At 68.6% G+C, this 54,228-nt stretch carries 58 protein-coding genes (1 of these 58 cut by a window edge); 27 read left to right on the top strand and 31 right to left on the bottom strand.

All coding sequences use genetic code 11. From position 1 onward, the window contains the following. Both ABZX37_RS02310 and ABZX37_RS02315 read right to left on the bottom strand, forming a co-directional pair. Positions 1-1,087, bottom strand: partial view of an acyl-CoA carboxylase subunit beta gene (locus ABZX37_RS02310; protein WP_354735164.1) — the 5' portion only. 482 nt of this gene lie to the left of the window's left edge; 1,087 of the gene's 1,569 nt are visible here — the first part of the coding sequence; it begins with the start codon at positions 1,085-1,087; its stop codon lies beyond the left edge, outside the window. Further along, positions 1,080-1,850, bottom strand: a complete 771-nt coding sequence (locus tag ABZX37_RS02315; RefSeq protein WP_354735165.1) for an alpha/beta fold hydrolase — start codon at positions 1,848-1,850, stop codon at positions 1,080-1,082. The genes ABZX37_RS02310 and ABZX37_RS02315 overlap by 8 nt, the downstream gene beginning before the upstream one ends. A 165-nt stretch (positions 1,851-2,015) precedes the next feature. On the opposite strand from ABZX37_RS02315, the gene ABZX37_RS02320 reads away from it, so the two are divergent. Next, the gene (locus ABZX37_RS02320) at positions 2,016-2,744 is read left to right on the top strand and encodes an alpha/beta fold hydrolase (protein ID WP_354735166.1); all 729 of its coding nucleotides are present in this window, start codon (positions 2,016-2,018) and stop codon (positions 2,742-2,744) included. On the opposite strand, the gene ABZX37_RS02325 is transcribed toward ABZX37_RS02320, so the two are convergent. Next, entirely contained in the window at positions 2,723-3,409 is a 687-nt protein-coding gene (locus ABZX37_RS02325) for a GNAT family N-acetyltransferase (RefSeq protein WP_354735167.1), read from the bottom strand. The two genes, ABZX37_RS02320 and ABZX37_RS02325, sit on opposite strands and share 22 nt — an antisense overlap. Before the next feature lie 151 nt (positions 3,410-3,560). Between ABZX37_RS02325 and ABZX37_RS02330 the strand changes: the two genes are divergently transcribed. Continuing rightward, positions 3,561-4,283 (top strand): VOC family protein, encoded by a 723-nt coding sequence (locus ABZX37_RS02330; protein WP_354735168.1) that lies wholly within the window; start codon positions 3,561-3,563, stop codon positions 4,281-4,283. Between the two features lie 41 nt (positions 4,284-4,324). Then, entirely contained in the window at positions 4,325-4,813 is a 489-nt protein-coding gene (locus ABZX37_RS02335) for a GNAT family N-acetyltransferase (RefSeq protein ID WP_354735169.1), read from the top strand. A gap of 7 nt (positions 4,814-4,820) precedes the next feature. On the opposite strand, the gene ABZX37_RS02340 is transcribed toward ABZX37_RS02335, so the two are convergent. Next, on the bottom strand, positions 4,821-5,252 hold the full coding sequence (locus tag ABZX37_RS02340; RefSeq protein WP_037363909.1) for an Lrp/AsnC family transcriptional regulator: 432 nt from the start codon (positions 5,250-5,252) through the stop codon (positions 4,821-4,823). A 161-nt stretch (positions 5,253-5,413) separates the two neighbouring features. On the opposite strand from ABZX37_RS02340, the gene pdhA reads away from it, so the two are divergent. Genes pdhA through ABZX37_RS02355 form a run of 3 tightly spaced genes read left to right on the top strand, consistent with a single transcriptional unit; the run spans position 5,414 to position 8,768 of the window. After that, complete coding sequence (gene pdhA, locus ABZX37_RS02345) at positions 5,414-6,514, top strand: pyruvate dehydrogenase (acetyl-transferring) E1 component subunit alpha (RefSeq protein WP_354735170.1); 1,101 nt, start codon at positions 5,414-5,416, stop codon at positions 6,512-6,514. Next, positions 6,511-7,527: an alpha-ketoacid dehydrogenase subunit beta gene (locus ABZX37_RS02350; protein WP_354735171.1), complete on the top strand. Its 1,017-nt coding sequence runs from the start codon at positions 6,511-6,513 to the stop codon at positions 7,525-7,527. Before pdhA ends, ABZX37_RS02350 begins: the two co-directional genes overlap by 4 nt. Further along, positions 7,527-8,768 carry a dihydrolipoamide acetyltransferase family protein gene (locus ABZX37_RS02355; RefSeq protein ID WP_354735172.1) on the top strand — a complete coding sequence of 414 codons (1,242 nt, stop codon included), beginning with the start codon at positions 7,527-7,529 and terminating at the stop codon, positions 8,766-8,768. Before ABZX37_RS02350 ends, ABZX37_RS02355 begins: the two co-directional genes overlap by 1 nt. A gap of 6 nt (positions 8,769-8,774) precedes the next feature. Here ABZX37_RS02355 and ABZX37_RS02360 read toward each other — a convergent pair whose 3' ends face one another. The 5 genes from ABZX37_RS02360 to ABZX37_RS02380 form a co-directional block, all read right to left on the bottom strand. Beyond that, positions 8,775-10,043 (bottom strand): glycosyltransferase, encoded by a 1,269-nt coding sequence (locus ABZX37_RS02360; protein ID WP_354735173.1) that lies wholly within the window; start codon positions 10,041-10,043, stop codon positions 8,775-8,777. Next, a complete protein-coding gene (locus ABZX37_RS02365; protein WP_354735174.1) occupies positions 10,040-10,213 on the bottom strand; it encodes a hypothetical protein in 174 nt (57 codons plus the stop codon). Before ABZX37_RS02365 ends, ABZX37_RS02360 begins: the two co-directional genes overlap by 4 nt. 22 nt (positions 10,214-10,235) lie before the next feature. After that, complete coding sequence (locus ABZX37_RS02370) at positions 10,236-11,918, bottom strand: DUF2334 domain-containing protein (protein ID WP_354735175.1); 1,683 nt, start codon at positions 11,916-11,918, stop codon at positions 10,236-10,238. After that, positions 11,915-13,108, bottom strand: coding sequence for a UDP-N-acetylglucosamine 2-epimerase (non-hydrolyzing) (wecB, locus tag ABZX37_RS02375; RefSeq protein ID WP_354735176.1), 1,194 nt, complete (start codon positions 13,106-13,108; stop codon positions 11,915-11,917). Before wecB ends, ABZX37_RS02370 begins: the two co-directional genes overlap by 4 nt. 369 nt (positions 13,109-13,477) lie before the next feature. Then, the gene (locus ABZX37_RS02380) at positions 13,478-13,963 is read right to left on the bottom strand and encodes a carboxymuconolactone decarboxylase family protein (RefSeq protein ID WP_354735177.1); all 486 of its coding nucleotides are present in this window, start codon (positions 13,961-13,963) and stop codon (positions 13,478-13,480) included. A gap of 46 nt (positions 13,964-14,009) precedes the next feature. On the opposite strand from ABZX37_RS02380, the gene ABZX37_RS02385 reads away from it, so the two are divergent. Continuing rightward, on the top strand, positions 14,010-15,407 hold the full coding sequence (locus ABZX37_RS02385; RefSeq protein ID WP_354735178.1) for a PLP-dependent aminotransferase family protein: 1,398 nt from the start codon (positions 14,010-14,012) through the stop codon (positions 15,405-15,407). Positions 15,408-15,412: 5 nt separating this feature from the next. On the opposite strand, the gene ABZX37_RS02390 is transcribed toward ABZX37_RS02385, so the two are convergent. Then, positions 15,413-15,622: a TOBE domain-containing protein gene (locus ABZX37_RS02390; RefSeq protein ID WP_354735179.1), complete on the bottom strand. Its 210-nt coding sequence runs from the start codon at positions 15,620-15,622 to the stop codon at positions 15,413-15,415. 229 nt (positions 15,623-15,851) lie between these two features. Here ABZX37_RS02390 and ABZX37_RS02395 point away from each other — a divergent pair, with 229 nt between their 5' ends. The 3 genes from ABZX37_RS02395 to ABZX37_RS02405 all read left to right on the top strand — a co-directional run bounded on the left by ABZX37_RS02395 (position 15,852) and on the right by ABZX37_RS02405 (position 18,308). Beyond that, positions 15,852-16,028: a CsbD family protein gene (locus ABZX37_RS02395; RefSeq protein WP_354735180.1), complete on the top strand. Its 177-nt coding sequence runs from the start codon at positions 15,852-15,854 to the stop codon at positions 16,026-16,028. 117 nt (positions 16,029-16,145) lie between these two features. Continuing rightward, positions 16,146-16,754: a TetR family transcriptional regulator gene (locus ABZX37_RS02400; RefSeq protein ID WP_354735181.1), complete on the top strand. Its 609-nt coding sequence runs from the start codon at positions 16,146-16,148 to the stop codon at positions 16,752-16,754. A gap of 18 nt (positions 16,755-16,772) precedes the next feature. Next, positions 16,773-18,308 carry an FAD-dependent monooxygenase gene (locus tag ABZX37_RS02405; RefSeq protein ID WP_354735182.1) on the top strand — a complete coding sequence of 512 codons (1,536 nt, stop codon included), beginning with the start codon at positions 16,773-16,775 and terminating at the stop codon, positions 18,306-18,308. On the opposite strand, the gene ABZX37_RS02410 is transcribed toward ABZX37_RS02405, so the two are convergent. Both ABZX37_RS02410 and ABZX37_RS02415 read right to left on the bottom strand, forming a co-directional pair. After that, on the bottom strand, positions 18,280-19,089 hold the full coding sequence (locus ABZX37_RS02410) for a class I SAM-dependent methyltransferase (protein WP_354735183.1): 810 nt from the start codon (positions 19,087-19,089) through the stop codon (positions 18,280-18,282). The genes ABZX37_RS02405 and ABZX37_RS02410 overlap by 29 nt on opposite strands. 23 nt (positions 19,090-19,112) lie before the next feature. Continuing rightward, entirely contained in the window at positions 19,113-19,934 is an 822-nt protein-coding gene (locus ABZX37_RS02415) for a class I SAM-dependent methyltransferase (RefSeq protein WP_354735184.1), read from the bottom strand. 36 nt (positions 19,935-19,970) lie between these two features. On the opposite strand from ABZX37_RS02415, the gene ABZX37_RS02420 reads away from it, so the two are divergent. Together ABZX37_RS02420 and ABZX37_RS02425 are read left to right on the top strand one after the other, a co-directional pair. Continuing rightward, on the top strand, positions 19,971-21,401 hold the full coding sequence (locus ABZX37_RS02420) for an FGGY-family carbohydrate kinase (RefSeq protein ID WP_354735185.1): 1,431 nt from the start codon (positions 19,971-19,973) through the stop codon (positions 21,399-21,401). A gap of 4 nt (positions 21,402-21,405) precedes the next feature. Then, positions 21,406-22,089, top strand: a complete 684-nt coding sequence (locus tag ABZX37_RS02425; protein WP_354735186.1) for a prolyl oligopeptidase family serine peptidase — start codon at positions 21,406-21,408, stop codon at positions 22,087-22,089. On the opposite strand, the gene ABZX37_RS02430 is transcribed toward ABZX37_RS02425, so the two are convergent. From ABZX37_RS02430 to ABZX37_RS02440, 3 genes are all read right to left on the bottom strand, one after another. Further along, the gene (locus ABZX37_RS02430) at positions 22,082-22,789 is read right to left on the bottom strand and encodes a zf-HC2 domain-containing protein (protein WP_354735187.1); all 708 of its coding nucleotides are present in this window, start codon (positions 22,787-22,789) and stop codon (positions 22,082-22,084) included. The two genes, ABZX37_RS02425 and ABZX37_RS02430, sit on opposite strands and share 8 nt — an antisense overlap. Further along, on the bottom strand, positions 22,786-23,325 hold the full coding sequence (locus tag ABZX37_RS02435) for a sigma-70 family RNA polymerase sigma factor (RefSeq protein WP_354735188.1): 540 nt from the start codon (positions 23,323-23,325) through the stop codon (positions 22,786-22,788). Before ABZX37_RS02435 ends, ABZX37_RS02430 begins: the two co-directional genes overlap by 4 nt. A gap of 1,009 nt (positions 23,326-24,334) precedes the next feature. Further along, positions 24,335-24,577, bottom strand: a complete 243-nt coding sequence (locus tag ABZX37_RS02440; RefSeq protein ID WP_354735189.1) for a hypothetical protein — start codon at positions 24,575-24,577, stop codon at positions 24,335-24,337. A 127-nt stretch (positions 24,578-24,704) separates the two neighbouring features. Between ABZX37_RS02440 and ABZX37_RS02445 the strand changes: the two genes are divergently transcribed. After that, positions 24,705-25,589 carry a DUF3800 domain-containing protein gene (locus tag ABZX37_RS02445; RefSeq protein ID WP_354735190.1) on the top strand — a complete coding sequence of 295 codons (885 nt, stop codon included), beginning with the start codon at positions 24,705-24,707 and terminating at the stop codon, positions 25,587-25,589. A gap of 72 nt (positions 25,590-25,661) precedes the next feature. On the opposite strand, the gene ABZX37_RS02450 is transcribed toward ABZX37_RS02445, so the two are convergent. Beyond that, positions 25,662-26,081: a DUF5709 domain-containing protein gene (locus ABZX37_RS02450; protein WP_354735191.1), complete on the bottom strand. Its 420-nt coding sequence runs from the start codon at positions 26,079-26,081 to the stop codon at positions 25,662-25,664. A 70-nt stretch (positions 26,082-26,151) separates the two neighbouring features. On the opposite strand from ABZX37_RS02450, the gene ABZX37_RS02455 reads away from it, so the two are divergent. From ABZX37_RS02455 to ABZX37_RS02465, 3 genes are read left to right on the top strand one after another with little or no spacing between them, the layout of a single operon-like run. After that, positions 26,152-27,225 carry a VanZ family protein gene (locus ABZX37_RS02455; protein WP_354735192.1) on the top strand — a complete coding sequence of 358 codons (1,074 nt, stop codon included), beginning with the start codon at positions 26,152-26,154 and terminating at the stop codon, positions 27,223-27,225. Between the two features lie 50 nt (positions 27,226-27,275). Then, the gene (locus ABZX37_RS02460; protein ID WP_354735193.1) at positions 27,276-28,754 is read left to right on the top strand and encodes an AlkA N-terminal domain-containing protein; all 1,479 of its coding nucleotides are present in this window, start codon (positions 27,276-27,278) and stop codon (positions 28,752-28,754) included. Next, positions 28,751-29,254, top strand: a complete 504-nt coding sequence (locus ABZX37_RS02465) for a methylated-DNA--[protein]-cysteine S-methyltransferase (protein ID WP_354735194.1) — start codon at positions 28,751-28,753, stop codon at positions 29,252-29,254. Before ABZX37_RS02460 ends, ABZX37_RS02465 begins: the two co-directional genes overlap by 4 nt. A 233-nt stretch (positions 29,255-29,487) precedes the next feature. Here the strand turns inward: ABZX37_RS02465 and ABZX37_RS02470 are convergent, their stop codons facing one another. After that, the gene (locus ABZX37_RS02470) at positions 29,488-30,312 is read right to left on the bottom strand and encodes an isocitrate lyase/phosphoenolpyruvate mutase family protein (protein ID WP_354735195.1); all 825 of its coding nucleotides are present in this window, start codon (positions 30,310-30,312) and stop codon (positions 29,488-29,490) included. A gap of 86 nt (positions 30,313-30,398) precedes the next feature. After that, on the bottom strand, positions 30,399-31,049 hold the full coding sequence (locus ABZX37_RS02475; protein ID WP_354735196.1) for a peptide deformylase: 651 nt from the start codon (positions 31,047-31,049) through the stop codon (positions 30,399-30,401). A 75-nt stretch (positions 31,050-31,124) separates the two neighbouring features. Between ABZX37_RS02475 and ABZX37_RS02480 the strand changes: the two genes are divergently transcribed. Both ABZX37_RS02480 and ABZX37_RS02485 read left to right on the top strand, forming a co-directional pair. Continuing rightward, positions 31,125-32,321 carry a cysteine desulfurase-like protein gene (locus tag ABZX37_RS02480; protein WP_354735621.1) on the top strand — a complete coding sequence of 399 codons (1,197 nt, stop codon included), beginning with the start codon at positions 31,125-31,127 and terminating at the stop codon, positions 32,319-32,321. Continuing rightward, complete coding sequence (locus tag ABZX37_RS02485; RefSeq protein ID WP_354735197.1) at positions 32,322-33,056, top strand: enoyl-CoA hydratase-related protein; 735 nt, start codon at positions 32,322-32,324, stop codon at positions 33,054-33,056. It begins immediately after the preceding gene. On the opposite strand, the gene ABZX37_RS02490 is transcribed toward ABZX37_RS02485, so the two are convergent. Both ABZX37_RS02490 and ABZX37_RS02495 read right to left on the bottom strand, forming a co-directional pair. Beyond that, positions 33,053-33,568, bottom strand: coding sequence for a TetR/AcrR family transcriptional regulator (locus tag ABZX37_RS02490; RefSeq protein ID WP_354735199.1), 516 nt, complete (start codon positions 33,566-33,568; stop codon positions 33,053-33,055). The genes ABZX37_RS02485 and ABZX37_RS02490 overlap by 4 nt on opposite strands. After that, positions 33,501-34,094: a GNAT family N-acetyltransferase gene (locus ABZX37_RS02495; protein WP_354735200.1), complete on the bottom strand. Its 594-nt coding sequence runs from the start codon at positions 34,092-34,094 to the stop codon at positions 33,501-33,503. The genes ABZX37_RS02490 and ABZX37_RS02495 overlap by 68 nt, the downstream gene beginning before the upstream one ends. Positions 34,095-34,412: 318 nt before the next feature. On the opposite strand from ABZX37_RS02495, the gene ABZX37_RS02500 reads away from it, so the two are divergent. The 4 genes from ABZX37_RS02500 (at position 34,413) to ABZX37_RS02515 (ending at position 37,865) form a co-directional block, all read left to right on the top strand. Beyond that, a complete protein-coding gene (locus ABZX37_RS02500) occupies positions 34,413-34,835 on the top strand; it encodes a hypothetical protein (protein ID WP_344271917.1) in 423 nt (140 codons plus the stop codon). Between the two features lie 572 nt (positions 34,836-35,407). Then, entirely contained in the window at positions 35,408-35,962 is a 555-nt protein-coding gene (locus tag ABZX37_RS02505; protein WP_354735202.1) for a hypothetical protein, read from the top strand. A gap of 914 nt (positions 35,963-36,876) precedes the next feature. Continuing rightward, positions 36,877-37,326, top strand: coding sequence for a helix-turn-helix domain-containing protein (locus ABZX37_RS02510; RefSeq protein ID WP_354735204.1), 450 nt, complete (start codon positions 36,877-36,879; stop codon positions 37,324-37,326). Further along, complete coding sequence (locus ABZX37_RS02515) at positions 37,323-37,865, top strand: toxin (protein WP_354735206.1); 543 nt, start codon at positions 37,323-37,325, stop codon at positions 37,863-37,865. The genes ABZX37_RS02510 and ABZX37_RS02515 overlap by 4 nt, the downstream gene beginning before the upstream one ends. A 71-nt stretch (positions 37,866-37,936) precedes the next feature. On the opposite strand, the gene ABZX37_RS02520 is transcribed toward ABZX37_RS02515, so the two are convergent. Together ABZX37_RS02520 and ABZX37_RS02525 are read right to left on the bottom strand one after the other, a co-directional pair. Next, positions 37,937-41,344, bottom strand: coding sequence for an aminotransferase class I/II-fold pyridoxal phosphate-dependent enzyme (locus ABZX37_RS02520; protein ID WP_354735208.1), 3,408 nt, complete (start codon positions 41,342-41,344; stop codon positions 37,937-37,939). A 107-nt stretch (positions 41,345-41,451) separates the two neighbouring features. Next, complete coding sequence (locus tag ABZX37_RS02525) at positions 41,452-42,393, bottom strand: NAD-dependent epimerase/dehydratase family protein (protein ID WP_354735210.1); 942 nt, start codon at positions 42,391-42,393, stop codon at positions 41,452-41,454. Between the two features lie 265 nt (positions 42,394-42,658). Here ABZX37_RS02525 and ABZX37_RS02530 point away from each other — a divergent pair, with 265 nt between their 5' ends. Next, positions 42,659-43,789, top strand: coding sequence for an MAB_1171c family putative transporter (locus tag ABZX37_RS02530; protein ID WP_354735212.1), 1,131 nt, complete (start codon positions 42,659-42,661; stop codon positions 43,787-43,789). Here the strand turns inward: ABZX37_RS02530 and ABZX37_RS02535 are convergent. The 5 genes from ABZX37_RS02535 to ABZX37_RS02555 form a co-directional block, all read right to left on the bottom strand. After that, positions 43,771-44,421 (bottom strand): DUF998 domain-containing protein, encoded by a 651-nt coding sequence (locus tag ABZX37_RS02535; RefSeq protein ID WP_354735214.1) that lies wholly within the window; start codon positions 44,419-44,421, stop codon positions 43,771-43,773. The genes ABZX37_RS02530 and ABZX37_RS02535 overlap by 19 nt on opposite strands. A 79-nt stretch (positions 44,422-44,500) precedes the next feature. Next, positions 44,501-44,809: a thioredoxin gene (gene trxA, locus ABZX37_RS02540; protein WP_354735216.1), complete on the bottom strand. Its 309-nt coding sequence runs from the start codon at positions 44,807-44,809 to the stop codon at positions 44,501-44,503. Further along, the gene (locus ABZX37_RS02545; RefSeq protein WP_354735218.1) at positions 44,809-45,198 is read right to left on the bottom strand and encodes a MerR family transcriptional regulator; all 390 of its coding nucleotides are present in this window, start codon (positions 45,196-45,198) and stop codon (positions 44,809-44,811) included. The genes trxA and ABZX37_RS02545 overlap by 1 nt, the downstream gene beginning before the upstream one ends. Before the next feature lie 29 nt (positions 45,199-45,227). Next, positions 45,228-46,427, bottom strand: coding sequence for an FAD-dependent monooxygenase (locus ABZX37_RS02550; RefSeq protein ID WP_354735220.1), 1,200 nt, complete (start codon positions 46,425-46,427; stop codon positions 45,228-45,230). A gap of 84 nt (positions 46,428-46,511) precedes the next feature. Then, entirely contained in the window at positions 46,512-46,967 is a 456-nt protein-coding gene (locus ABZX37_RS02555; protein ID WP_354735222.1) for a MarR family winged helix-turn-helix transcriptional regulator, read from the bottom strand. A 55-nt stretch (positions 46,968-47,022) separates the two neighbouring features. Between ABZX37_RS02555 and ABZX37_RS02560 the strand changes: the two genes are divergently transcribed. The 3 genes from ABZX37_RS02560 (at position 47,023) to ABZX37_RS02570 (ending at position 49,191) form a co-directional block, all read left to right on the top strand. After that, on the top strand, positions 47,023-47,244 hold the full coding sequence (locus ABZX37_RS02560; RefSeq protein WP_354735224.1) for a class I SAM-dependent methyltransferase: 222 nt from the start codon (positions 47,023-47,025) through the stop codon (positions 47,242-47,244). Between the two features lie 61 nt (positions 47,245-47,305). Beyond that, the gene (locus ABZX37_RS02565; RefSeq protein ID WP_354735226.1) at positions 47,306-47,626 is read left to right on the top strand and encodes a hypothetical protein; all 321 of its coding nucleotides are present in this window, start codon (positions 47,306-47,308) and stop codon (positions 47,624-47,626) included. A gap of 80 nt (positions 47,627-47,706) precedes the next feature. Beyond that, positions 47,707-49,191: an alpha/beta hydrolase gene (locus ABZX37_RS02570; RefSeq protein WP_354735228.1), complete on the top strand. Its 1,485-nt coding sequence runs from the start codon at positions 47,707-47,709 to the stop codon at positions 49,189-49,191. A gap of 60 nt (positions 49,192-49,251) precedes the next feature. Here the strand turns inward: ABZX37_RS02570 and ABZX37_RS02575 are convergent, their stop codons facing one another. The 3 genes from ABZX37_RS02575 to ABZX37_RS02585 all read right to left on the bottom strand — a co-directional run bounded on the left by ABZX37_RS02575 (position 49,252) and on the right by ABZX37_RS02585 (position 51,768). Further along, positions 49,252-49,659: a hypothetical protein gene (locus ABZX37_RS02575; protein ID WP_354735230.1), complete on the bottom strand. Its 408-nt coding sequence runs from the start codon at positions 49,657-49,659 to the stop codon at positions 49,252-49,254. A gap of 66 nt (positions 49,660-49,725) precedes the next feature. Beyond that, positions 49,726-51,114 (bottom strand): aspartate aminotransferase family protein, encoded by a 1,389-nt coding sequence (locus tag ABZX37_RS02580; RefSeq protein WP_354735231.1) that lies wholly within the window; start codon positions 51,112-51,114, stop codon positions 49,726-49,728. A gap of 168 nt (positions 51,115-51,282) precedes the next feature. Then, the gene (locus ABZX37_RS02585) at positions 51,283-51,768 is read right to left on the bottom strand and encodes an Lrp/AsnC family transcriptional regulator (protein ID WP_354735233.1); all 486 of its coding nucleotides are present in this window, start codon (positions 51,766-51,768) and stop codon (positions 51,283-51,285) included. A gap of 188 nt (positions 51,769-51,956) precedes the next feature. On the opposite strand from ABZX37_RS02585, the gene ABZX37_RS02590 reads away from it, so the two are divergent. After that, complete coding sequence (locus ABZX37_RS02590) at positions 51,957-53,327, top strand: APC family permease (protein ID WP_354735235.1); 1,371 nt, start codon at positions 51,957-51,959, stop codon at positions 53,325-53,327. Here the strand turns inward: ABZX37_RS02590 and ABZX37_RS02595 are convergent. Then, positions 53,239-54,165: a class I SAM-dependent methyltransferase gene (locus ABZX37_RS02595; RefSeq protein WP_354735237.1), complete on the bottom strand. Its 927-nt coding sequence runs from the start codon at positions 54,163-54,165 to the stop codon at positions 53,239-53,241. The two genes, ABZX37_RS02590 and ABZX37_RS02595, sit on opposite strands and share 89 nt — an antisense overlap. Positions 54,166-54,228 lie beyond the last annotated feature (63 nt).

Below are 54,228 nucleotides of genomic sequence, written 5' to 3' on the forward strand. Positions count from 1 at the left end.
GCGGGATATTAAACGCGTCGCACGTCTGCACGAACCGCGCGGCCTTCTCGCTCGCCTCGATGTCAAGGACCCCGGCGAGCGTCGCCGGCTGGTTCGCCACGATCCCGACCACCTGTCCGTCCAGCCGTGCCAAGGCGCACACGACGTTCGTCGCCCAACCGGCATGCACCTGGAGGAACTCGCCGTCATCGACGATCTCCTCGATCACGACACACATGTCATACGCGCGCGCCGAGTCCGTCGGCACCACCTCGAGCAGCTTGTCCGTACGACGATCCGCCGGATCGGCCGTCGGCTCCACCGGCGGCACCTCGTTGTTGTTGGAGGGCAGCAACGAAATCAGGTACCGCACGTCCTCAAGACAGCTGGGTTCGTCGTCGTAGACAAACGCGGCGACACCCGACGTCGAAGCGTGCACATCCGCGCCGCCAAGGCCGTTCTGGGTGATCTCCTCGCCGGTCACCGCGTGCACCACATCCGGGCCGGTGATGAACATCTGCGAGGTTTCGCGCACCATGAACACGAAATCCGTCAACGCGGGCGAGTACGCGGCACCGCCAGCACACGGCCCGAGCATCACCGAGATCTGCGGGATGACTCCCGAAGACCGGGTGTTGCGCTGGAAGATCCCGCCGTACCCGGCGAGCGCCGTCACGCCCTCCTGAATCCGCGCACCGGCACCGTCATTGAGCGACACCAGCGGCGCACCGGCCGCCGCGGCGAGGTCCATCACCTTGTGGATCTTCTGCGCGTGTGCCTCGCCAAGCGCGCCGCCGAAAATGCGGAAGTCGTGGGCGTACACGAAAACCGTGCGCCCGTAGACTGTTCCCCAGCCGCACACCACACCGTCCGAATACGGCTTCCGGTGTTCAAGGCCGAACGCTGTCGCGCGGTGCCGGCGCAAGGACTCGATCTCGGTGAACGAGCCCGGGTCGAGGAGAAGCTCGATGCGCTCGTGCGCGGTCAGCTTGCCGCGGTCATGCTGCCGGGCGGTCGCGGCGTCGTCGGGACCGCGTCGCGCGGCCTCCTTGATCTCCCGCAGTTCCTCGAGCCTGCTGTCGAATCCGACCGCCAGTGCCTCAGACATGTGCACGCCCCTTGTCGACAAGCCGATCGGTCAGGTACCGGAGAATCACGTCCTGGTGGCGGGTCAGGAAGAAATGCCCGCCGGCGAGCGGGACCAGCTCGAAGCCCGCCGCGGTGTGGTCCCCCCACGACCGGACCTCGTCGACCGAGGCGACCGGGTCGTCGGTGCCGGTGAACGCGACCACCGGGGCCGTCAGCGGCGCACCCGGCTGGTACCGGTAGGTCTCCACGGCGCGATAGTCGTTGCGCACCACCGGAAGGATCATCCGCACGACGTCGTCATCGCCGAGCAGGTCCATTTCGGTGCCGCTCAACCGGCGCAGTTCGTCGATCACGCCGTCGTCGGTGCGGGTGTGCACGTTCTCGTCGCGGTGCCGCGACGGCGCCCGGCGGCCGGACACGAAGAGCGTGTCCACCGCGGTGCCCGCGGCCTTCAGCCGGCGCGTCACCTCGAAGGCGATCATCGCGCCCATGCTGTGGCCGAACAGCGCGAGCGGGAGGTCGTCGCGCCCGCGCAGCAGCTCGGCGATCCGGTCGGCCAGCGCGTCGATCGTGGTCAGGAACGGCTCGTGCCGCCGGTCCTGGCGGCCCGGGTACTGCACCGCCAGCACCTCGATGTCCGGCGTCAGCGCCCGCGAAACCGGGAAGTAGAACGGAGCCGAACCTCCGGCGTGCGGCAGGCACACCAGCCTTGCCTTCGCCTCGGGCGACGTGTGGAAGCGGCGAAACCAGCTGTCCTCGTCGGAATTCGCGCTACCCGTCATGTCGTCCCACCGCCTTTCCGACGTCTGCGCCGGGACGACCCGGCCACGGATCCTTCTTCGCCGACCCACGGTAACCGCGCCCACCGCGCGCAACGACCCCTAACTCCCCCTAGATCCACAATGGACGGTCGAGCCCGGCCCCCTAGACCGAAGGATTCTTTTCGCATGCAGCCAACGTTCGTCCTCGTCCCCGGCTCCCACGCCGCCGGACGCTGCTTCACCGCGCTCCAACGCGAACTGGCCCTGCGCGGCCACCGCAGCCTCGCCGTCGACCTCCCCGGCCACGGCACCGCTGGCTTCTCCACCGCCTACCAGACCCAAGACCTCGCGGCCTTCGCCGACGAACCGTCGCCGACGGCTGGCATCACGCACGCCGACAACGTCGCTCACGTCGCCGAAACCGTCCGCCGCGTACGCAAACACGGTCCCGTCATCCTGGTCGGCCACAGCCGCGGCGGATTCGTCGTCACGAGCGTCGCCAACGCCGTCCCAGACCTGCTGGCCCGAACCGTCTACGTCTCCGCCTGGTGCTGCGTAACCGGCACGGCCGCCGACTACCTAGCCACCCCAGCTTTCAGATCGCCCGACACCGGCGCAGAAATCGTGGCCTCCCGGTCAGCCCTCGACCCCAACGAATCCCGAGACGCCGGTACCGACGTCGTAGACCTAGCGACCTGGGGCGGAATCCCGCACAGCTACGTCCGCCTTACCGCGGACGCCAGCGTGCCCCTCGCGTTGCAAGACCACTTCATCGAAGAAGCCGACGCCCTCACCCCGGGCAACCCCTTCGACGTGCACTCCCTGCCCGTCGGCCACATCGACTCACTGCTCCAGCCGACGGACCTAGCCGAGATCCTCGCCGGAACCGCCGACTACCGCGAAGGAGCCCGATAAGCCCCGAACTGCATCTGCCGGGCAAGGCGGAACCCCAACTTCTCGTACAACCGGATCGCGCCGGTGTTCGTCTCGGCAGCGTGGAGAAACGGCCGTTCCCCGCGCTCCCGGATCCCCGCGGCCACCGCCAGCACCAGCCGGGCCGCCAACCCCTGGCCCTGGAATGCCGGGTCGGTGCACACCGCGCTGATCTCCGTCCACCCCGGCGGATGCATCCGCTCGCCCGCCATCGCCACCAGCGCGCCGTCACGGCGAATGCCCAAGTAGGCGCCCAACGTGATCGTCCGCGGCAGGAACGGGCCGGGCTTCGTCCGGGCAACCAGATCGAGCATCTCCGGCACGTCCGCCTCGGTCAGCGGCACCGCTTCCGCGTCGGCGACCGCCGGGGCGGCCGAACCGTCCATCTGGACCCCGGTGAGCTCGGCCTCCACCGTCCAGTCCGCGGGCGGCGGCGTCCCGACCGCGCCGACCACGAGCGTCGACGCGCCAGGACCGATGAGGTCGGCGATGTCGTGCCACACGCGCTCGTCCGGATGGTCCGGGACGGCGAGGAACGGAGAGACGTCCACCGGATACCGCAGCACCTGCCCCTTCTGCTCCGCGAACGACGCGTGCGGGCCGCTCAACGCGGCCCAAGCGGGGTTTTCGAGCGGGGACGTGCTCATTCTCGCCTGCCATTCCGATCCGGGGTGCCCGATCAAGAATGCGTGCGCCGAACCGCACCCGGCCACTGCCTCCCACATGCTGAGCAGCCGAGGACCGGAGCTGTCCGCAATCCGCCATAACGTCGCCGCCATCACCGACGAAGGGATCTTGATGAGCACCGTCGACCGCAACCAGCCACTCGGCACCCCGACCTGGATCGACCTCGCCGTGCCGGATCTGGACCGGGCGCAACGCTTCTACCGCGCCGTTCTCGGCTGGACCTTCGACGGCGACCACTGCCTGCTGCGCGAACTCCCCGTCGCTGGCCTCCGCCAAGCGGCCGACCCCCGACCAGCCTGGACGGTCTACCTCGCCACCGACGACTGCGATGTCACCGCGAAAGCCGTCACCGCCGCCGGCGGCAAGCTCCTCGACCAACCCCACGACGACGGAGACCACGCCCGCGTCGCCGTCGCGGAAGACCCGACCGGAGCGCGATTCGGAATCTGGCAAGGCCGCAAGCTCCCCGGTGCCCGGCTCGTCAACGAACCCGGCACCCTGCTGCGCAACGACCTCGTCACGCCAGCCCCCAAGCCAGCGCGCGACTTCTACTGCGAGGTCTTCGCCTTCACCCTCGACGGCAACGACGACCTCGCCGGCGTCGACTTCACCTTCCTCCGCCGCCCGGACGGGCACGAAATCGGTGGCATCATCGGCGACCCGTCCGCCACAGCGTCGGCGTGGGGCACCCTGTTCCTCGTCACCGACGCCGACGCGGCGGGCAAACAGGCCACCGAACACGGCGGCGAGGTCATAGAAGCGCAGGACAGCCCGTACGGGCGCATGGTGACCGTCCGCGATCCGTTTGGCGCGGAGTTCGTCCTGGGTTCCTGAACCGGCTCCATCGCCCTGAATCCGGTGCTAGAACAGGACAGGTGGACCTCGAAACCCTCCCCGGCGCGACCCTGCACCCAGCGACCTCCGACGACGCGGCCGAACTGATGGTGCTCCAGCGGTGTTGCTGGGTCCAGGAAGCCCTGCTCAACAACACCCTGGAGCATCCCGCGCTGACCGAAGACCTGACCGAGGTCCGCGAGGCCATCAACACCTGGCACAGCTGGGTCGTCCGGCAGGGACACCGGCTCGTCGGCGCGGTCCGCGCCCGCACGGTCGAGGACAACGGCTGGGAGATCGGCCGCCTGATGGTCGCGCCGGATCTGGCGGGGCGCGGCCTCGGACGGGTCCTTCTCGAGCACGCCGAGCGCCACGCCCCGCCGGAGACGAAGCAGTTCGTCCTCTTCACCGGAGCGTCCAGCGAACGCAACATCGCCCTCTACGAACGGGCCGGGTACCGCCGCACGCCGATGCCGTTCGAAGCGACCGGCGTCTTGCAGCTCGCGGTCTACCTGGTCAAAGCTGCCTGACGAAGGCTCACAGCTCGTCGAAGACCAGCACGGTGTGCGTCGAGAGCACGTCCGGCATGGACTGCAGCCGTTCGAACACCAAGTCCCGCAGGCTGTCCGCGTCGCGGGTCCGCACGAACAGGATCAGGTCGTTGTCCCCGGACACCAGGCCGCCGTGTTCGATTTCCGGGATGTGCTTGAGCTCCGCGCTCACCGTGCGCCACGAGTTCTGCGTGACCTTCAGGTACACGTACGCGGCCAGCCCCTGCCCCATCCGGCGCGGGTCGGTCACGGCCGCGTACCCCGTGATCACTCCCTCGCGGTGCAGCCGCTCCACGCGCGTGTAGCAACCGGCCCGCGAAATGTGCGCGCGTTCGGCCAGCGCGCGCATCGAGGCGCGGCCGTCTTTCTTCAGCTCGGCGATCAGTTTCAGGTCGACCTCGTCGAGCGCCGCTGCCATTTGTCCACCCGGCTGGGACATCCGCGCCACCTCCCAAGCCAATCGTCCAATCAGTACTCCACAACCCGGCCATCATTCCACACTTGCCGCGCAAGTCTGGATCCTTGATCGCCCGACAGCGAGTATCAGGGCCTACTCGTCTTTGTCGATGGGAGCTGTCGGTGACCACCACGGAACGCACTGCCGCGTCCTATTTCCTGCCCAGCGACGAGCCGCTCGGCCTCGTGACCGCCGACGGCGCGCCGACGCCCGACCCGGCGCTCGCGATGCCCGCGGGCGACGTCCTCCTCCGCCTCTACCGCGGCATGGTTTCCGGACGCCGCTTCGACACCCAGGCCACCGCGCTCACCAAGCAGGGCCGGCTCGCGGTGTACCCGTCGGCGCGCGGCCAGGAGGCAGCCGAGATCGGTTCGATCCTCGCGCTTCGCCCGCAGGACTGGCTCTTCCCCACCTACCGCGACTCGATGGCCGTCGTCGCGCGCGGCGTCGATCCGGTCGAGGTGCTCACGCTGCTGCGCGGCGACTGGCACTGCGGCTACGACCCGTACCGCGCGAACGTCGCTCCGCAGTGCACGCCGCTCGCCACCAACACGCTGCACGCGGTCGGCTTCGCGCACGCTGCACGCGTGAAGGGCGAGGACACGGTCTCACTCGTTCTCGTCGGTGACGGTGCCACCAGTGAAGGCGACACGCACGAAGCGTTGAACTTCGCCGCTGTCTGGAAAGCGCCGGTCGTCTTCCTCGTGCAGAACAACGGCTACGCCATCAGCGTCCCGCTCGAGAAGCAGACCGCTGCGCCTTCGCTCGCGTACAAGGGTGTCGGCTACGGCATGCCGTCCGTACTCGTCGACGGCAACGACGCTGCCGCCGTACACGCTGTCGTCGAGCAGGCTGTCGAGCGCGCCGCAGCAGGCGAAGGACCGACGCTCATCGAAGCCATCACCTACCGCATGGAGTCGCACACCAACGCCGACGACGCGACGCGCTACCGCGACAAGGCCGAAGTGGAGCAGTGGCTCACGCGCGACCCGATCAGCCGCCTCAAGCAATACCTCACCGACCGCGGCCTCCTCGACGACACGACGCAGCAAGAGATCGACGCGCGCGCCGAAGACGAAGCAGCCGCGTTGCGCGAGCGAATGAACGTCGACACCGAGCTCGACCCGGCGGATCTCTTCCGGCACGTCTACGCCGAACCGACCGCCGCGTTGCGCCAGCAGGCCGCCGAACTGGCGCACGAGAACACCGAGGACCAGGCATGACCGCGACTCTGGACACGACACTGTCCCTCGCCGGCGCACTCAACCGCGCCCTCGCCGACGCACTCGCGGAGGATGAGCGCGTGCTCGTCTTCGGCGAGGACGTCGGCACGCTCGGCGGCGTCTTCCGCGTCACCGACGGACTCGCCGCACGCTTCGGCGACGCCCGCGTCTTCGACTCCCCGCTGGCCGAATCCGGCATCGTCGGCACCGCGATCGGGATGGCGATGAACGGCCTGCGCCCGGTGATCGAGATGCAGTTCGACGCCTTCGCCTACCCCGCGTTCGAGCAGATCACCAGCCACCTCGCGAAGCTCCGCAACCGCACCAAGGGCCAGGTCGAACTGCCCGTGGTTATCCGGGTGCCCTACGGCGGCGGCATCGGCGGCGTCGAGCACCACTGCGACTCGTCCGAGGTCTACTACACGCACACGGCCGGACTCCGCGTCGTCACCCCGGCCACGCCGGACGACGCCTACACCCTGCTGCGCGAGGCGATCGCCAGCCCGGACCCGGTCATTTTCCTCGAGCCCAAACGCCGGTATTGGGAAAAGGGAACCGTTGACCCGCAACGCCGTTCGCCTGGTCTCGACAAAGCGGTGATTCGCCGCGAAGGCAGCGACGTCACCCTCATTTCCTACGGCGGCGCACTCGGCACCACGCTCGAAGCCGCCGAAGCCGCCGCGGAAGAGGGCTACCACGCCGAGGTGATCGACTTGCGCAGCCTCGCGCCATTCGACCTGGAAACGGTCGCCGCGTCCGTGCGCCGCACCGGCCGCGCAGTCGTGGTGCACGAGGCGAGCCGATTCTGCGGCTATGGCGCCGAGGTCGCCGCGCAGTTGTCCGAGCATTGTTTCCATTACCTGGAAGCGCCGGTATTGCGCGCCGCCGGGTTCGACATTCCTTATCCCGCACCGAATCTGGAACAGCACCACCTGCCGGGCGTCGACCGGATCCTGGACGCGATCGAACGCCTCCAGTGGGACGACGCGGCACCGCTCGACGGGGAGAAGTGATGGCCGTCTTCAAGCTGCCCGACCTCGGCGAAGGTCTGACCGAGGCGGAAATCGTCGCGTGGCACGTGGCGGTCGGCGACACCGTGACCGTCGACCAGACCGTCGTGGAGGTCGAGACCGCGAAGGCGAGCGTCGAGGTCCCGGTACCGTTCGCGGGCCGGGTCGCGACGCTGCACGGAACAGCGGGCGAAGTGCTGACCGTCGGCAGTCCGTTGATCACTGTGGACAGTGCGGCGGACTTCACCGAGCCTGGTGTCGTCACGCCGGAGGGCAGCGGGAATGTCCTGATCGGTTATGGCACCAGCCAAACCCGCACCCGGCGCGCGAGGCGACCGCGCGGAAGCAAGGCACCAGCTTCAGCGCCGGCCGCAGCGCCAAAGTCCACTTCGGACCGCATCCGCGTAGTGTCCCCGCTAGTCCGCCGCCTCGCCCGCGAGTCCGGAGTGGACCTTCACGCGCTCAACGGCACCGGCACCGGCGGCATCGTGAGCCGCGCGGACGTAGAACGCGCGATCGCCGCCACAGAAATCCCAGCGACCCCGGCGGCAACCCCCGACGAGCAACGAATCCCCTTGCGCGGCCTGCGCAAAACCGTCGCCGACAAACTCGCCCGCTCCCGCCGCGAGATCCCCGAGGCGACCGTCTGGGTGGACGTCGACGCGACCGAACTGCTGCGGCTGCGCACCGCGCTCAACAGCGATCCGCACGCCCCGAAGCTCAGCCTGCTCGCGCTCATCGCCCGGTTCGCCGTGGCGGGCCTGCACCGTTTCCCCGAGCTGAACGCGCATCTGGAAGGCGACGAGATCGTCATCCCGTCCGCCGTCCACTTGGGATTCGCCGCGCAGACCGACCGCGGCCTGGTCGTCCCGGTGGTCCAGAACGCGCACCAGCACACCCTGGAGGACCTGTCCGCCGCACTCGCCGACCGCACCGAACAAGCCCGCTCGGGACGGCTCGCCCCGGCCGACCTCACCGGCGGCACGTTCACCGTGAACAACTACGGCGTGTTCGGAGTGGACGGTTCGGCCGCCATCATCAACTACCCGGAGGTCGCGATCCTGGGCGTCGGCCGGATCATCGACCGGCCGTGGATTGTGGACGGTCAGGTCACCGCCCGGAAGATCACCGAGCTGACGCTGGCGTTCGACCACCGAGTCTGCGACGGCGGCACCGCGGGCGGATTCCTGCGCTTCGTCGCCGACTGCATGGAAAACCCAGTGCGGCTGCTGCGCACTCTGTGACGACGGTCAGGCTGGCAGCTCTGCCAGCCTTTCCGTTTTCGCCCACACATTCCGCTTCAAGACGATCCGGAACACCGCTCGCCACGTCGCCAGCACACCCAGCAACAGGAACGCCGGATAGCACAGCCCGGCCAGCAACGCGCGGTGCGGCGGTTCGTCGCGCAACCGAACAAAGTAGACGATCGCCCACATGATCCCGGGCAGCAGCAACGCAACCAGCCACAATGCCACCGCCTGCGCCAGGTTCCCGGTCTCCGCGACCAAACCGCCGAACGAGTTCCCAGTCAGCAATGCCACTGGCACGATCACCAGCAACGCCGCCGCGAGCAACGACAGCGGAACTGTCAGCCAAGGCACCACGAGATAGACCAGGAAGTCGAACAACCCAGTCCCGGCAATGAACCGCGAGGTCGCGAGACTGCGCAAATGCCGTGAGCACTGAAGGTTTCCCTGTGCCCACCGAGTCCGCTGACGCAGCAGCCGACGCGTGTCCTCCAGCCCTTGCTGAGTCACCCAAGCCCGCTGCGTGTACCGGATCCGCACTCCGGCCAGATGCAGCCGCAGGCCCAGTTCAAGATCCTCGACCAGGCAGTCGCTCCACGGCGACGGTCCGAACTTCCGCAGCACCGACAGTCGCGTGAACTGTCCGTTGCCGCCCATCCCGACACTGCCGAGAACATCGCGCAACGACTGCGAAGCATCCGCGATCGCGCCGAACTCCACATCCTGCAGCAACGCCAGCAGCCGGTGTCTATTGTGGATTCGCACCCGGCACTGCACCGCGCCGACACCGCGGCTCCGCAACATCGCCGCTACTTCCGTGAGCAGCCCGGCACTGCCGCGCCCGTCACCGTCGATGATGCCCACGACGGTCTGCGAGACGGTGCCTTCCCGCTCGGCAATGGCGTCGATGTACCGGTAACCCGCGTTGAGCGCTTCGCCTTTGCCCCGCCGCGCCTGCGGCAAGTCGCGGCGCAGAACATGCAGCCGTTCGTCGGCAATGCCCGCGACGATTTCCGGCGTGCCGTCGTCGGATCCGTCATCGATGACCAGCACTCGCACCGGCGTTTCGGGAGTGCCCAGCCGCAACGCATTCCGCACCGTGTTGGCGATGACGCGTTCTTCGTTCAGCGCCGGAATGACAATCCAGAACAGCAACGGCCGGGACGAGCGTTCCGAAGCAGGCCGAGGCGCCCGCCAGGCAAAAGCCGCCAGCACCAGGTTGTGCACCGGCCACCAGCACAATAGCAGCACGAACCACCACGGCTGCGTCATGCCGAGTGCCGACCCCGGGACCCGTTGGTACGCAGCCGAACCGAGCGGACCGTGAACGCCATCGCGATCAAACCGACCGCGGTCAAGACGAACCACAGCACTCCGTGGAACGGCGCGACACCGATCGCGGCAGCGGACACGACCGCGGGAGCGACCCGGGTGACAGACATTTCTTTTCCTTCCAGAAGAAACTCAGGCGGCAACGGCAGCAGGAGACACGAAGCGATAGCCGAGCCCCTCGATGCCCTCGACCACCTTCCGAAGGTCGTCGACGCCGAGAAACGGGTGATAGTAGAAACTGACGACGCTGTCGGTCACCACGCGATGGGTTTTCGCGTCGGCCAGGATGTCGTCGGCAGTGCGCGCGGCGTGCTGGTTGAACTTGGCCGGAGCGACGTTGCCGACGTTCTCCGGCACCACGACGGTCCCGTAGACGTCGCGGACCGGATACGGGAAGAACTGGCCGTATACCTCGCGATAGGACACATCCGTCAGTCCGCATTGGCCGCCGTCGCACTGCCCGGCGTAGTAACTGCCCCGGTCGTACCGCATCGGGAAGATCCGGCCCGCCTCCTGATAGTCCACTGCGGACCCGCCGTAATGCGGGAACTCGAACGCGTCCGGCCGCGGCAGTCCGACCCGGTCGAACTCGGCGAGCCCGGTCGCGATGCGACTGCGGAACCACTCCGGCGAGTCTTCCGGAACCGGGCCGCTGAGCCGCACATTGTCCTTGTGGTCAACGGTCGCGCGATAGAACTCGTAGTCGGCGGCGCTGGTTCCCGAGTACGGATTATCCGTCTCGCCGTACTGATGGCTGTAGCCGTGCATCACCAAGGTCCCGCCCCGTGCAACGGCGTCTCGCAGCGCCGCGACGAGTTCCGGGCTGTCCACCAGCCTCGCGAACGTCGGCTTGCCGCCATTCGCTTCCCCGCGCGGATCCGCGTAGTACGGATACACCGCCAACGAGAACGGCACGCCGCGCCCGCTGAGATAGTCGGTGATCGCCCGGACTTCGGCAGGCGGCGTCCGCGGACCGATGTCCTCGATCCGCACGAGCGCACGCCGACGTTCCGGAGCGTCCGGCGCGAGCACGCCAAGCAGGATGTCCGCGGCCGCCAAATAGCGGTCACCCGCGCCGACGTACGAATACGGCACTTCGGCGAGATAGGTGAATGATCCACTGTGGACCGCCCACGGCGACGTCACGCCATCAGCGGACTTCGCCCGCGCCAGCACCTTCGCCTTCGCAGAGGTCACCAGCACTCCCACGACGTCGATCCCGGCATTGGGATCGCGCCGCAGGTCAGTGTCCCGATAGGACACCGTCGTGACCTTGTCCTCCCGGAACGGAGCCCACGTCCAGCCCCACTTTCCAGCGAGCGTCGGCGAGTGGTCGAACAGCTGCCAAATGTTGCTGCCGATCCACACCACCGGCAACCGGGTCCGGCTCACGTCGTCCAGCAACGCGGGCGGCAGCTGCGCGTCGTAGGCCGTCCCGACGTAGACGACCGCCTGGTACTCGTTCAGCTCGCCGCTTCGATAGTCGGCGGCGGGCAGCATTCGCCAAGCGGTGGAACGGGAAACCAAGTTCGCCGTCTGGATCGCGTTGGCCTGTGCCTCCTCGGCGACCTGCGTCGCAGGAGGACTCGGCCGCAACCGTCGCCCGTCATCGAACAGCACCAACGTGCGCCGATCGTCACGACCGCCAGGACCGGCCAGGCCGATTTTCGGTTGCCGCAGAACCGGTTCAATCGGCGAAGCCGCTTCCGAACCGGAGCCGTCGTCCGAGACCACCACGACGATCCCGCCGACCAAGCTGACCACCGCGACGACAATGATCCCGAGCCGCAACCACGCCGGGAACCGTTGCTTCACTGCACAACCTCGGCCAGCTCCGGAACAAACGGCTCCGGCGCTTCAGCGGCCAGACCGAGCAACCAGGCCACGGCTTGCTCGGTGCGCTCAGCCGCTCGGCCGTCACCGAACGGATTGGTGCGCGCGTTCATCGCGGCCCGCTGCACCGGATCGGTCAACAGCTTCGACGCGGTGTCCACAATGAGCTCAGCATCCGTGCCGACGAGCATCGCGCAACCAGCGTGGACGGCTTCCATCCGTTCCGTCGTGTCCCGCAGGACCAGCACCGGCACCTTGAACGTCGGCGCTTCTTCCTGAATCCCACCGGAATCGGACAGCACGAGCGAACTCGCCGCGATCGCCGCCGCAGTCTGCTCATACGGCAGCGCCGGGGTAAGCACCACGCGCGGGTTCCCGGCCAGCGCCGAAGTGACCGCCTCCTGCACCGCCGGATTCGGATGCATCGGCAGCAACACGCGAACGTCCGGATGGCGCGCGAGCAGAGTGTCCACAGCGGACAGAATGCGAGTCAGCGGCTCGCCCCAAGACTCCCGGCGATGCGCAGTCACCAGAACCAATCGGCACTCGCCGCGCGTCGCTGATTCGACCACATCGGCGACCACAGTGTCGGCAAAGGACACTCCTCGATCGGTCACCCGGGAAATCGCGTCCACCACAGTGTTTCCGGTGACCAAAAGAACGCTGTCGTCGACACTCTCGGCACGCAGGTTCTGCGCGGCCGTCGGCGTCGGAGCCAGGTGCAAGCTCGCGGACTGCGTGACCAGCCGCCGATTCAGCTCTTCGGGGAACGGCGACCGCAAGTCGAACGAGCGCAGCCCGGCTTCCAGGTGCACCACGGGAATCTTGCGCCAGAACGCGACCAGCGCACCGGCCACAGTGGACGTCGTGTCGCCCTGCACGAGCACCGCGGCGGGCGGACGCTGCGCGGCGAGCGCGTCGAGACCGGTGACGAGCTGCGAGAACAACTCCGGCTGACCGCCGTCGACCCGGTGCAGGGTGAGCCGCAGGTCCGGGGTCAGCGAGAACGCCGCGAGCACCTGGTCGACCAGTTCCGGATGCTGCCCGGTCGCGACGAGCACCGGCTCAAGCCGTCCGGACCGGCGCATCTCCTGCACGACCGGCGCCATTTTGATCGCCTCCGGCCGGGTTCCGGCAATCAGCCAGACCACCGGTGCGTCACCCCGGGTCATCACGGAACTCCATTTCAGCGAGAGCGGAAGCGACCCGGGAAAAAGTCCCTGGACCGCGCCGACCACGCTAACTACGGCATCCGGAATCAACCTCACCCTCGCGGGTCAAACTCACCGTCAGTAGTCGCCGTCACAAGCCGTCGGTAAGACACCAATCCGATGTCAACCTTGGTTTTAAGCGGCTGCTTACTTACCTGAACCCGGATACACCAGGCACGCCAAGCACACTCAGTAATCGTGCTGGATCGGTTAAGTCACCAGTCGCGAAAAAGAGCACCCGAAACATCGGATGCCCTTTTTCCCTTCCCCGGTCAAACCGACGGTATGGCCACCCGCGATCCTGCTCACATAGTGGTCCAGACCACCAGGTCAGTGTTTCCCGGGAACGTATTCGCCGGGCACCATCCGCGTCGTGACGGCGAACCGGTTCCACGCGTTGATCACCGTGATCGTCGCGATCAGCTGAGCCAGCTCGGCCTCCTCGAAGTGCTCGGCCGCGCGAGCGAAGACGTCGTCGGGCACGAAGCCGTCAGTGAGCACGGTGACCGCTTCGGTCAGCTCGAACGCGGCGACCTCCTTCGCCGTGTAGAAGTGCTTCGACTCCTGCCACGCCGGGAGCTGGATGATGCGCTCGGCCGATTCGCCGGCGGCCAACGCGTCCTTCGAGTGCATGTCGATGCAGAAGGCGCAGTGGTTGAGCTGCGACGCGCGGAGCAGCACCAGCTGCCGCAGCGCGGGGTCGAGGCCGTGGCGGGTCGCGGCGTCGAGACGGATCATCGCCTTGTATGCCTCGGGTGCGAGCTCCGCCATCTTGAGGCGGGGCGGTTCCACCGGAAGTCGTTCTGCTGTGGTCATGGTTTCGACTCTACGAGCGATTGGCACTCTGTTATGGTCCATTTCCGTGCGCGCGGAGTGGGCCAGTTCGCTGAGTGAAGACCTCCACCTCGACCTGCGCGGGCCGCGCCTGCGCGACGGCCTGATGGAGGCCCTGCGCGACGCCATCCGCACCGGACGCCTCGCCCCAGGCGCGAAACTGCCGTCCAGCCGCACGCTCGGCGCGGATCTCGGCATCGCCCGGAACACCGTGGCGCAAGCGTATGCGGAACTCGTCGCCGAAGGCTGGCTCACCGCGCGCCAAGGCGCCGCAACCCGGGTTGCCCCGCGCGCTGAGACCGCGCCCGCGCCGTCCGTGCCGAAGCCCGCGTCGCGACACCGGATCGTGCACGATCTACGCCCCGGCCAGCCGGACCTGTCCGCCTTCCCCCGCGCAGACTGGCTTAAGGCCGCGCGCCGCGCCCTGACTGTCGCGCCCGACGACGCGTTCGGCTACGGCGGTCCGTACGGCCGCCCGGAGCTGCGCGAAGCCCTGGCCGAGTACCTCGCCCGCACACGCGGCGTACGCGCGCACCCGGACCAAATCATGATCTGCACGGGTACGTCGCACAGTCTCATCGTTCTCGCCGAAGCACTGAAGCAACGAGAAACGCCAGCGGTCGCCGTAGAGGCGTACGGCCTGCAGGTGCATCGCGCGCATCTCGCCAAGGTCGGCCTGGACACCCCGCAGCTTCCGGTGGACGGCGACGGCGCGATGGTCGAGCGTCTCAACGACCTGCCCGACGTCGGCGCGGTACTGCTGACGCCGTCGCACCAGTTCCCCACCGGCGTCGCGCTGCATCCGGACCGCCGCGCCGCGGTCGTGGACTGGGCGCGCCGGACCGGCGGCCTGGTGCTGGAGGACGACTACGACGGCGAATTCCGCTACGACCGCAGCCCGGTCGGCGCGATGCAGGGACTCGACCCGGAGCACGTGATTTACCTTGGCACCAGCAGCAAAGCGCTCGCCCCTGGCCTGCGGCTGGGCTGGATGGTGCTGCCGCCGCGGATCGCCAGGCTCGCCGCCGAGATCAAGGGCGAGCGCGACCCGCACTCCGGCGTGCTCGACCAGCTCACCATGGCCGAATTCATCACTTCGGGCAGCTACGACCGGCACATCCGCGCGATGCGGCTGCACTACCGCCGCCGGCGCGACCAGCTCGTCGCGGCACTGGCCGAGCACGCGCCGAACACGCGGGTGACCGGGCTGTCCGCCGGCTTGCAGGTGCTCGTGGACGTCCCCTCCGGCGAGGAAGACGCGGTGGTGCAGGGGTCCGCGTGGCAGGGGCTGGCCATGCACGGAATCGCCGCGTTCCGGCATCCCGACGCGCCCGCGGACCGCGACGCGCTGGTGATCGGCTTCAGCACTCCGTCGGCGAGCGCGTGGTCAGGCGCGCTCGCCGCGTTGTGCCGGGTATTGCCCTAGCCGCCTCACTCGACGCCGAGCATCACCTCGGTCGACTTCACCAGCGCGGTCACCGGCCTGCCGACCTCGAGTTCCAGCTCCTCGGCGGCGTCCTTGGTGATCGAGGCGACGACGGACTGCCCGCCGTCGAGCTGAACCGTGACCACGGTCATGACCGCACCGGGCTGGACCGCGGAAACGGTGCCGGTGAGCTGGTTGCGAGTGGACAGACGCATGGCTTGGACTCCTTCGAACCGAACAGAACACGGCCACCGTAAAGGGAAATCTCCGCGTCCGCTGCCGGGTGCCGCGGCGGGCGGGAGCAGGTGCGGACGCAGTCACTCCGCCGTGTCCGCACTTGCTGCCCGCGAACCAAGCGCGGTGCCGATTCCGCGTTTTTCGCAGGTTTGCCGCGCGGGAGAGCGGGTAGCCGAACCGCGAGGGACGAGAAAGGGAGGACCCACAGTGAACGACAAAGCCGAGAACAAGGCCGAAGAACTTAAGGGTCGTGCCAAGGAAGCCGTCGGCAACGCCACGGACAACGAGCAGTGGCAGGCCGAAGGCAAGGCCGAGCAGGGCAAGAGCAACCTCAAGCAGGCCGCCGAGAAGGTGAAGGACGCGTTCAAGAGCACCAAGGACTGACCGGACGCGCGTCGCCGAGAAGCCCGGGGCACCTCGCCCCGGGCTTCTTTTTCGCCGTCAAACTTGCGTATCGCGCAAACATTGCGCGGCACGCAAGCACCGCGCTATAGTGGTCTCATGACCGAGCGCCCGAACCTGCGAGACCGCCGCCGCCAAGAGACCCGGGTCGACATCTCCTGGGCGGCAGTCCGGCTCACAGTCGAGCACGGCCTGTCGAACGTGACCATCGAGGAAATCGCCCGCGCGGCGGGAGTTTCCCCGCGCACTGTCAACAATTACTTCTCCAGCAAAGCCGAAGCGATCGTCGCGCGGCACCAGGACCGGGCTCGCGGGATCGCCGATCACCTCCGTGCGCGCCCGGCGGCGGAACCGCTGTGGACCGCCCTGCGGGAAGCCTCGCTGGCACAGCTCGACGACGATCGCGGCACCGCTCCCGGCGGCACCGGAGGTCCACAGTGGACGGCCGGGGTCCGGGTCATGATCGCGGAACCCGCATTGGCGGGCGAATTCCTCAAAGCCAACGTCGCGGCCGAAGAATCACTGGCCGAGGCGATCGCGGAACGCCTCGGCGCGGACGTCCACGACCTCCGCGTCCAGCTCATCGCCACCACCGCGGGCGGCGTGCTGCGCGCAGTCATCCAGGAGTGGCTGCGCACCGACCCGCCCGCGGAGCTGTCCACCATCGTGCACCAGGCGTTCGACACCCTCGCCGAGGTGCTTCCCTGATCCCGCAAGGAGATCCCCATGTCCGCCGTCGTCATCGCGGGTGCCGGGCCGAACGGCCTGATGCTCGCCGCCGAACTCTGCCTTGCCGGAGTCCGCCCCATCGTCCTGGAGCGGCTCGCCGAACCCGACGGGGTGCGCCGTGCCAACGGTCTCGTCGGCCAGGTCGTGCCATTGCTGCACCGGCGCGGGCTGTTCGAGAAACTCACTGGCACGCCGGAACCCATTCCGGCTCCGCGGTTCGTCTTCGGCGCTTTCCCGATCGAATTCGCCGACCTGCCGCGAAACCCGATGTATCTCCTGCCGAAGCCGCAGCACGAACTTGAGCAGACCCTGATCGAGCACGTCCGAGGGCTTGGCGCCGAACTCCGCCGCGGCCACGAAATCACCGGCTTCGCCCAAGACGAGAACTCGGTCACCGTGCAGGTGCAAGGCCCGGACGGGCCGTACGAAATCTCCGCCGACTACCTCGTCGGCGCGGACGGCGGACGCAGCACCGTGCGCAAGCTCGCCGGGATCGATTTCCCCGGCGTCACCTGGGACGAATCGGTGTCCCGCAGCGCGAATGTCCGGCTCCCGCGGTCCTTCGTCGACCCCGCGACCGGCGGGCTGAAGCTGGAGACCGGCGTCCTCCCGCCGTTCCTGCACCACCGGACGGAAACCGGGGTGTTCGTGTTCGCGCCGTTCGACCCGGCCAACCCGGCCGTGTCGACCAGCGAACAAGGCGGCGCGGCGGATTTCGCCGAGGACGATCCGCTGACCATGGAAGAACTGCGCGCGAGCGTGCAGCGGATACTCGGCGTCGACCTGCCGCTCGAACCCCCGTCCGGCCCCGGCCCGTTCCTGCTGCGCAGGCTGACCGGCGGCAACACCAGGATCGCCGAGACCTACCGGCGAGGCCGGGTGCTGCTGGTCGGCGACGCGGCCCACGTGCACTCCTCGATCGGCGGGCCGGGGCTGAACCTCGGCCTGCAGGACGCGGCGAACCTCGGGTGGAAGCTCGCCGCGGAGGTTCAGGGCTGGGCTCCGCCGGGGCTGCTCGACAGCTACGAGGCCGAACGCCGTCCGGTGAGCGAGCGCGTCGTGATGCACACCCAGGCGCAGAGCGCGCTCGTCGCGCCCGGGCCGGAAGTCACCGCGCTGCGCGACTTCTTCACCGAACTGCTGTCCTATCCGGACGCCCGGCAGCACGTCGCCGACCTGATGTCCGGGGCCGACATCCACTACGGCACCGACCCGAGCACCGGCCGCTGGGCACCCGACCTGCCGCTCACCGACCCAGGTCCGCTCACCGCCGCTTACCAAGCCGCGCGCCCAGTACTGCTCGACCTGACGCCCGACGCCGCACTCGCGGACGTGGCCGCGCCCTGGCACGACCGCGTAACCACCGTGTCCACCACCGCAACAGGCGACGCACCCACCGCACTGCTCATCCGCCCGGACGGTTACGTCGCCTGGTCCGCCACCGAAGCCGAACCAGACGTCGAGGCTCTCCAAGCCGCTCTCACCCAGTGGTTCGGCGCACCGGTCAGGTCAGCCGTGTCGTCGCCACGTTGATGAGCGCCCCGGCCGGCAGCGTGCCGTCCGGGGCCACCAGCGATCGGGACGCCACCTTGAACGCGGTCCGCAACCCCATCAGCTGCGTCTCGTCGAGGGCATCGACCTGGTAGTAGGTGTCGTGGCAGGTCTGCCAGACCGAGTCCGGCGGGCCGGACAGGTCCACCAGCAGCTGGTGCCATTCGACCGGCGCGAACCCGGCCGGGCCGAGCAGCGTGTCGAGGCCTTCGCGGGTGCGGCTGCGCGGGTCGCCGGAGGTCGGGATCTGGCGGTCCTCGGCGACCACCGCGAAGAGCGGCCGGGCGACCTTGAGGAACACCTCCAGTGCGTCGGTCCCGCCGCCGCCGACGCCGATCACGAAGGTGCCGCCGGGCCGCAGCACACGGGCGGTCTCGGCGATCACTTTCTCGACGTCGGACATGAGCATCAACGCCATGTGCGACACGACCGCGTCGTAGCTGTCGTCCTCGAACGGCAGCTCCTGCGCGCGGCCTGGCCGCAGGTCCGCGTCGGCGAGCCCGGCCCGGCCGCGGGCGACGTCCAGCTGCTTGGCGGAAAGGTCGATGCCAGCGAGCTTTCCGGTGCCGCGCCCGGCGAGCACGGCCAGCAGCGCGCCGTCCCCGCAGCCGAGGTCGAGCACGCTGCCCGGCTGGCCCACGTGGTCGGCGAACGCCTCGTACACCGAGCGTCCGCCGACGCGGCCCCGATCGGCCAGTTCGGACGCGGCTGCCGGGTTCCGGTCGTGATAGTCGCGCAGGAACTCTTCGGCGGGCGTCATCATGCCCGTGACGGTAGCGCGAACGGTCACTTCAGCAGCTCGGTTTTGGCCAGGTTGACGCAAAGCCCCGCCGGAAGCCGTCCGTCCGCGGTGCGCAGCGGCTCGGTTTCGGCGAGGAACGCCGAGCGCAGCCGGGACAGCTGAGCGTCGTCGAGGGTGTCGGTCGAGTAATACGATTCACAGCACAACGTCCACACCTCGTCCGGTGCGGCGGTCAGGTCGATCTCGTACGGCTCCCAGGAAACCGGCGCGAATCCGGCCGGAGCGAGCACCTCGTCGATCCCCTCGCGACGCGACGTGCGCCGCTCGGCGGTGTACGTCGCCCGTCGTTCCTCCGGCACCTCCCGGAACAACGGCCGAGCCAATTCCAGGAACACCGGAGTCGCGCCGGTCGACTCGGGACCGCCGACGACCACCGCGAACTTCCCGCGCGGAGCCAGCACCCTCGCGACCTCGGCGGCGACCTCCTCGGGGTTGTCCATGAGCATGAAAGCCATGTGCGACACGACCGCGTCGAAGCTGTCGTCCTCGAACGGCAGCTCCTGCGCCCGCCCGTGCCGCAGCTCCGCCCCGGCCAGCTCGGGCCGCCGCCGGGCAAGCGCGAGCCGACCCGGAGAAAGATCAACGCCAGCAAGACTTTCCGCGCCGCCGCGGGCGAAAACGGCCAGCAACGCACCGTCGCCGCAGCCGAGGTCGAGCACCCGGCGCGCGGGCGCGACCCGATCGGCCAGCACCTCGTAACTCGTCCGGCCGTCCCCGGTCACCCGGCCGGACTCGATCAGCACGGACATCGCGTCCGGTTTGCGATCGTGGTACTCACGCAGGTAATTCTCCGCGGCGGAGGTCATGCCCCGACGGTAGCGAATTCCTGGTACCCCTGTGGCATGGACGAAGAAGCTCTGCTCGGCATCGACGTCGGCACGACCGCGGTGAAAGTCGCGGCGTTCGCGCCGGACGGCCGGGAACTCGCGGCGCATTCGGTGCCCTGCCCGATCGCGCGGCCGCGTCCCGGCTGGGCCGAACAGGACCCGGAAGACTGGTGGCGCGCAACGGAAACCGCGCTGCACACCGTCCTTTCCGGACTTCCCGCCGGTTCGGTGCGCGCGGCCGGAATCGTCAGCCAGGTCAACACCCATCTTCTCGTCGATCACGACCTGCGGCCGCTCGCCCCGGCAGTGATCTGGCAGGACCAGCGCTGCGCGAAGATCGCCGCGGAACTCGACGCCCGCTTCACCGACGACGACAAAAAACGCATCTGGGGCGGGCCGATCGTGCTAGATGCGTCGTTCGCGGGTGCGCGGGCCGCGTGGTTCGCGCGCGAACAACCGGAGCTGTGGTCCCGCGCGCGATGGATGATGAGTCCCAAGGACTTCATCGGCGCCCGCCTCACCGGCCGGGTCGCGACCGACCTGCTGTCCGGCGTGCGCATCGCGGGCGCGTCCGGCTACCTGCCCGAAGCGGTGGCCCTGGTGGACGGACTCGGCGACCGCCTGCCGGAACTGCTCGTTCCCGAGGAACCCCTTGGGCACGCTGCCGTACTGGGCGACGCACCGGTTGTCGTCGGAACCATGGACGCGTTCGGCGCGGTTTTCGGTACCCGCACCACAGAACCGGGCCGCGCGATGGTCACCTGCGGGACGTCGTTGGTAGTCGCGGCCGCCTCGCATCGGAACGAATCGGTCCGCGGCCTGGTCACCTTCCCGCCACGCGGCGATGTCGTCGTGCACGCCGGACCGACACAAGCCGCGGGCGACGCAGTGCGCTGGTGGAGCCGTGTGTCCGGACTGTCTGTGCCGGACGTGTTCGCGTCCGCCGCGGAAGGCCAGCCCGGCGTGGTTTTCTTGCCGCACCTGCAAGGCGAACGCGCACCGCTGTGGGATCCGGACCTGCGCGGCAGCTTCCTCGGCCTGACGTCGTCCACGAGCACGGCGGACCTGTCCCGAGCCGTACTGACCGGGGTCGCGTTCTCCGCGCGGCACGTGCTGGAAACCGTCGAGGAAGCCTGCGGCGAACCCCTCCCGTCGGTGACGTTCTCCGGCGGCGGCGCACGCAGCGACCTGTGGACCCAACTCCACGCCGACGTCCTGTCCCGCCCCGTCGAACGCCTCCGCGTGCACGACAGCGCCGCGCTCGGAGCCGCCCTGCTCGGCGCAGTCGGCGCGAGCCGGTACCCGGACGTCGAAACCGCCGCGGCCGCGACCGTCGCCGTCGAGCAAACCTTCGCCCCCGAGACGGACCTGACCGGCCTGTACGAGGCGTATCGCGCGGCGCACGAAGGGCTCGCGAGAGTGCACGAACGGCTGGCGCGATGGTGATCTAATGGCCAGCATGGAAACCCTCCGCTACGGCAGCGAGCCCAGCCAGTTCGTCGAACTCCACGGGACTCCGGGCGGGCGGGGCACCGCCGTCCTGCTGCACGGCGGATGGTGGCGCGCCCGCCACGACCTGCACCAGCTCGACCCGATGGCGGCCGACCTCGTGGCTGCGGGCTGGTATGTGGCGAACGTCGAGTACCGGCGCATTGACGGCGACACCGGCGGCTGGCCGCAAACCCTGGACGACGTGCTCGCCGCGATCGCCGCCGTCGAACGCCCCGCCGCGCTGCCGACTGTCGCGATCGGACACTCCGCGGGCGGACACCTGGCCCTGCTGGCCGGCGGCGCGCTCTCCGGCGTCGTCGCGCTGGCCCCCATCACCGACGTCCCCCGCGCACGAGCCGAGGAGTTGGGCGAAGGCGCCGCCGGACTGTTCCTGACCGGCGACGACCCCGCGGCCTCGCCCATCCGGCAGGTCCCGATCGGCTGCCCGCAACTGGTCGTCCAAGGCGACGCCGACGTCCGGGTCCCGGTCGCGCACAGCCGCGACTACGTGGCCGCGGCGAAGGCGGCTGGCGACGACGTGGACTACGTCGAGCTCCCCGGCGTCGACCACTTCCGCCTGATCGACCCGGCCGACGAGCCGTGGCAGCCCGTCCGCGAATGGCTCGACCGGCGGTTCAGCTGACGTCCGCCTCCACAAACCGATGCCCGGCTGTGTTCTCGATGACCACAGCCGCCACCTGAGCCGGGTCGACGACCGCCGTGCCGTAGAGATACGCGCCTTCCCGCGCCGCCCGCTCCGACACCATCCAGCCGCCCGCGACCTGGCGCTGGCCGTCCTTGCTGAGGACTACGAGCAGGCATTTCTGCCCGGCCGGAATGCCGGTCACCGAGCCGTCCACACGCACCCACCCGGTCTCCGGGACGATGCTCGCGGTGAGCCGGGTCTGCCCGCTCGCGTCCGCACCGGAAATGACCTTCGTGCCAGGAACCACGCTGGTCGACGACGACGACGGCGGCGGCACCGCCACCGCGGGCCCGGACCAGTTGCGTCCCACCAGCACCCCGACGCTCACCGCGACCGCGGCCACCACGACCGCCGCGACGACCGCCATCGAGCGCCCCCGCCCAGCCTGCGCGCGCGACTCCGCGCGAACCCGGTCGACGGTCCGCCGCATCACCAGGTCCGCACCCACCGGCGGCCCTTCCAGCAACGCCTCCGGCGGCAATTCGCCGAGGAAACTCTGCACCTCGCGCAGAGACGCGGCCTCGGCCCGGCAGCGCTCGCAGCCGTCGAGATGCGCCTCGACGTCGCGCTGCTCGCCCGAGGCGAGCTGACCGGACAGATATCCCGCCAGGTCGACGTGTTCGTCGGCAGTGTTCATCCGGCCACTCCTTCCGCTCGCCGGAACTCGTCCCGCAACGCCCGCAACCCGTAATACGAGCGGGACTTCACCGTGCCCGGAGGAATCCCGAGCCGCTCAGCCGCTTCCGCGACGCTCCGCCCCTGCAGATACATCTGCTCGAGCACCTCGCGATGCTCCGGAGACAGCCCGTCGAGCGCGGCGAGCACCACCATCGAGTCGACGACCTGATCCGCGTGATCCCGCTCGACCGGCCCGCTCGCCGGAGACTCGACCACCTCCTGCGGCCGCGCCTCCTTGGCCCGGAACCGGTCGATCACGAGGTTCCGCACCACCGTCAGCAACCAGCCGCGCACCGACCCGCGCCCGTTGACCAGACTGTCCGGACTGCGCCACGCACGGACGAGCGCCTCCTGCACCACATCTTCCGCCGCCGCGCGATCGCCGAGCAGCCGGGTGGCGTAGGCGAGCATCGCGCGGCCGTGCTCCTCGAAAAGCGCGCGGACCAGCGCCTCGTCCGCAACCGCCCGCCGATGACGAGCCCTGAACCCGGCCATGCCCCGATCATCCTCCCGACCGAGGCCGATTGTCGCGCGCTGGCGCTGTGTTGCTTCCTACCCGGTGGCGGTCCTTTTCTGGTGGCGTTCGCTTCTTTTAGCTTCTTCGGTGCTGGGCGCTGCTTCGCTCGCAGCATGGCTTCGCTGCCGCCTGATCAACGCGGCTTCCCATCCGCCGCGCCTACCGCTCTGGGCACCGCGTCGCGCCGAGCGCCCTCGGTGCCGCTTCCCCGATCAGTGCAGCTCCCCGGCCTGGCCCCGCTCCCGCCCCGACGTCTTCCCGCGCTGAGCGCCGCTTCCCCGATCGATACCCGCCCACCCGCGTGGTTCCGCCGACACGATCGGGGAACGCACCGCCTGCGGGCCCCGGACCTGGGCTAAGTTCGAAATTGATCCAGCCGGAAGGCTTGCTCACCAGGTCGGCGCACGCCGGTGCCGTGCACTGGGATCACCGTCCCGGCCGCCCGACCGCCCTGGAGCCGCCGGGAGCGCTGCGCACACCGCCCTCCCGGCGGCTCCGGGGCACCTTGGGCCGTTTCGCTCCCGGCCATCCGGTGCCGAGGGGACGCCGGTGGCGAGTGGCGACGACTCTCGCCGACTCCACGCTGTCGCACCTTCGCGGCCGAACCGGTGCTGCAACGTCCAAGGATTTTCGGCACTAGCAGCCATCGCCCTGGTCGCGGCGGTCGCGGCGGTCGCGGCGGTCGCGGCGGTCGCGGCGGTCGCGGCGGTCGCGGCGGTCGCGGCGGTCGCGGCGGTCGCGGCGGAGCATACTTCCGCAGAAGCAGGCCAGCCATCGCACAAAATCTCCGGCGGCGGGAAGCCGCGACCAGCCATCACGTCAGCAGACATCCGCCGAACTGGCACCCCGCCTCGCACAATGCGTTGGCCGGGAGCGAACGGCCGATCCCTCCGGCTCGACGGCTCGACGGCTCGACACGAATCGCGGGCCACCGAGTCCGTTGCTTCCGACCTCGCCGCGCAAAGCACCCGACTGTCCACAAAGGACTCAAGCAGCAGCCGCACCGAGGTCGGTCAGCACCACCGGGCTCGCCGGAGCTCCCCTGCGGCGGGCGATTCTCACCAGGCCCCTGCGGCGCAGGCGGTCCATCGCCTGCGTTTCCCACAGCGGCACCCGCCCGCCGACCGACCACAGGTAGCATTCCGCGGCCCCCGCGAATCCGTTGTGGACCACCACCAGCCCGCGCCGGACGTCGTCCAGTGCGTGTACGTCCTCCTCGACGAGCACCATGACCGGCTCCCTCCGTCCCCATCATGGTGAATCGTCCGGGGCCGTCAGCACATCCGGGAATCCACCTCAGGGGTCCCCTGGGGAAATGGGGTCGCCCTCGCCTCGACGACCTGGCAGGATCGGACCCGTGCGGCCGCAGACGATCGCGTGCGACGAATCCGGTTCGGAGGGCGTGAATCTGATCGGCGCGAACACCGCGGTATTCGCGCACGCCGCCGTCCGGCTGGAACCCGCGGACGCCGCTGAATGCGTTGCGCGGCTGCGGGAACTCATCGGCTCCCCCGCACTGGAATACAAAGCCAACCACCTCCTGCGCGCCAAAAACCGCGCCGCCCTGGAGTGGCTGCTCACCGAACCCCTCGCCGAGGCCGCCAGCGTGCTGCTCGTCGACAAGGCGTTGTTCCTCGCGGGCAAAATCGTCGACCTGCTCGTTGACCAGACCCCTTACCCGGAATGCCTGCAACACCGTCCGGACGCCCGCGCCCGTGCCCTGCACCAAGACGGTCCGCGGCTCCACGGCCCGCGCCGCTGGACCGAATTCCTGCGCTCGTTCACCGGACTGTTGCGCACCTCGAACCGCCGCCTCCCCGCGACCAGACCCGACGAATTCTTCGCCCAGACGGACGTCCTCGGCGATCTGGTCGCGGCCCGCCCGCATTTGACCGCCCTGCGCGACGAACTCCTCGCCAACCCGGGCCTCGTCCCGCCGCTCGATCCGTTGATGCCCGCCCTCGCCGACACGATCGCGTTCTGGCGGCCGGAAAACGTCATCCATGACGAGCAGCCGTCCCTCACCCAGGCGCGGCTCGCCCAACTGCTCGATCCGGCGCCGCGGTGGCAGTTCGTCGACTCGAAGTCCGAACCGCGGGTCCAGATCGCCGATTTCCTGGCCGGAGTTGCCCGGCGGCTGACCGAGGAAACCCTGCACGGCGACGGGGACGCGGAGCTGGTCAAGCTGCTGCGGCCGTATGTGCTTCCGGCGTCGGTCTGGATCGGGGATCCGGCGGACTAGTCGCACGCCGCGGTCCCGGTCGCTGTTTCGACGGATCCCGGCTGGCTTACAAAACGCACCCCCGCGAAGGGGTCACAGATCCCGCGGGTTGACGACGTGCACGGCGGCCTCCTCGGCCGATGCCGCGCCGCCGTCGATCCCGATGTCCGAGGCATACAGCTCGGCCTCGGTGTCGGGCCCGAAGCCTGCGTTGGAGGCGACCAGACGGCCCGCGCGGAAGTCGCCGACCTCGTCGTCGACCAGTTCGCCGTCGGTGTCGTCAGTGTCGCCGAGGCCGTCGCCGTCGGTCGCGCGGATCTCCGGGAGTTCGCGGGCCAGCCGGCCTGCCCAACTTTCCCCGGTGGCTTCTTCGGCGGCGGTGGTGCCCCAGTCGCGGGTCGCGAGCGGACGTTCCGGAGGCGAATACCCCTCGTCGTACGGGTCGCTGTCCTCCAAGGTGTCTTCGGGATCCAGCACGCCGGTGTCGGCGTTGTCTTCGATGTCGTCGTCCACTGCTCCTCCTTCCGCGTGCCCAGGTTACTGCCGCCCGCTAGCCTGTGCGCTCACGCCGGGTGGAGGAACGATGACTCAGTGGAGCGGTCCCACGCTGATCGCCGTGTTCGCCGGATTCGGGCTGGCGTTCGTTTTGGTGGTGCCGTACGTGGCGGTCAGCTATCGCAAACGCGGCGAGCTCGGGCTGCTGCGCGCGATCGCCGCGCCGGCCTTCCTCGTGTACTGCTTCGCGCTGGTCACCTACACGCTGCTGCCGCTGCCTGACGTCAACGCGGCGTACTGCGCGGCGCACGAATCGCTGCGGCATCCGGTGTGGAATCCGCTTCAGTTCCTCGAAGACATGAAGCAGTTCAACACCGGACTGCTGGATAATCCGGCGCTGCGGCAGGTGTTGTTCAACGTCGCGTTCTTCGTGCCGTGGGGCGTGTTCCTGCGGCGGTTGTTCGGGCGGAGCATCGGGTTCGCGATCGTCAGCGGGTTCTTCGTGTCGCTCGCCATCGAGACGACCCAGCTGACCGGCGTGTGGTTCCTGATGGAGTGTCCGTACCGGCTGTTCGACACCGGCGACCTGCTGTCGAACACCGTCGGCGCGGGGGTCGGCGCGCTTCTCGCTCCTGTGCTGCGCCGTTCCGGACGGCTGCGTCCGGCCGACGAACCGCGTCCGGTCCTCGCCCGGCGGCGGCTGCTGGGAATGGTGCTCGATCTGATCTCGGTCACGCTGGTGGGCGTCGTGCTGAGCATGATCGCGCTCGCGGTGCAGTACGTCACGAAGGGGACGCTGCAGAACAACACGCTGATCGACGACGTCCTTGGCCGGTGGGTGCCCACTGGGGTTCTGCTGCTGATCGTGCCGCTGATGGGCAACGGCGCGACGCCTGGTCAGCGCGCGGTCATGCTGACTGTGGTGCGCGCGGACGGACGGCCGCCGTCGGTGCTGCAGTCGATCGTCCGGTTCCTGATCGGTTCGGGCGGTTATTTCATTCTGGTCGGCTTGGACTCCGGGTGGACGTCGCTGTGGCTGCTGGCGCATCTGGTGTTCATGGTCTTCACTCGGGGACATCGGGGCCTGACCGGGCTGGTGTGCCGGTTGTCCGTCGTCGACACGCGAGCCGCGGTCCGGGAGCCGGTTGCCCCGCCAGGGTGATGTCGTTTTTTCGCGAGGTTTCGTGCGTGCGGCGGGGCAGACTGGTCGGCGTGTACGAGGACACTGAACGCTGCATCCGCGCGGTGCAGTCGAAGGACGACCGGTTCGACGGGTGGTTTTTCACCGCGGTGCTGACCACGCGGATCTACTGCCGGCCGAGCTGTCCGGTGGTGCCGCCCAAGGTCGAGAACATGCGCTTCTACCCGAGCGCGGCCGCCGCGCAGGCCGCCGGATTCCGCGCCTGCAAACGCTGCCGGCCCGACGCGTCGCCCGGTTCTCCGCTGTGGAACGAACGCGCCGACGTCGTTGCTCGCGCGATGCGCCTGATCGGCGACGGGGTCGTCGACCGGGAAGGCGTGCAGGGGCTCGCCGCGCGGCTCGGATACAGCGTGCGGCAGATCGAACGCCAGGTGCGGGCCGAACTCGGCGCGGGACCGCTCGCGCTCGCCCGGGCCCAGCGCGCCGAGACCGCCCGGCTGCTGATCGAAACCACCACGATGCCGATGAGCGATATCGCGCACGCCGCGGGGTTCTCCAGCATCCGGACGTTCAACGAAACCGTGCGGGCCGTCTTCGCGCTGACGCCGAGCGAACTGCGCTCCCGCGTACGCGGCGGCAAGCGGACCAAGTCGCCGGGCGTGCTGTCGCTGCGGCTCCCGTTCCGCCGTCCGCTGTGCCCGGACAACCTGTTCGGGCACCTGATCGCCACCGCGGTCCCGGGCGTCGAGGAATGGCACGACGGCGCTTACCGCCGCACGCTGCGACTCCCGCACGGCCACGGCGTCGTGTCGCTCCGCCCGGAGCCGGACCACGTCGCGTGCCGCCTGAGCCTCACCGACCTGCGCGACCTGGCCGCCGCGATCAGCCGCTGCCGCTGGCTGCTGGACCTGGCCGCCGACCCCGTCGCGGTCGACGAGCAACTCGCCGCAGACCCGACCCTCGCTCCCCTGGTCGCCGCCGCTCCCGGCAGGCGCGTCCCGCGCACGACCGACTCGGCCGAGTTCGCCGTGCGGGCTGTCCTCGGTCAGCAGGTCTCGACCGCAGCCGCCCGGACCCACGCGGCACGCCTCGTCCTGGCGCACGGCACCCCGATCGAGGACCGGGAAGGCGGCCTGACGCACCTGTTCCCGTCGCCCGAGTCGCTGGCCGACCTGGACCCGGAAACGCTGGCGATGCCGAAGTCGCGCCGCGCGACCCTGCTGGGCCTGGTGTCGGCTCTGGTCTCCGGCGACGTCGACCTGACCGCAGGCGGCGATTGGGTCCACGCCCGCGCGCAGTTGGCCGCGCTGCCGGGTTTCGGCCCGTGGACGGTGGAGAGCATCGCCATGCGCGCCCTCGGCGATCCGGACGCCTTCGTCGCGACCGACTTGGGCGTGAAGATCGCCGCCGAAACCCTAGGCCTGCCAACGAGTCCAGGTGCGTTGATCGCACACGCCAGCCGGTGGCAGCCGTGGCGCGCGTACGCGGTCCAGCACCTCTGGGCGACCGGTGACCACCCGATCAACCGGATTCCCGCGGTGTCGGCATGACTGTGGTGCACACCGTCATCGACAGTCCCGAAGGACCGCTGACCCTCATGGCCCGCGACGGCGGCCTCGCCGGCCTGTACATCGGCGACGAACAGTACCGCCCGCCACGCGCCGCCTTCGGCGACCGGGACGACCGCCCGTTCGGCGCGGCGACGCGTCAGCTGCACGAGTACTTCGCCGGTGACCGGGTCGAGTTCGACCTTCCGTTAGCTTTCAGTGGCACTCCTTTCCAAGAGACGGTGTGGCGGGCGCTTCTGCGGATCCCGTACGGCGAGACGACGACCTACCGAGAGCTGGCGGAATCGATCGGCCGCCCGACGGCGTCCCGTGCGGTCGGCCTGGCGAACGGCCGGAACCCCATCGGCATCGTGGTGCCGTGCCACCGGGTGCTGGGCAGCGACGGATCGCTGACCGGCTACGCGGCTGGGGTGGAATGCAAGCGGAGGTTGCTGGAATTGGAGCGGGGCGGGCGGTTGGGTGGACGGTTGGTTGCGGGGTGAGTCGTGGTCGGGTCGGACCAGGTGACCTGATTCCGCTCGGGGCTGGGCCGGGTGGATGAGCTGCTCGGCTCCGAACGGGGTTTGGCGAGCAGACCTACTCGGCTCAGCCTGAACTGCGCCAACTCAGACCACGCCGCGCATCGCCCAACTCCGATCGGGGCCAGGCCGAGCGGTTCGACTCGCGTCGAACCGCGCTGGCTCGGCTCGGGTTCCCGACCAAGCCGTGGCCGGGCTCAGTTGAACCAGCCGTTCACCGTTCCGAAGTCCAGTGCCCCAGTCACCTCCCCGTAAGTCCCCTGCTTCAGCACCTCGGCCGCTGCGTGGTGGGCAAGCGAGTAAGCCGCCTGGGCGATCGACGTTCCGACGCTCACCCGGCGCACTCCGGCCGCAGCGAGGTCGGACACTGGAGGTGCGCCCGGTCCGGCCATGGCGCTCACGGGAATCGGCGAGGACTTTGCCAGTTCTGCCAAGACTTCGACGTCCACCAGGCCTGGGACGAAGATGCTGTCCGCTCCGGCGTCGGAGTAGACGCGGGCTCGGGTCAGGACATCGTCGAAGCGGCCGGCGGGTTCGCCGATTCCGAACAGGTACACATCCGTTCGCGCGTTGATCCACAGCTCCGAGAGACCGGCTGTCGCGGCGGCGGCTCGGGCTGCGGTGAAGCGTTCTGCCTGTTCGTCTGGGGTGAAGAGAGTCAGGGTTCCAGCGCGGGAGTCTTCCAGGTTCACGCCTACCGCTCCGGCCTCGACTACGCCGGTCACGGTTTCCGCGACGGCGGAGGGGGCTAGGCCATAGCCGCCTTCTACGTCGGCCGTCACCGGGACTTCTACGGCTGCGGCGATTTGCGCGATGACCGACAGCATCTCGGCGCGGGAGAGGTGTTGGCCGTCGCCTCTTGCCAGGGCCCAGGAGACGCCTCCGCTGGTGGTGGCGATCGCTGGGGCGCCAGCGCGTTCGATGGCGACCGCGCTGCCCGCGTCCCAGGCGTTCGGCAGCACGAGGACGTCCGCGGCGTGCAGTTCGCGGAAGAGATTTGCCTTGTCTTGCAACGAGTTCACGAGGTTCCTCCCCAGTAGCGAGCCCCGGTCGGGGCAACTGCGGAGGAACGTATCAGCGGGCACCGACAAAAACGGTGCCGAAGAAATCAAGGGAGGTCGAAGCCTAGTTCGCGGGCGGCATCGGCGGGGGTCGGCTGGGTCCAGCGACGGGCGACGGCTTCGTGGGTGGACAGCGAGCGCAACTCGGCTCGGTCCAGGTACAGGATTCCGTGCAGGTGATCGGTCTCGTGCTGGACGATTCGTGCTGGCCAGCCCGACAATTCCTCGTCCAGGGCCGCACCGGTTTCGTCGCTGCCGCGAAGGCGGATCCGCAGGGCTCGGGCGACGACGGCCTGCCAGCCGCGCACGCTGAGGCAGCCTTCGAAGAACGCGGCGGTTTCGTCGCCCACTCGGGTGTACGTGGGGTTCACTAGCACGCGGAACGGCAGCGGGGCGATCCCGCGGGTGGCGAGGGTGGATTCGGCGACACCTGGACGTTCGCGGGCACCGTCTTCGACAACAGCGATCCGCACCGACAGGCCGATCTGCGGCGCAGCGAGGCCGACGCCGGGTGCGGCGCGCATGGTCTCCTTCATGCCCTCGATCAGCGCGGGGAACATCCCGTCGCTTAGTTCGCCGTCGTACGGACGGGCCGCCGCGCGCAGCACTGGGTCTCCTGCCTGCACGATCGGCCACGGCAACGGCTGGGCGAGCAGTTTTTCGACCTCTTCGGCGAGCACCGGCGGACCCCTCTCCAAGGGCAATAGGACAGCGGCATGATCGCACCCGCGCGGAGCACGACACTCGCCCGGGGATCAGGCAAGCTGGCAGCCGTGGCCTACGACGTGAACGCGATCCGCAAGCACTTCCCCGCGCTCGAGAGCGGCGCTGCCCACTTCGACGGACCTGGCGGCTCCCAGGTACCGGACGTGGTCGGCGAAGCAGTGTCCTCGACCCTCTGCGCCGCTATCGCGAACCGCGGCACCGTCACAGCGGCGGAGCGCCGCGCGGACGGCGTCGTGCGCGAAGCCCGCCAGGCCGTCGCTGACCTGCTCGGCGCACGGCCGGAAGGCGTCGTGTTCGGGCGCAGCATGACCCAGGTGACCTACGACTTCTCCCGCACGCTCGCGAAGAACTGGGGCCCTGGCGACGAGGTCGTGGTCACCCGGCTGGACCACGACGCCAACGTCCGGCCGTGGGTGCAGGCCGCCGAAGCGCGCGGCGCGACTGTTCGCTGGGCAGACTTCGATCCGGAGACCGGCGAGCTGCCGACGTCAGCGATTACCGAGCTGCTCACTGACCGGACGCGACTGGTCGCGGTCACGGCGGCGTCGAACCTGCTCGGCACACGTCCGGACATCTCGGCGATTACCGACGCGGTGCGCGAAGCAGGCGCGCTGAGCTATGTGGACGGCGTGCATCTGACGCCGCACTCGCCGGTCGACATCGCCGCGCTGGGCGCTGACTTCTACGCCTGCTCGCCGTACAAGTTCCTCGGCCCGCACCTCGGTCTTCTCGCCGCCGCGCCCGATCTCCTGGAGACACTGCAGCCGGACAAGCTGCTGCCGTCGAGCAACGCTGTTCCGGAGCGTTTCGAGCTAGGTACGTTGCCGTACGAACTCCTCGCGGGCACTACTGCGGCCATCGACTTCCTCGCTGGGCTCGTGCCGAGCGAAGGCAGCCGTCGCGAGCGTTTGCGTACGTCGCTTACAGCGCTCGAAGCCCACGAAGACGCACTGCTGCAGCGGTTGGAAGACGGTCTGGCTGCACTGCCGCGCGTCGTCCGTTACGGCTCACCGACGCGCCGCCGTACGCCGACAGTGTTGTTCTCAGTCACCGGCCTGCCGCCGCAGGCTGTGTACGAGCGTCTCGGAGCGCGCGGGATCAACGCGCCTGCTTCGACGTTCTACGCCATCGAGTGCGCACGGCATCTCGGTCTCGGCGACGCTGGTGCAGTACGCGCTGGCATCGCGCCGTACACGACTGCAGCGGAAGTCGATCTGCTGCTCGCTGCTGTTGCGGAGCTGTGAATGAGCATCGAGACGACTGTCGACGGACAGGTCACCACCATCACCATCAATCGGCCGGAGAAGCGGAACGCGCTCACGAAGGCGATGTACGTCGCCCTCGCCGACGCCTTCGACGCTGTCCGCACGCCTATCGCCGTACTGAGCGGAACTGGCGGCGCGTTCACAGCGGGTAACGACCTCGGCGACTTCCTTGCCCACGAAGCAGGAGACAGCACGAAGACGCCCGCGCGGGTCTTTCAGGAGGCATTGCTCGCGACGCAGGCGGTGGTGGTCGCATCGGTCGACGGTCCGGCAGTCGGCATCGGCGCGACCCTGCTGCTCCACTGCGACCTCGTCTACGCCACCGAACGCAGCTACCTGCAGTTCCCGTTCGTGCCGTTGGGACTGGTGCCGGAGTTCGGCAGCAGTTACGCGCTGCCGCGCCGAGTCGGTCCACAGCGTGCAACGGAGCTACTGCTGTTCGGAGAACGGCTGCCTGCGGTCGAGGCGGCGCAACTCGGGTTGGTCAACGAAGTGCTCCCTGACGTGACAGCGCTCAGCAAGCGCGTCGAGGAACGCGTCGGAACGCTCGCCACCCGATCGGTGCGCGCGGTGACGGCGACACGCGTACTGTTGCATGACCGCACTGACCTGAGCGTCGAAGAGCGAATGGAGTCGGAGTCCAAGCACTTCGCCGAACTGCTGCACGACCCGGCCACTGTCGCCACGTTGCGCGCGACGCTCGACCGGCGCTAGCGACGGCGGCGCTTGTCCACCGCGGCATCGAGAACTGGACCTAGTTCCTCGACGACGGTGTCGAGCGCCGTCACCGCGTGCTCCACGCGCGCCAACACCAAGGCCCCTTCAAGCGCACTGATCATCAACACTGCCAACGAAGCAGCGCGGGCAGCCGGTACGCCCATCTGCTCCAGCGCGGACACGATGGGCTTCCGCCACTGCACGAAGGCGTCGTTCGCACGCTCGCGCAACGGTTCGCTCGATGCTGCCGTGTCGGTGACTGTGGCGACTAACGGACAGCCGTAGTCGTAGCCGATCTCGACGAACTCCGCGCGCCAGTACTCGACAACCGCGGCGAAGAGCGCCGACGGCGTCGGGTCCGTCAGGGAGTCCATCGCGCGCGTCACGCGACGCGCGGCGTAGCGGCCAGCCCAGTCGATCGCTTCGCCGAACAGCTGTTCCTTACCGCCCGGGAAGTAGTGCTGCAGCGACCCCCGCGGTGCCTCGGCATGCGCTACCACCTCGCGCATGCCGGTGCCGCTCAGGCCTTGCGTACGCAGCAACTGCGCAGCGCTGAAGACCATCCGGTCGCGCGCCGGCCGTTCCGTCATCGAGCGTCTCCTCCGTGACCGTCAGCTCGTACTCGTTCTCGCCGCCGTACGCCGGGGCGAAGCGGAACCCGCACGCCCGGAGCAATCCTTCCGCAGCGACGTTGCTCTCCTGCACAGTGGCGTGCAGCGTCCAGTCCCGCCACTGCTCGGCGGCCAGCCTGACCAGGCCGCGGCCGATGCCCCGCCGCTGCCACCCGTCGGCGACGAGAAGGCCCAGCTCAACGCGGCGGCCGTCCTCCGGAACCGCGTTCAGCAGCCCGGCGGGCGCGCCGGAAACCTCGGCGATGAGCGCGGTGCCGGCGAGGAGGAAACGCCGGTACCGGGACAGGACCGCCTCCGGGTCGATCGGGCCGCCGAGGGTGAACCGGCGGCTCAGCGATTCCGGCGAGCAGGCGCGGACGAGATCGGCCGCGGAACCGGCGGCGGCCGGTCGCACGGCGGTCATGACAGTCGTCATAACCCGAGGGTGGCACACGGCTTCGGCTATGACAAGCGTCATGGGAGATGTCACGCTGCCGACACGGCCCGCGCGGTCCGCGGGCCCCGGGACCGCCGGACGGCCACCGGTTTCGGGCAAGACGAATTCACTTATCGTATCCGCTATACCCCATCGGCGGTAATTCCACCGATTAATCGAGCGTTGACCACGATGCGTGTTCGCTGGGCCTCTTTGGGTGAAAACGGTTCCCGATACCTGCCGGACACCCGTTTCTTCCTTATATTTTCCTGGACGCTCCGACATGCGAGCAAAGGAGACACGGCCATGACCCAGTCACTCGAAGTTCCGACGAAGGAATTCTGTCTCGACTGGACGATGGACGGGGCCAATGGCGGCAGGGTGCACTTCACCCTGTCCGGCCAGGTGAGCCTGTTGGACGGCAAGAGGTTCTACAAGGTCGACGGCGTGCTGTACATCGCGGACGGCAGCGCGTACTGCCGGGAGATCGGGAACCCGCGGCTGCACGTGCGGCGCAACGGCGTCGAGGAGACCGGACGGCAGTGGGGCTGGGAGACGATCAGTTCCCGCAAGAGCGCGAACCGGCTCTGCACAATGGACGGTTATTTCGTGCGCACGGGCTACTGGGCGCCCGCCGATCGCAGCATCCAACTCGGAATCGTCGCCGAACACGGGATCACCCGGCGGCGTTCGCACAGCCCGACCGCCACGATTCGACTGGTCGACTGAATGGTTCCCGGATATCGGGATTGCTCCTCGGTTTGTGATCGGCAATGCCTGATTCCGGGATGAAAAGCGGCAAGGCATTTCGCGACGGCTCGGGCGGGCAAGCCTGCCCGAGCCGTCCGCGAGGGAAACCCGCGGTTGCCTCCTCGCGAACATCCGGCACACAGCCGACCGTCGCGATGACACAAGATCGCTTGCCCGCCAACGTGAACCGTGCGAATCGGACGATCCACCGTCCGCTGACGGCAAGGAACCGCCTGCGCGGCAACCCATTCGCGGGCGAGCGCGGCGAAAGATCAATCCAGGCAACGTGCTCTGGGCCACCCGGGTGCGGCCGGACATTGGCCTGGACCACTCGTCGCCGCCCCACCCTCCGCTCGTCGTCACCCACACGGGTAAACCCCTGCCCTGGAGGTAAGCAGGAACACACCGGATCCCCAGGAAAAACGTGAAAAACGTTGTGCGGGACACAGCGCTCGCGCGCGCGAAAGAGGACCATGGGAGCCATGCGGAACAGGACTCGGGCAGGCAGACCACCACACCCTGGCAAACGATTGCTCCGACGGCTCGGCGCTGTGCGCAACCCGCTCGTGCGACGGTCGGACCGGATCGAAGGCGTGTTCGCCGGGATCGTCACGCTGCTGGCGCTCATCGCGATTCCGTTCGCGATGATGATCGGCAGCGCGGACATCACCGCCGAGACCGCCGCGTCGGACGCGCAGCTGCAGTCGCGGCACCAGGTCACCGCCACGGTGCTCACGACCGCCGCGCAGCCGGCCGCTTCCGTCGGCGACAGCGCGCCGATCGCCAACACCGCGCGCGTGAACGCGGTCTGGAAGCCGCCGAACAGCGTGCAGCGGACCGGGATCATCACGGTGCCCAGCGCTTCCGCGACCGAGGGTTCGACCACCGACATCTGGCTCGACGACACCGGCAAGCAGACGACCGCCCCGCTGACGCACGCGGACGCGGTCACCAATGGCGTGCTCGTCGCGGCCTTCTGCTGGCTGTGCGCGGTCGCGGTGCTGGGCGGAGCGTTCTGGGTGGCACGGCGAGTGCTGGACCATCGGCGCGCGGCGCGGTGGGCTGCCGAGTGGGCGCAGTTCGCTGGGCCGGAAGCGGTTCGCTGAGGTTTTCGCGGGCTGGGTGGTCGCGGGGCTTGCCGGAGCGTTCCGCACGGCTTGGCGAGCGCCCCGGCGGATGGATGCGGTTGGCGGTTCGCTGACACGTTCGCGGACTGCGCGGCGACGGCGTTTGCCTGAGCAGAACGAGTTGGCAAGACCTCCGATGGATGGATGCGGTTCGCGAATCCTCGACCGGCTCGCTGACGTCATCGCGGGCAGGGTTCGCGGGGCTTGCCGGAGCGCTCCGCGCAACCTGGCAAGACCTCCGGCAGACGGGTGCGGTTCACGAAGCCGCGACCGACTCGCTGACGTCATCGCGGGCAGGGTGGTCGAGGGGCTTGCCGGAGCGCTCCGCGCAACCTGGCAAGACCTCCGGCAGACGGGTGCGGTCCGCGAAGCCGGAAGCGGTGCTCGACGGAGCGTTCTGGGCAACTCGACCATCGGCACGCCGGGCCGTCGCTCTGGCGTGATTCGCGCGGACCGGAAGCAGCCCTGCGCGGTTGCTGCTGGCTAGCGCGTCGGCAAGTCATCCGGTACCGAACGGACCAAGTTCGCCAGGTCCGCGAGCAGGAAGCGGCCCGGCGATTGCTCGGCCAGCACCGCGCTCGGCAGTCGGACGGGCCACATTCGCGACCCCCAAGATGCACGGTCTGGCGTAGTTCGCTGGGCCCGGAGGCAGTCCGCTGTCGCGTTCCGCTGCCTCCGGGCCCGGCTCGGCGGACCGAGCGGGGCGACACCCCCAGCGTCGCCCCGGGCCGGTACTACGCCTGCCGCTCTTGCCCGGATGTGGCGAGTTAGCCACCAGCTATCTCGTCGAGGCACAGTCTTGTGGAGCCCTCCGGCGATTGTCAACTGTGAGCTAATCTGAGATAGTCGCCTTAGCTGAGAGCAATCAGCTGCAACTGGAGGGGCGTAGCAGCATGTCCGAAGACATTCAGCCGGCGGATGCCCGGCCCACCCTGGCCTCCAGACTCGACGACCTGTTCCGCACCGTGCGCCCGCAGGGAAGGCACTGGACGAACGCCGAGGTGGCAGCCGAGCTGAAGCGGGCCTCGCCGGAGCTGAAGGTCGGCGCGGTGTACTTGTCTCAGCTGCGCACCGGCAAACGGACCAACCCTTCTCAGGAGCTGCTGGCCGCACTGGCGAAATTCTTCGGGGTGTCCGTCGCGTACTTCTTCGACGACGAGGTCGCCGGGTCGGTCTTGTCCGAGCTGGCCGCGGTGGAGGCGATGCGCCAGGCGGGCGTCCGGGCGGTCGCGATGCGCGCGGCGGGCATGCGCGAGGAAAACCTCCAGGCGATCACCACGATCATGGACCAGTACCGCAAGATGCAGGGGCTGCCCCCGGTCACGGACGAAGCGGCACGGTGACCGGCACCCCGTCCGAAGCCCCGCAGCGGCGCGAGCAGCTGCGGCGGATGCGCGACGAAGGCGCCCGGCGGATCGCCGAACTCGGCCTTCCGCCGAAATACGACCTGGCCGCTCTCTGCGCGCGCCTCGGCGAGATCCGCGAACGGCCGATCACCCTCGTGCCGCTCCCGATGCCGGCTTCGCACCCGTGCGGCATGTGGGTAGCCGCACGGGGCGAGGACCTGATCTTCTTCGACGCCAACACCACCGGGGCGCACCAGGAGCACATCATCTTGCACGAGCTGGGTCACATCATCTGCTGTCATCGCGGTTCTGGTCTGTTGGACGACGAGAGTGCCCGGTCGCTTTTTCCTAATCTGGATCCGGACATTGTTCGGGATATGTTGATGCGCGCTACTTACGATGACGCGCAGGAGCAGGAGGCGGAGATCATCGCGTTTCTGCTTTCCGAGCGGATGGGTGCTCCGGTCAAGCCGGTTGCGGGGGTTCCTGAGGTTGGGGAGAAGCCTCTGGATCGGATTGAGCGGTCGCTTCTTTGAGGGGACGGCTCGTCGCCTGGCGACGACGAGCCGTCCTTGGCTGCGCGGGCACCCCGATCGTTAGGTCCGGTTTAGGGATTGGTTTGCGCGGATCGCAATTCGGCCAGCTCTGCGCCTGCGACTCCGACCGCGTACCTCAATTGGTCTTCTCGGTGTTCGCTGGTGATGAAGAATCGCAATCTGGTCTGCTCCTCTTCCACTGCTGGATGCAGGATTGGGTCCACTACCACGCCGCGTTCGTACAATGCCGTCGCTAGCCTCAATGTGGCATCCGAACCGCCTACCACGCAGGGCACGATCGGTGTGTCCCCGGCTGAACCGGTCGGCAGTCCGACTGCTGTGGCCAGTTCCAGGAACAACCTCGAATTATCCCGCAGTCGCGCCAATCTTTCCGGTTCCTCCTGCAGAATCCTCAGTGCGGCATGGGAAGCTGCCGCGTTGGCCGGAGTGATTCCTACGCTGTAGACAAAACCTGGCAACGAGTACCGCAGCCAGCGCACCGTCTTCGCCGACCCGGCCAGGTATCCTCCGCAACCGGCCAGTGACTTCGACAGGGTTCCCATCCAAAGATCGACCCCGGCGCGATCAACCGCGAAATGGTCGCCGACTCCTGCTCCGCGTGGGCCCATGGTGCCGATGCTGTGCGCTTCATCGACCATCAGCAAGGCTCCATAGCGTCGCTTAAGGTCAATCAGCGCAGGCAAATCAGCGACATCGCCGTCCATGCTGTAGACGCCTTCCACGACGATCAACACCCTCCGGAACCGCGATCGCGATCGACGCAGCACGTCCTCCAGTCGTGCTGTGTCGTTGTGCGGGAACGGTTGCCGCGTAGCGCCGGACAGGGCGCAGCCTTGCAGGATGCTGTCGTGTGCCAGCGAATCGTGCACGATCAGGTCGCCCGGGCCGACCAGGTGGCCGATCGCGCCGACATTCGTCGCGTGTCCGCTTACCAGGACCAAGCTGTCCTCTACGCCCAGGAACGCGGCTAGCTCCGCCTCCAGGTCACGTGACAGATCGCGGTCCCCAGCAAGCAAGCGGCTGCCGGACACCGAAGTCCCGTATCGGTCGACGGCCTCGTGCACCGCCGCGGTCACCGCTGGATGACCGGCCAGTCCTAGATAGTTGTAGCTGGAGAAGGACAAATACTCACGGCCGGCCACCGACGTTGTGGCGTCCATCCGTCCCTGATGCTTGCGGAAGTAGGGATTCGGCACCCCTAGATCATCGAATTCCTTCAGCCGCGCTTCGATCGCCGCTGCCTCTGGGAACTCTTCGATCGCCGCGCTCGTTCGATCCCACACCGGCGCGGGGGTGGTCGGTGGAGGACCAGCGGACACCAAAGCCGTTGCGGGAGCCAGCATTCCGGCTACCGCGCCTACCGTCAGCGCGCCCGACTGTTCGACCTCCAGCGGCAAACCCGGGAATCGCTTGCGCAGTCGGCCTTCCAGTTCGGTCAGCATCAGTGAATCGAAGCCGAGGTCGTCGACCAGCAACTGCCCGGCGTACAACTCGTTGACCGGGAACGCTGTCGTCCGTGCGACTTCCTCGAGCACGACCGCCAACACGTCCCGCGCGGACGTTGTCTCCGCTGCCTCCTCGACCGGCGTGGCGGTGCTGCCCAGAGGCTCCAACGTCTGCGCCTTGGCCAGCTTCGCGTCGTCGACGACCCAGTGGCGGCGCGGGCTAAGCGGGCTTGGCGGCAGCGTGCAGTGCGGCAGGCCGTTCTCGATCGGTCTTAGTCCGATGCCGGTCACCGCGCGCGGAGCCAGCTCGTGCGGCAGACCGTCCTCGATTGGCTCCTCCCCTGCCGACACCACGCCAGCGAACACACCGGGGGCCAGCTCGCCGTTCTGCCCGGATTCCAGGGCGACTGACGCGTCGACGAGCTTGGCGATCGCATCGGCGACATCGTCGGCGGCTACGGCGAGCCGCTCGGGGAAGAGCGTTCGGCGGGCGAGAGTGCCTGCTACCGCGGCCAGCGACGGAGTCTCGCTGCTGAGCGTGTCAGCGACCTCGCGGGCGTGCCGAGCGAGCCCGGCGCGGTCCCGGGCGGTGAGCAGCAGCAGGCGCGGCGTTTCGGCGGACGGGGATTCCTGCGCCGCCTCCTCGATCACCACGTGCACGTTCGAGCCGCCGAAGCCGAACGCGCTCACTCCGGCTCGGCGCGGGCCGTCGCTGTCCCACGGGGTGATCTGGCCGGCCACCTGGAGCCCGGCGTCCCGCAGCGGCAGATGGTCCGCCTGCTCGAAATCCGGCTGCGGCAGAATTTGTCCCTTGTGGACGGACAAAATGGACTTGATCAGACCCGCGATTCCGGCGGTGCCAAGGGAATGCCCGACCACTGACTTCGCCGCGCCGAGATACGCCGGTTCTTCCGCGCCTTGGCGCAGCTCGGTCAGCGCGCTGATCTCCACGTCGTCGCCGACCGCGGTCGCGGTGCCGTGCGCCTCCAGGAAACCGACCGACGCGGGGTCGACTCCCGCGTCCCGGTAGGCCCGCCGCAACGCTCGCAGCTGGCCGGATTCCTGCGGCATCATGCCGCCCTTGACGGTGCCGTCATTGGACAATCCGACGCCGCGGATCACCGCGTACACCCGGTCGCCCGCCGCTCGCGCGTCCGCGAGCGGGCGCAGCACCAGGACGCCCGCCCCCTCGCCGAGCACGAAACCGTCGGCCCGGCGGTCGAACGGGCGGCATTCCCCGGTGCGCGAGATGGCGCCGATCCGGCACAGGCCTACGAACAGGTCCGGGGCCAAGACCAGCTGTGCGCCGCCGGCGACGGCGATCCGGCATCTGCCCGCCCGCAGCGCGAACACCGCGTTCGCCACCGCGGTCAGCCCGCCGGAGCAGGCCGAGTCGAGTGCGTAGCTCTCGCCGTGCAGGTCGAAGACGTTGCTGATCGAACTCGGCCCCATGTTGAGCAGCAGCCCGGCCATCGCGGTGGCGTGCAGGCCGCTGACCGCGGACGCCGCCTCGGCCATCGCCGGATCGCCCGCCCGGCCGAACTCGCCGCCGATCAATTGTTTCAGCCGCAGGTGCAGCGTGCTCATGTCGCGGTAACCGCTGTCGCTCAGCGACATGATCACTGACGTGTCGTCGCGGTCGAAGCCCCCCGCTTCCCATCCCGCGTCCTGCAGCGCTTCGCGGGTCAGGTCGACCAGCAGCCGGTGCTGCGGGTCGAGCGATTTGGCCCGTCGCGGCGGGATCTTGTAGTGCCCCGCGTCGAAGTCGCCGACGTCCTCCAGCAGCGCCATGCGGTCGGAGTAGACCGCGGTGCTGTCCCGGAAATCGTCGTTGTAGAACGCTTCGCGCCGCCACCGCGAATCCGGCACTCGCCGAAACTGCGGTTTGGGCTCGCTCAGCAGATCCCAGTACTCGTTGACGTTGCGCGCTCCCGGAAAACGGCATCCCATTCCGACAACGGCGATGTCCTGGTTATTTTCGGATTCTTCCCACCCAGATGCAGCAGACCCCATGGCATGACTTCCTCGTGCCGATTCCCACCCAGTCGACACCGAGATTGCCCGTTCTTACCCGGTTTTTCAAGGGCATTGGGCAATTTGCGGAGGAATGCACAGACAACTCAACTCACGGTAGCCGGGCGATCACGCCACCAGGCCACAGTCGCGGCGGCCTGATCTTTCTCGCGGGTCGGAGTAATATCGAAAAAGTCCTGTGCCGCACGGGAATCGAGGACGAACGGGAGGTCGAACTGGTAGCGCACCTCCCGCAGCTCACGCAACAACGGCGAAACGAGAGCGCCCGCGTTCAGTAACATCGGGGAAAGGCGTTGCACAGCCACCGGAGCCACTCCGGACGCCTCGCACAACAGCGCGACCATCACCCGAGCGGACCGCGGCGGACCAGTCGGCACATGCCACGTCTGACCCCACGCCTTTTCTTCGCGTGCGGCCGCGACCAGCGTGCGCGCGACATCGGGAATGTACGTCCAACTGTGCGGTGCGTCCGGATCGCCGAGTACCTGCACCTTCTGCCCTCGCAGCACGTTCGGCACTACGCGGGCGGCGAGATGGCCGCCGTCTGTCACTCCTGGACCGAAGAAATCGGAGGCGCGCACCTCGACCACGCGGATGCGGCCCTCGTCGTGCATCGCGTGTAGTTGTCCGGAGAGCAGAGCCCGGATCCGGCCCTTGGTTCCGGTGGCCGCGAGCGGCAGATTCTCAGTGAGCGGACCGTCGACCGGGCCGTAGCCGTACAAATTCCCCAGCGAAGCCAGCAGCGCGCCGTGCGTTTCGGCCGCAGCGCAGATCGAGTCCTGCAGCGGCGGCCAATCGGTCGCCCACCGATGATAAGGCGGGCTCGCACAGCTGTAGATCGCTGTCGCGCCCTTGGTCGCGTCGACGAGCGCGGCCTGGTCGGCGGCGTCGAGCGCGACGTGTTCCAGCCCCGGTTCGTTCTCTCGGGGCGAACGGGCGATCACCCGTACCCGCTCGCCTTGCTCAGCCAGCAAAGCCGCAGTGGCCGCGCCCGCCGGTCCGTACCCGATCACCACCTGAAGACCCATGGCGACACCCTAACCACCAGCGCATCCCGTTGCGGCCGTTCACGAACCGGCCGCCCGCCGTTCACCGGACCGCCACGGCGGACCGGTCCCGCCCACGCCGCCGTCACCCGGGATCCACTCGGAATTCGCCCAGGCCAGAACCCGTTTTCCGGCCCTAGTTCAGCACGTTGCGGTGGTGTATGGTCGCCGATCGTGAACAATTCCGCCAAGGTCGCCGCGCACACCGTTCCGCCCACCGGGCACTGACCGCATCCCGGGGGCGCGAGTGAACACCCTGAAGATCATTCTGTTCTCTTTGTCGGCGGTCTCCTCGTACGCGGCCTTGCTGTACAAGCTTTTCTCGATGCGCCGCTCGTGGCGCGACCCGGCCTACATCGTGCTGATGACGACGCTGATCCTGCAGTGCGTCACGTTCACCCTCGGCGCGATCTCGCTCAGCATCGGCTCGCTGTTCGGGATACCGAACCTGGCGATCTTGATCTTGCACCTGGCCGCGGTCGCGTACTGCATCAGCGCGCAGCTCCTCCTGATGCTGTGGGCCAATCCGCCCTCGGAGATCCGCTCTCAGATCCGCGCGTGGATCGTTTCCGGCGCGGTGCTGTTCGTGGTGCTGACCGTGCTGTTCTCCATCGGCAACAAGCCGGGCACGCCGGGAACCGCGTTCGCCGTGGGCAGCAAGGACCCGGTGATCCTCACCTATCTGCTGCTGTTCATCATCTCGCAGGCGGTGCCGTGCGTGACGATCTATCTGCAGTGCCTGCCGTACGCGCGAAGCACGTCGAGGGTGTGGCTGCGCCGGACCTTGCGGACGCTCGCGGTCGGCGCGGTGATCCTGTTCCTCTACTGCGCCACGCGCGCGGTGAACATCGTGAGCCCGGCGCTCGGCTGGCACCTCGGCACGTGGGCGATCGCGCCGTCGGTGTTCAGCGCGCTGGGCATCGTGATCGTGTCGTTCGGGCTGACCATGCCGTCGTGGGGCGAGCACGTGTCGTCGGTCGCGCGGTGGCAGCGCAATTACCGTTCTTATCGCGCGCTCTACCCGCTGTGGCATTCGCTCTACGAATCCTCTCCGGGCATCGCGCTCGAACCGCCGACCGAGGGGGACACCGATCGGCGCTGGTCCGACTTGCACTACCGGCTGCATCGCCGCGTGATCGAGATCCGCGACGGCTGGCGCGCGCTGCGGCCGTACATGGACCGCGCCGACACCCCGAACGGCGACCAGGCGGTGGCCGAGGCACGCAAGATCCGCCAGGCGCTGGAGGCGAAGACGTCCGGCGTGAGCCCGGCGGAAAACCAGGACAACGGCGCGTTCGACGACCACGACGCGAAGACGTTCGCCGCCGAAGTCGCCTGGCTCACCCAGGTTTCGGAGGCTTACGCCAAGCTCGCCTGAGCCGGAGCCTGCGGTTGCGGCTGGTCGCCCAGCAGCGTCTCGCCCTTCGTCAGCCACGCGAAACCGAACGCGAACACCGCGAGCGACTCCAGCCAGAGCGTCGGATGCAGGGCCGCGGTGGCGGCGCTGAAGAACAGGCCGTTGAGGACGATCAGCACCAGGCACACGAGCATTACGATGCCGCACGTCCGGTAGACGGCGTTGCGCGAACGTTTGCGCTTCGTCGGCGCGCCGTCGTGCTTGGTGAACAGGACGAGGCAGAAGAACGCGAGGGTGAGGAAGAAGATCGCGGCGAACACGAGGTGCGCGACGCCGATCGCGTGCTGGGTGGGGGTCGGCGAGACCGGCTGGGTCGGGAACAGCGCGACGCCGATGCCGGCGATCGCCGCGACGTTCGCCGCGATGTCGTCGAGGCGGCCGTAACCGCGGTAAGCGATCAGGAAGACGCCGATCGCGCACAACGTGCCGACGAAGACGTTCCGGAGATCGCTGTAGTAATAGCCGCTCAGCGAGCCGAGCAGGCCACCGCCTTCCAGCAGCTCCTTACCGACGATCACGACGATCGGCAGCAGGATCCCGAGCCATCCGATGGCGCGGCGAAGGAACAGGTAAGAGCGCACGAAAGCAGTCATGGCACGGCTCCCCGAAGTCGTGCACTCTTTGTACCTGTTCCGTCACCAGACCACCGCACAAACCGGGAAATCCACCGGTTCAGCCCAGAAGATCGTCCAATTCCGCGAGAAGTTTCGCCTTCGGCCGGGCACCGACGAACGATGCCACCGGGGTGCCGTCGCGGAACAGCATCAGCGTCGGCAGCGCCATCACCTGGTAGGCGCGCATGGTTTCGGGGTTTTCGTCGGTATTGAGCTCGCGCACGGTGAGGCCGGGCCGTTCCGCGGAGATCTCGGCGAGCACCGGCGCGATCATCCGGCACGGCGGGCACCAGTCGGCGGTGAAGTCGACCAGTACGGGCTGGCCGTGTTCCAGGACGTCGGCGGCGAAGGTGGCGTCGGTGGTCATCAGGACTCCTCGGATTCAGCAGTGCAGGGGTCGGCCGGGCGCGTGGCGGCAGCGGCGAGCTTGTCGAGCAGGGCGGAGCGGACCGCGGCGAGGTCGCGCATGCAGGCCTCGACCTCGTCGAGCTTCCGCCGGTACACCTCGACCGACGCCGGGCACGCGTCGCCCGCGTCGTGGCCGGTGCGGAGGCAGTCGACGAACGGGCGGGTGTCGTCGAGGCTGAACCCGACCGTGCGCAGGGTCTGGATTTCGGTGACCAGCCGCAGGTCGTCCTCGTCGTACTCGCGATAGCCGTTCGCCGCGCGCGTCGCCGGGAGCAGGCCCTGTGCCTCGTAGAAGCGCAGGGCCCGCGTGGTGGTCCCGGCCCGTTGTGCCAGTTCGCCGATCCGCATGTCTTCGAAGCTAAACCTTGTCGCTGACGTCAAGGCAAGGCGTGCGCGCGAGGCTGGGGGTATTCGCGGAACTTGACCGCGTTCGCCGCGCGGGTGCCCATGTACGCGAAGACGCGGCGGCCGATCGGACCGGCCAGCTGGCGGTACATCTTGTTGCGCTTGCTCAGCTTCTCCTCGGTGGCCGGCACCAGGAAGTCGGCCGAACCGGCACCGTTGCGCTGTCCGACACGGGCGGCCTTGCGCAGCCGCTGCTCGTAGCGGGCGAACGCGGTTACGTGGTCGCCGCCGGCCGCGGCGAGTTCCCCGGCCAGGATCTGCGCGCCCATCATCGCGAGGCCGGTGCCGGACCCGCCCGGCCCGGCGCACCAGGCGGCGTCGCCGAGCAGCACGACCCGGCCGCGCGACCAGCTGTCGAGCTTGATCTGGCCGACCGTGTCGAAGTACAGGTCGGGCGCGTCGGCGACGGCGGTCAGCAGCTGCGGGAGTTCCCATCCGGCACTGGCGAAGACCTCGGTGACGATGTCCTTCTGCCGGGCCAGGTCGGGGCGGCCGTAGCCGTCCGGGTCGCCGCGGAAGGAGAGGCCGACAGTGACGGTCGCCGGGTCGAGGTGGCTGGTGACGATCGCGCCGAGGCCGGGCTCGTTGTAGAGCAGGCCCTCGTGGTCGAGGCGGAGGTGGTTGGGCGCGGTGAAGCCGGCGACGTGGTAGCCGAGATCGGTGCGGAACTTCGCCTCCGGGCCGAACGCCGCCGTCCGCACGCCGGAGTGGATGCCGTCCGCGCCGACGACCAGGTCGAACCGGCGCGGGGCACCGTGGCGGAAGGTGACGTCGACGCCGTCGGCGGTCTCGGTGAGCGAGGTGACGCGGTCGCCGAAAACGTACTCGGTGTAGCCCTTGGTGTGGTCGTAGAGGATGCGGGCGAGGTCGCCGCGGAGGACTTCCAGCTCGCCGTTGGTGAACCCGCTCGGCAGGGTGAAGGCGGGCCGTCCGGACGGGTCGAGCTGCACCTGCTCGCGCAGCGCGGTGTCGTGTTCCCGCAGGTCGTCGAGCAGGCCCATCGCTTCGATGAGCTTCATCTGCTCGCCGCGGAAGTCGACGGCCTGCCCGCCCGGCCGCAGCTGCGGCGCGGCCTCGACGACGGTCACCGAATAGCCGTAACGGTGCAGCCAGTAGGCGGCGGACGGACCCGCGACGCTGGCGCCGGACACGAGAACGGTCTTGCTGGTCATCTCTGCTCCCCTGGATCGGTAGGCGATGCGGCAAGACTGCGGCGCACCGCTTACCGCGCCCGCACGGAGCGCTGACGGCCTCGGTCAGTCCTCGGCGAGGCGGGTCAGCATCCGGGAGAAGACGCGGCCGAGCAGCTCCAGTTCGGGGCCGCTGACCTGGTCGAAGAAATACCGGCGCACGAGTTCGCCGTGCTGGCGCTGCGCCGCCTTGACCGCCGCCCGCCCGGCTTCGGTGAGCCGGACGTTGGCCCCGCGCGCGTCCTCGGTGCAGTTCTCCCGCACGACCAGCCCGCGCTTGCACATCCGGCTCACGTGGTGCGACAGCCGGCTGCGGTCCCATTCGACGGTCGAGCCGAGCTCCCGCATGCGCAGCACGCCGTCCGGTTCGTTCACGAGCGGGACGAGGAGGGCGTAGTCGGCTCCGGAGATCCCGGCGTCGCGCTCCAGCTGCCGGTCGAGCGCGCTGCCGAGCGCCCGTTGCACGCGCTGGTAGGAACACCAGACCTCGGCCTCGCGCCGATCGGGCACCACGTCCGCCATCCGGCGATTCTACAAAGAGCGGACGGGATTTCGCGCCGGTGCGTAAGTTGGGAGAGTGACCAGGTCCGTGCGAGAAACCTTCTTTCGTGCCTTCCACGCAAGCCATCCGGCGGTTACCTCGCGCGCGTTCGGCGGCGGGCGGAGCGAGATCGCCGGTGCGGGACACGTGCTTGATCTGGCTTGCGGCGACGGATTTCCGCTCGACCTGCTTGCCGCGGCGGGGCATCAGGCGGTCGGGGTCGACGTGTCCAGCACCGATCTGGCGCTTGCCCGGTAGCGGAGGGACGGCGCGGCAACTGCCGTTCGCGGGCCACGCGTTCGATTCCCGCGGGTCGCACATGGCGTTCATGCTGATGACTGACATCGATCGGGTCGCCGCCGAGCTTGCGCGCGGGCTCCGGCCGGGCGGGCAGCTTTCGCTCATCCTCAGCGGCGTCCAGTGGCACACCGAAGAGATCGATTTCAGCGGGTCGCTCGATCAGGTCTGGAATTTCGTCTCGACCGGCTACAACCTCTTCCCGCTGAGCGATCCGGCTTCCAGCGCGCTGAAGACCGCCTTTTTCGCCGCAGCACCAGCACTAACGAGGTCCGATGGGCTGATTCCGCTTGCCTTCCCAGCCCACCTCGCCAGCACCCGAACTGTCCACAAAGGACGCTAAACCCGCCCTAGTGGCACCCGTCGCCTTCTGGCAAGATCGAGGGCTCTGACGTCTCCAGTTCACGCCGAAGGGGCAGGGCATTGGGTCTGGGCAGGAAACTGGCCGTCGCCGCCACCGCGGTCACCGCGGCGACGGCGTTGTTCACCGCGACACCAGCGAGCGCCGCGTCCGCGGCGATCGACTGGAAGCCTTGTCCCACCGGGCAGGGCGCCGAATGCGGCAAGCTCACCGTGCCGCTCGATTGGGACCATCCCGGCGACGGCACGATTCAGCTCGCGCTCGCGCGGCGCAAGGCCGCCGATCCCGCGCACCGGATCGGTTCGGTGCTCATGGATCCGGGCGGGCCGGGCGGTGCGGGAGCGGGCGAGGTGCAGAGCGGCTGGACGCTGTCGCCGAAGGTCGCCGCGCGGTTCGACACGGTCGGGTTCGATCCGCGCGGGGTCGGGGAAAGCACCGCGATCAAGTGCGGGCTCGACGAGATCACCGCGAAAAACCCGGTGCAGCCGAAGGATTCCGCGGAATTCCAGCAGCTGCTCTCGTACAACCGCGCGCTCGGCCGCAGCTGCGAGAAGATCGCCGGGCCGCTCGCCACGCACTCCGACACGCGCAGCGTCGTGCGCGACATGGACGCCATCCGCGCCGCGCTCGGCGACAAGAAGCTCACCTATTACGGCGTTTCCTACGGCACGCTGATGGGCCAGCAGTACGCCGAGGCGTACCCGGACCGGGTGCGCGCGCTCGTGCTCGACAGCAACATGGACCACTCCATCCGCAGCACCTGGGAGTTCCTGAAGACGGAAACCCAGGCCACGCAAGAGTTGTTCGAGCAGTTCAGCGACTGGTGCGACCGCACGACCTCGTGCGCACTGCACGGCCAGGACGTCAGCGCGGTGACCGCGGACCTGTACGCCCGCGCCGAACGCGGCGAACTCGGCACGCCGGACGACAAACTCGACCCGATGGCGCTGGTCGGCATCTACGCGCAGAACTTCTACGGCCCCACCTGGGGCAAGCTCGCGCAGAACCTGGTCAGCCTGCGCGACGGGAAGCCGCTCGGCGCGGACTTCGCCAAGGACGACATTCCGATTCCGAACCCGTTCAACAGCATCTTCTGCTCGGACTGGCGGCTGCCGATCACGTCGTACCCGCAGCTCGACAGCTACCGCCGGGCGCTCACCGACGTGTCGCCTGACCTGCACTTCTCGCCGCTGGGCTGGAGCGCCGCGGCCGGGTGCGCGAGCTGGCCGGCCCCGGTGCGCAACCCGCAGCACCCGCTGTCGGTCCAGCGGGGCGTGCCGATGTTGATGCTGAACAGCCGCTATGACCCGGCCACGCCGTACAGCTGGGCGGTGCGCGCGTCGCAGCAGTCCGGTGCGCCGCTGCTCACCTACGAGGGCTGGGGCCACGGCGCGTACTTCAAGAAGAGCCAGTGCGTCACCGACGCCGCGGACGCCTTCCTGATCGACGGCACGAATCCGGGCCGGGGCAAGCATTGCCCGGCGGTCGAGCCGAGCGTTCAGTCCAGGATGGACGGTCCGAGGGCGCCGGCCGCGCAGCCGTACTGAGACAGCGAAAAGCGGGGCCCTGATCGGATCAGGGCCCCGCTTTTTCGTGGCCGCGGCGGCTCAGTAGTCGTCACGCCCGGTGAACTGCTGTTCCAGCAGTTCGGCCGAACCGGCGACGAGTTCGAGCGGATCGGTGAACTCGTTGAGGTCGAGGTTCAGCAGCGGCAGCGAATGCCGGAGCACGAGGTGCTCGCCCATCACCACGAGCCCGCCGACCACCAGCGTCTGGCCCACCTCGCTCAGCACGGTCAGCAGATCCACCTCGTCCACCCGGGCGAACGGCGTCGCGATCTGCACCCAGTCCTCGCGCTGGTCGAAAATCTCGCGGGCGATCACCACGACCTGCGCCCGCCCCGTCGTCTCCGCGTCGTCGCCGAACAGGACCCGGATCCGGATTTCGCCCGGGTCGTCCCGGATCACCCGGTAGGTCTGCCTGATGTAGGCGACCAGGTCATTCCACTCCGCCACGCGCTTTCCTCCCGTTGGTAGGCAACGAAGATCAGCGTAGCGGGACAACCCGTGCGGAGAAGAGCGTCAGAGCAACTTCCACGCTCCAGTGAGCGCCTCGCGCAGAATCTGCTCCATCTCGTCGAACTGCGGCTGGTCGCAGATCAACGGCGGCGACAGTTGGACGACCGGCTCGGCGCGGTCGTCGGCGCGGCAGTAGAGGCCGCCCTCGAACAGTGCGTTCGAGAGATAACCGCGCAGAATCCGTTCCGATTCCTCGGCGGTGAAGGTCTCTTTGGTCGCTTTGTCCTTCACGAGTTCAATCCCGTAGAAGAAACCGGTGCCGCGCACGTCGCCGACGATCGGCAGATCGGTCAACCGGTCGAGAGTCGCCCGGAAGGCGGTTTCCTTTTCCAGCACATGGCCGTAAAGGTTCTCGCGCTCGATGAGGTCGAGGTTGGCCAGCGCGACCGCGCACGAAACCGGGTGCCCGCCATAGGTCGAGCCGTGCATGAACGTCGCCTCGCCGCCGGCGAACGGCTCCATCAGCGCCTCGCTCGCGAGCACCGCGCCGAGCGGCGCGTAACCCGAGGTCAGGCCCTTCGCGGTGGTGATGATGTCCGGCTGGTAGCCGTAGCGCTTGGCCGCGAAGTCGTAGCCGACCCGGCCGAATGCGCAGATCACCTCGTCGGACACCAGCAGCACGTCGTGTTTGTCGCAAATCTCGCGGACCCGTTGGAAATAGCCCGGCGGCGGAACAAAACAACCGCCGGTGTTTTGCACGGGTTCGAGGAATACCGCGGCGACCGTGTCCGCGCCCTCGAATTCGATGGCCTGCTCGATTTGATCGGCCGCCCATCGGCCATACGCTTCGTAGTCGTCGGCGTGCTCGGGTGCGCGGTAGAAGTTCGTGTTCGGCACACGCAGAGTGCTCGGCACGAGCGGCTCGAAATCGGCCTTCGCACCCGGAATTCCGGTGATGGACAGCGCACCCTGCGACGTGCCGTGGTACGCCAGCGCGCGGCTGATCACCTTGTGCTTAGTGGGTTTTCCGGTCAGCTTGAAGTACTGCTTGGCGAGCTTCCACGCCGTTTCCACGGATTCGCCGCCGCTGACGGTGAAGAACACGTGGTTGAGGTCGCCCGGGGACGCGACGGCCAGGCGTTCGGCCAGTTCGAGCGCGGGCGGGTGCGCGTGGCCCCAGAGCGGGAAGTACGCGAGCTGTTTCGTTTGCCGCGCGGCGGCTTCGGCCAGTTCCTCGCGGCCGTGGCCGACCTGCACCGCGAACAGCCCGGCGAGACCGTCGAGGTAGCGCTTGCCGGTGTCGTCCCAGATGTAGGCGCCCTCGCCGCGCACGATCACCGGGATGTCGGCGGTGTCGGCGCGGCTGTGGCGCGTGAAGTGCAGCCAGAGGTTGTCGCGTGCGGCAGTGCCCGAGCCGGTGGTGATCCCGGCGGGTTCGGCGGTCGTGGTCATGGCTCCTCGAAACGGGCCTCGAAGCTGCCGGCACGCACCCTGGCGTACCGGCCGGACTTCTCGGTTATCGCACGAGCCGACACCGGTTGGCAAGCGGATCAGTCGTCGATGCCACCCAAAACGACTAATTTCATCAGTCCCAGGGGGACAGATCTTCGGATTTCGTCGTCACCGACGGTGCGAACCCCACTGGTAGGACTGTTTCCGCAGCTTGAGGTACACGAGCGTCTCCGCGGTGCGCACTCCGGGCAGCGTGCGGATGCGGTTGGAGATCACGTCGAGCAGCGCCTCGTCGTCGGCACAGAGCACCTCGCAGAGCACGTCGAAGCGGCCGGCGCAGAGCACGACATACTCGATCTCGTCCATTTCGGCCAGTGCGTCGGCGACCGGATCGAGCGGGCCGTCGACCGTGATCGCGACCATCGCCTGGCGGAAAAGCCCGATCTGCAAGGGATCCGACACCGCGACGATCTGGATGACGCCCGAATCGGACAGCCGCTGCACCCGCTGGCGGACCGCCGCCTCGGACAGTCCGACCGCCTTGCCGATCGTGGCGTACGGCCGCCGTCCGTCCTCTTGCAACTGGGCGATGATCTGCTTCGAGATGTCGTCGACCACCGGCGGCACCGGCCGGTTCGGGTCCTGGCTCTGCATCCGGGGATCATCTCGGGTCGACCCCGCCGCGGGCAACCTCCGGCGTGGCGGATGGTCGCCCAGAGTGTCCGGATCGTCCGTCAGCCGGGGTGGCCGACAACGGATTTCGTCGTCTTTCCGGCGTTGACAACGGCAAACCCGTCCTGTTCCATCCGTCGAATTCCAGCGCCGCCGACGGAGGGATCCCCATGCCGCCTCATCCGGTCCCCGTCCAGACCGACACCGCCGCCGGTTCGCCCGCGCCCCGCTCGCTGACCAGATCGATCGGGGTCGGCGGCGGGACCCTGCTGACGCTGAGCTGCGTGACCCCGGCGTCGTCGCTGTTCGTTCTCGTCCCGCCGCTGTTCGGCTCGCTCGGCACCGGCACCGCGCTGGCCATCGGGCTCGCCGTGCTGCTGTGTGTCGGGATCGCGTTCTGCTACTCCGAACTCGGCACGCTGGTCCCGAGTTCGGGTGGCGAGTACGCCATGGTGTCGACAGTCGTCAGCCGGTTCGCCGGGTGGATCACCTTCATGCTGTCGTTCATCGTGATCCTCGTGGTGCCGCCGATCATCGCGCTCGGAGTGGCTGATTATCTGGCGGTGGCCGTCCACATCGACCCGTCTGTGGCGGGTGCGCTCGTGATGCTGGCGTCCACCGGGATGGGCCTGGTGAACCTGCGCTCGAACGCGTGGCTGACCGGGATCTTCCTGGTGATCGAGATCGTCGCGATCGTCGTGGTGTCCGTGCTCGGCTTCGCGCACAGCGACCGCCCGGCCGCGGTGCTCGTGCGGCCCAGCCTCGACGGCGTCCATCCGATCGCGCTGGTTTCGGTCATCGCCGGGCTCGCGGTGGCGTTGTTCGTGGTGCAGGGGTTCTCGACCGCGGTGTATCTGGCGGAGGAGATGCGGGAGCCGCACAAAACGGTGTCGCGGACGGTGTTCTGGACGCTCGGCATCAGCGCGGTGGTGATCCTGGTGCCGGTCGTGGCGATCACGCTGGGCGTGCCGGACCTCGCGACGCTCGGGAACCTCGACCTGACCGCGCTCGTGGTGAACTGGAGCAGTTCGACGTTCGGCACGATCGTGAGCCTGTGCATCGCGGCGGCGATCGTGAACGCGGTGATCGTGATGGTGATCCAGAATTCGCGCGTGCTGTACGCGTCGGGACGGGATCACGCTTGGCCTGAGCCGGTGAACCGTGCGTTGAGCGTGGTGAGTCCGCGGTTCGGCGCGCCTTGGGTGGCGACGCTCGTTGTCGGCGTTTCGGAAGCGGTGCTGTGTTTTGTGCCGGTGGAAACGCTGAGCGGCGTGACCGGGGTGGCCGTCGTCGCGCTGTACCTGGCGATTTCGGCGAGCGTCCTGTGGGCGCGGCGGCCGGCGCACCGGCGTCCGCAGGTGTGGCGGATGCCGGGGTGGCCGGTGGTGCCGATGGTGGCGGTGCTGGCGCTCGGGTACGTGCTGGTGTCGCAGAGCTTGCTGGACCTGGCGATCACGGCTGGGGTGCTGGTGGTTTCCGCCGGGTATTGGTGGGGCTATCTGCGTCGGCGGCCGGATCGGTGGCTGGTGACGATTCCCTGACCCGTGCTCTGGTGAGGATGGACAGCTCGGTGGGGCGCAGTGCGTCGCCGCGTTTCCATTCGACTGGGATGTCCCTTTGCCGGACGTGTTCTCTCGGCTCGAGCAGGTGGTCTCGCAGGAGCGCGGCCATCTGCTCGGCGCTGAGGAACGTTTGCCACGGTTCGCCGTGGGCGGCTGCTGCGGCCATGACCAGCTCGGCGTAGGCCTGGCCCGCCTCGTCGCGGAGGGCGGCGGGGAGGAGGTGCTCGACGATGAGTTCTGTTCCGGGGGCTAGGCCGCTGATCGCGTGGAGGGTTTGGCTGATCGCTTCTTCGGTGAGGTACATCGTGACGCCGAGCCAGCTGACCAGGGCTGGACGGTTCGGGTCGAATCCCGCTTGGACAAGGTGACTGGTCAGCGCCGGGTCCTTCTCGAAGTCGATGGCGACGAACTCGACTGTCTCGGGCGTGGTGATCCCGGCTTCCGTCAGCAGTTTCTTTTTCCAGCGCTGGGTGGCGGGTTTGTCCACTTCGAACACTCGCAGGTCGTCGGGTCGGGCTTCGCGGTAGGCGAAGGAATCCAGGCCCGCACCGAGAATTACGTATTGGTCGACGGCCATTTCGGCCAGCCGGTTCTCGGTGTAGCGACTGCGGGTGACGACCGAGGCGCGGGCGCCGGACAGGGCTGGATGGCTACCGTAGACCTGGTGGTAGCTGAGGAGTTCTTCGGCGCGTTCCCCCAGAAGGCGGTGTACGAGCGGATCGGTGAAGATTGCCGGGTGGTCGTCGACCAGCAGATGCGCGGCTCGCGCGGCGGCGGAGAGAAGAGCTGTGCGGCTGGGTTGCGCGTCGGGGGTCATAGCTTCGGACTTTAACCCAGTAACGTTGGAGTATAGCAGAAAAATGATTTTTTTGAAAGAGCG

It is taken from the genome of Amycolatopsis sp. NPDC004079 (genome assembly GCF_040610415.1).
Lineage (GTDB): Bacteria > Actinomycetota > Actinomycetes > Mycobacteriales > Pseudonocardiaceae > Amycolatopsis > Amycolatopsis halotolerans.

What these genes read in the sequence shown, in the direction of transcription:
- ABZX37_RS02435 (WP_354735188.1), bottom strand. Translation starts at nt 23,325, where the DNA reads ATGGCCGGGTTCAGGGCTCGTCATCGGCGGGCGGTTGCGGACGAGGCG.
- ABZX37_RS02365 (WP_354735174.1), bottom strand. Translation starts at nt 10,213, where the DNA reads ATGTCTGTCACCCGGGTCGCTCCCGCGGTCGTGTCCGCTGCCGCGATC.
- ABZX37_RS02545 (WP_354735218.1), bottom strand. Translation starts at nt 45,198, where the DNA reads ATGCGGATCGGCGAACTGGCACAACGGGCCGGGACCACCACGCGGGCC.
- ABZX37_RS02315 (WP_354735165.1), bottom strand. Translation starts at nt 1,850, where the DNA reads ATGACGGGTAGCGCGAATTCCGACGAGGACAGCTGGTTTCGCCGCTTC.
- ABZX37_RS02440 (WP_354735189.1), bottom strand. Translation starts at nt 24,577, where the DNA reads ATGGTGCTCGTCGAGGAGGACGTACACGCACTGGACGACGTCCGGCGC.
- ABZX37_RS02355 (WP_354735172.1), top strand. Translation starts at nt 7,527, where the DNA reads ATGGCCGTCTTCAAGCTGCCCGACCTCGGCGAAGGTCTGACCGAGGCG.
- ABZX37_RS02425 (WP_354735186.1), top strand. Translation starts at nt 21,406, where the DNA reads ATGGCCAGCATGGAAACCCTCCGCTACGGCAGCGAGCCCAGCCAGTTC.
- ABZX37_RS02495 (WP_354735200.1), bottom strand. Translation starts at nt 34,094, where the DNA reads ATGACCGCCGTGCGACCGGCCGCCGCCGGTTCCGCGGCCGATCTCGTC.
- ABZX37_RS02595 (WP_354735237.1), bottom strand. Translation starts at nt 54,165, where the DNA reads ATGACCCCCGACGCGCAACCCAGCCGCACAGCTCTTCTCTCCGCCGCC.
- ABZX37_RS02325 (WP_354735167.1), bottom strand. Translation starts at nt 3,409, where the DNA reads ATGAGCACGTCCCCGCTCGAAAACCCCGCTTGGGCCGCGTTGAGCGGC.
- ABZX37_RS02415 (WP_354735184.1), bottom strand. Translation starts at nt 19,934, where the DNA reads ATGACCTCCGCCGCGGAGAATTACCTGCGTGAGTACCACGATCGCAAA.
- ABZX37_RS02510 (WP_354735204.1), top strand. Translation starts at nt 36,877, where the DNA reads ATGTCCGAAGACATTCAGCCGGCGGATGCCCGGCCCACCCTGGCCTCC.
- ABZX37_RS02410 (WP_354735183.1), bottom strand. Translation starts at nt 19,089, where the DNA reads ATGATGACGCCCGCCGAAGAGTTCCTGCGCGACTATCACGACCGGAAC.
- ABZX37_RS02490 (WP_354735199.1), bottom strand. Translation starts at nt 33,568, where the DNA reads ATGCGCGAGGTGGTAGCGCATGCCGAGGCACCGCGGGGGTCGCTGCAG.
- ABZX37_RS02500 (WP_344271917.1), top strand. Translation starts at nt 34,413, where the DNA reads ATGACCCAGTCACTCGAAGTTCCGACGAAGGAATTCTGTCTCGACTGG.
- ABZX37_RS02565 (WP_354735226.1), top strand. Translation starts at nt 47,306, where the DNA reads ATGGCGTTCATGCTGATGACTGACATCGATCGGGTCGCCGCCGAGCTT.
- ABZX37_RS02340 (WP_037363909.1), bottom strand. Translation starts at nt 5,252, where the DNA reads ATGGCAGCGGCGCTCGACGAGGTCGACCTGAAACTGATCGCCGAGCTG.
- trxA (WP_354735216.1), bottom strand. Translation starts at nt 44,809, where the DNA reads ATGACCACCGACGCCACCTTCGCCGCCGACGTCCTGGAACACGGCCAG.
- ABZX37_RS02430 (WP_354735187.1), bottom strand. Translation starts at nt 22,789, where the DNA reads ATGAACACTGCCGACGAACACGTCGACCTGGCGGGATATCTGTCCGGT.
- ABZX37_RS02520 (WP_354735208.1), bottom strand. Translation starts at nt 41,344, where the DNA reads ATGGGGTCTGCTGCATCTGGGTGGGAAGAATCCGAAAATAACCAGGAC.
- ABZX37_RS02405 (WP_354735182.1), top strand. Translation starts at nt 16,773, where the DNA reads ATGTCCGCCGTCGTCATCGCGGGTGCCGGGCCGAACGGCCTGATGCTC.
- ABZX37_RS02400 (WP_354735181.1), top strand. Translation starts at nt 16,146, where the DNA reads ATGACCGAGCGCCCGAACCTGCGAGACCGCCGCCGCCAAGAGACCCGG.
- ABZX37_RS02330 (WP_354735168.1), top strand. Translation starts at nt 3,561, where the DNA reads ATGAGCACCGTCGACCGCAACCAGCCACTCGGCACCCCGACCTGGATC.
- ABZX37_RS02350 (WP_354735171.1), top strand. Translation starts at nt 6,511, where the DNA reads ATGACCGCGACTCTGGACACGACACTGTCCCTCGCCGGCGCACTCAAC.
- ABZX37_RS02360 (WP_354735173.1), bottom strand. Translation starts at nt 10,043, where the DNA reads ATGACGCAGCCGTGGTGGTTCGTGCTGCTATTGTGCTGGTGGCCGGTG.
- ABZX37_RS02535 (WP_354735214.1), bottom strand. Translation starts at nt 44,421, where the DNA reads ATGACTGCTTTCGTGCGCTCTTACCTGTTCCTTCGCCGCGCCATCGGA.
- ABZX37_RS02525 (WP_354735210.1), bottom strand. Translation starts at nt 42,393, where the DNA reads ATGGGTCTTCAGGTGGTGATCGGGTACGGACCGGCGGGCGCGGCCACT.
- ABZX37_RS02320 (WP_354735166.1), top strand. Translation starts at nt 2,016, where the DNA reads ATGCAGCCAACGTTCGTCCTCGTCCCCGGCTCCCACGCCGCCGGACGC.
- ABZX37_RS02585 (WP_354735233.1), bottom strand. Translation starts at nt 51,768, where the DNA reads ATGCAGAGCCAGGACCCGAACCGGCCGGTGCCGCCGGTGGTCGACGAC.
- ABZX37_RS02455 (WP_354735192.1), top strand. Translation starts at nt 26,152, where the DNA reads ATGACTCAGTGGAGCGGTCCCACGCTGATCGCCGTGTTCGCCGGATTC.
- ABZX37_RS02380 (WP_354735177.1), bottom strand. Translation starts at nt 13,963, where the DNA reads ATGACCACAGCAGAACGACTTCCGGTGGAACCGCCCCGCCTCAAGATG.
- wecB (WP_354735176.1), bottom strand. Translation starts at nt 13,108, where the DNA reads ATGACCCGGGGTGACGCACCGGTGGTCTGGCTGATTGCCGGAACCCGG.
- ABZX37_RS02550 (WP_354735220.1), bottom strand. Translation starts at nt 46,427, where the DNA reads ATGACCAGCAAGACCGTTCTCGTGTCCGGCGCCAGCGTCGCGGGTCCG.
- ABZX37_RS02465 (WP_354735194.1), top strand. Translation starts at nt 28,751, where the DNA reads ATGACTGTGGTGCACACCGTCATCGACAGTCCCGAAGGACCGCTGACC.
- ABZX37_RS02590 (WP_354735235.1), top strand. Translation starts at nt 51,957, where the DNA reads ATGCCGCCTCATCCGGTCCCCGTCCAGACCGACACCGCCGCCGGTTCG.
- ABZX37_RS02580 (WP_354735231.1), bottom strand. Translation starts at nt 51,114, where the DNA reads ATGACCACGACCGCCGAACCCGCCGGGATCACCACCGGCTCGGGCACT.
- ABZX37_RS02420 (WP_354735185.1), top strand. Translation starts at nt 19,971, where the DNA reads ATGGACGAAGAAGCTCTGCTCGGCATCGACGTCGGCACGACCGCGGTG.
- ABZX37_RS02390 (WP_354735179.1), bottom strand. Translation starts at nt 15,622, where the DNA reads ATGCGTCTGTCCACTCGCAACCAGCTCACCGGCACCGTTTCCGCGGTC.
- ABZX37_RS02555 (WP_354735222.1), bottom strand. Translation starts at nt 46,967, where the DNA reads ATGGCGGACGTGGTGCCCGATCGGCGCGAGGCCGAGGTCTGGTGTTCC.
- ABZX37_RS02485 (WP_354735197.1), top strand. Translation starts at nt 32,322, where the DNA reads ATGAGCATCGAGACGACTGTCGACGGACAGGTCACCACCATCACCATC.